This is a genomic window from Nonomuraea sp. 10N515B, assembly GCF_052245915.1.
Lineage (GTDB): Bacteria > Actinomycetota > Actinomycetes > Streptosporangiales > Streptosporangiaceae > Nonomuraea.
In genome coordinates, this window is sequence record NZ_JBQQBQ010000021.1 from 113,100 (window position 1) to 166,200 (window position 53,101).

Here is a 53,101-nt window from a genome sequence, read left to right on the forward strand (position 1 = left end):
CGCAGCAGCGGGCTGCCGCGGCGCACCCCCAGCAGGCGGGCGTCCTGGACCCCGGCGGAGACCGCGTCGATGAGGTGCTCGCCGTAGGCGAACACGAGCCCGATCGCCTCGTACAGCGCCTCGGTGACCGACTCGCAGTCGGCGGGCAACCCCTCGACGGCGGGGGCCACCCACTCGGCGTACACCGTGCGCTCGACGAGGACGGGCTCGCCCTCCAGTGTGCGCAGACGCAGCACCTCCAGCACCTCGCCACCGCCCAACCTGGCGGACTCGGCGGCGCTCGCCCGGCGGCGGTGCTGCTCGATCACCTGGCCGCCGAAGCGGTAGCCGCCCGCGCGCGCCCACTGCGCGAAGCTGTGCAGCTCGGCGAAGCTCTGGCTGCGCGCGGCGCCGAGCACGATGCGCCTGGCGCCCTGTCTGGAGCCGACCAGCCCCTCGGCGAGCAGTACGGCCACCGCCTGCCGCACGGTGCCGCGCGCCGCGCCGAATCGCCCGGCCAGCTCGGCCTCGCTGGGGAGCTGGGAACCGACCGGGTAGGCGCCGAAAAGGATCTCTTCCCGCAGCTCATCGGCGATCAGTTCATAGCGCGCAACCAAGGCCGCCCCCTCCCATTCACGAAAGAGCAACATTCATGCGACTTACTAGTGCTCGCTTGTTTGTACAAGTTCCCCTAGTTTCTTTCCACACCCCCTGCACAGTGGAGGCGTTGTGTTCACATTTCGCGCCCGCGCGGCCGGCGCTGCCGCCGCCCTTACGGTAGTCACCGCGGCCTGCGGCGCCGCTCCCGGCACCCAGGCCACCACCCAGGCGTCACAAGGCGGCGTCAACGCGGCCACCGCCACCTCCGCCGCCGACTTCGGCGGCCTCGACAAGCTCGTCGAGGCGGCCAAGAAAGAGGGCAACCTGCACGTCATCGCCTTGCCGCCGAACTGGGCCAACTACGGCGAGATCATCGAGAAGTTCCAGGCCAAGTACGGCATCAAGATCGAGAGCGAGACCCCGGACGCGGCCAGCGCCGACGAGATCAACGCCGTGAAGACCCGCAAGGGCCAGGACCGCGCCCCCGACGTGCTGGACCTCGGCCAGTCGTTCGCGCTCAGCGGCGCGGCGGAGGGGCTGTTCGCGCCGTACAAGGTGCAGACGTTCGACAAGATCGCCGAGGGCCAGAAGGACGCGACCGGGCTCTGGGTCAACGACTACGGCGGCTACGTGTCGATCGGCTGCGACGCCAAGAAGATCACCACCTGCCCGACCAGCTTCGCCGACCTGCTCAAGCCCGAGTACAAGGGCAAGGTCGCGATGAACGGCAACCCGACCAAGGCGGGCTCGGCCTTCGCCGGCGTGTACGCCGCCGCCCTGGCCAACGGCGGCTCGTTCGACGACATCCAGCCCGGCATCGACTTCTTCAAGAAGCTGAACGAGGCCGGCAACTACAACCCGGTCGAGACCACGCCGGCCACCATCGAGAAGGGCGAGACCCAGATCAGCATCGACTGGGACTACAACAACGCCGCCTACGCGCCCCAGATGACGGCCAAGGGCATCGACTGGAAGGTCAACGTGCCGACCGACGGCAAGTACTTCCAGATGTACGCCCAGGCCATCAACAAGGACGCCCCGCACCCGGCGGCGGCCAGACTGTGGCAGGAATACCTCTACAGCGCCGAGGGCCAGAACCTGTTCCTCAAGGGCTTCGCCCGTCCCGTGCTGCTGCCGACGATGACCGCCGACGGCACCGTGGACAAGGCGCTGGCCGAGAAGCTGCCCTCGGTGGACGGCTCGCCCACGTTCCCGACGACCGCGCAGGTGGACGCGGCCAAGGCCAAGCTGGCCAGCGGCTGGGACGCCGCGATCTCGGGATGAGCAGGACTCGTTCGAAGGGCTGGCTGGGGGCGCTGCCTCTGCTGGCGTTCTTCGCGCTCGTCTTCGGCGTCCCCGCCATCGCACTGGTGGCGGGGGCGTTCACCGCTGAAGGGCGGCCGAGTCTGGCGAACCTGGCGCAGAGCCTGCAGGGCGGCTATCTCACCGCCATGATCGGCAGCGTGCGCCTGTCGGCCGTGGTCGCGCTGCTGGGGGCCGTGCTGGGCACGTTCCTCGCCTACGCCGTCGTGACCTCGCGTTTCACGCTGCTGCGGGAGGCGGTGCTGACGGCCTCCGGGGTGCTGGCCAACTTCGGCGGGGTGCCGCTGGCGTTCTTCTGGATCGCCACGCTCGGCAACTCGGGCGTGGTCAGCGGGCTGATCGGGCTGCCGTCGGGCTCGCTCTACACGCTCTGGGGCCTGGTCGTGGTCTACCTCTACTTCTCGATCCCGCTGATGGTGCTGGTCATGGCGCCGGCGCTGGACGGGCTGCGGCCGCAGTGGCGCGAGGCGGCCGCGAACAACGGCGCCACCGCCTGGCACTACTGGCGCTTCGTGGCGCTGCCGGTGCTGACGCCGTCCATGCTGGGCGGGGTGGTGCTGCTGTTCGGGTCGTCCTTCTCCGCGTACGCCACCGCCAACGCCATGGTCGGCACCGTTGTGCCGCTCGTCACCCTGAAGATCGCCAGTGCCCTCACCGGCGACGTGCTGATCGGCTACGAGAACGTCGCGCTGGCGCTCAGCCTCGACATGATCGTGGTGGCCGGGCTGGTGATGGCGATCTACCTGCCGCTGCAGAGGAGGAGCTCCCGATGGCTGCACTGACCGGGCTGGAGCGGGTCTCCGGGGGTTCCGCGCGGCCTCGGGTCTGGCGTGGCGTGGTGTTCCTGCTGGGCGCCGCCTACTTCCTGATCCCGCTCGGCGCCTCCTTCTGGTACACGGTCTACACACCCGTCGAAGGGGTGTCGCTGTCCGCCTACGGGGAGTTGCTGACGGCCGACGGGTTCGTGCGGTCGCTGCTGCTGTCGCTGGGGCTGGCGGCCGCCACGATCGTGCTGGTGCTGCTGCTGTCGCTGCCCGCGATGCTGGCCGTGCGGCTGTTCGCGCCGCGGCTGGGCCCGGTGATGGAGGCGCTCTGCACGCTGCCGCTGGTGGTGCCGCCGATCACGTTCGTCGCCGGGATGGGGACGTCGCTGCGGGTGGGGACCGACGTGCTGGCGCCGACGCCGTTCTGGGGCACGATCATCGCGGTGCAGGATCCGGGGTTCCCCGTGGTGCTGGTGCTGGCGTACGTGGTGCTGGTGCTGCCGTTCGTCTACCGGTCGCTGGACGCCGGGCTGCGCACGATGGACGTGCGGACGCTGGTCGAGGCGGCGCGCAATCTGGGCGCCTCGTGGCCGCAGGTGTTGTTCCGGGTCGTCGTGCCCAACCTGCGCTCGGCCCTGGCCAGCGCGTCGTTCCTGACGCTGGCGCTGGTGCTGGGCGAGTACACCGTCGCCAGCCTGCTGGGGTACGCGCCGTTCGCCGTGTGGATCGTCACCGTCAGCGGGTCCGAAGGGCAGCTCTCGGTCGCCGTGTCCATCCTCAGCTTGCTGCTCATCTGGCTGCTGCTGCTGGCCGTGTCCACCGTTTTCGGTAGGGAGAAACAGAAATGACCGCATCGGTGGAGTTCCGCGGGCTCCGGCGGGAGTTCGGCAAGACGGTCGCGCTGGACGGCCTCGACCTGGTCATCGCGCCCGGCGAGTTCGTCGCCCTGCTCGGGCCCTCGGGCTGCGGCAAGACGACGGCGCTGCGGTGCGTGGCCGGCTTCGAGCGGCCGGACTCGGGCGCGGTGCTGGTGGACGGCAAGGACATCACGAACGTCCCGGCCAACAAGCGGGACGCGGGCATGGTCTTCCAGTCCTACTCCCTCTTCCCCAACCTCAACGCCCGCGACAACGTCGCCTTCGGCCTGCGGGTGCGCAAGGCGCCCGCGGCGGTGCGGCACGCCAAGGCGGACGAGCTGCTGGAGCTCGTCGGGCTCCCCCAGCACGCCGACCGCTACCCGCACCAGCTGTCCGGCGGGCAGCAGCAACGCGTCGCCCTGGCCCGCGCGCTCGCCTTGGAGCCGCGGGTGCTGCTGCTGGACGAGCCGCTGTCGGCGCTGGACGCCAAGGTACGTGTGGCGCTGCGTGAGGAGATCCGCCGCCTCCAGCTGGACCTCGGCATCACCACCATCTTCGTCACCCACGACCAGGAGGAGGCCCTGTCGGTCGCCGACCGGGTGGCGGTGCTGCGTGACGGGCGGCTCGAACAGGTGGGATCGCCGGCCGAGGTCTACGACCGGCCGGCCACGCCGTTCGTGGCGGAGTTCGTCGGCACGATGAACCACCTGGCCGGGCATGTCACCGGGGATCAGGTGTCGGTGCTCGGGCAGCTCCTGCCTGTGGACGGGGCCGTTCCTGCGGATCCGTCCGTGGACGTGCTGATCCGTCCGGAAGCGGTGCGGGTCGTCCTGGACGAGGACGGGGCCGCCGAGGTGGTCACCGCGTCCTTCCGCGGCGCCTCCGTACGGCTCCGGCTGGCGGTCGACGGCGGGGAGGTCCTCGCGGACGTGCCCGGGCACGAGGCCGCCACGCTCGGGCCCGGCACGCGGGTCGCGGTCCGGCTGGTGGAGCGGCCGGTGCTGGTGGCCGCCCGCACGGTCACGGTCCCCGTACCCGTCGTGGCCGCCGATGCCGTCTGACCCCGGCGGCCGCCGACCTGACCGGCCCGGCGCTCCGTTCCCGGCCCCCAAGCCCACCTCGCCCCCTGCCGACCTCCCCGCGGAGCCCGCAGTGCCTGGGCCCGATGCTGTGCTGCTGGACATGGACGGGACCCTCGTCGACACCGAGGGACTGTGGTGGCAGGCGGCCGCCACCGTCGCCGAGTCCCTCGGCCGCCGCCTGAGCCCGGCCGACGTGCCGCACGTTCACGGTCACACCGTCGAGGACGTGGCCGCTTACCTGGTGCGGGACGAGCCGCCCGGGCCCCCGATCCCGGACGATGTGCCCGGACGCGCGATCCCGGACGACACGGCCAGGCGGGCGTTCGGGGCGGTGGCCGATCGCCTGACCGACGCCTTCGCCGCCCGGGTCGCGGCCGACGTGACCGTCATGCCCGGCGCCCGCGAGCTCCTCGACGGCCTGGCCGCCGCCGCCATCCCGACGGCGCTGGTCACCGCCTCCCCGCGGCGCGTGGTCGATCTGGTGCTCCCCCGCCTGGACCACGCGTTCGACCTGGTGATCACGAACGAGGACACGGCTCGCGGCAAGCCGCACCCGGACCCGTACCTGGAAGCCGCCCGGCGGCTCGGCACGACTCCGGCACGCTGCGTCGCCGTCGAGGACAGCCCGGTAGGCGTCGCGTCGGCCCGGGAGGCGGGGTGCCGCGTGCTCGTGGTGGAGCCGGGGAACGGCCTGCCGTCGCTCGACCGCGTACGAGGGGTCTGCGCCGAACCGGGCCGTGTCGGTAAGCTTGCCCGCCGTGAGTGGTAAAACCTCCCACATCGGGCGCTACAGATTGCTCAGCGTGCTGGGCCGAGGCGGGATGGGCACGGTCCATCTCGCCGAGGACCCCGCCGGGCAGCAGGTCGCCGTCAAGGTGATCAACCCCGAGCTGACCCAGCACGAGCAGTTCCGCATGCGATTTCGCAGGGAGGCCGACGCCGCGCGGCGGGTGCGCAGGTTCTGCACGGCCGCGGTGCTCGAGGCCGCGCTCGACGGCGACCAGCTCTACGTGGTCACCGAATACGTGCCAGGACCCAACCTCGAGCAGGCCGTACGCCAGTCGGGCCCGCTCCGCGGCTCCAGCCTTGACGCGCTGGCCGTCGGCGTGGCCACCGCGCTCACCGCCATCCACGGGGCCGGAGTGGTGCACAGGGACCTCAAGCCGTCGAACGTGCTGCTGTCCCCGGTCGGCCCGCGGGTGATCGACTTCGGCATCGCGCGGGCACTCGACACGCTCGGCGGCGTCACGGGCACCGGCGAGCTGATCGGCACCCCCCGCTACATGGCCCCGGAGGTGCTGCGGGGCGACCCGGTCTCGCCGGCCTGCGACGTGTTCTCGTGGGGATCCCTGATCGCGTTCGCCGCCAGCGGCCGGGCCCCCTTCGGCGGAGACACGCTGCCGGCGATCGTCTACCAGGTGCTCAACACCGAGCCCAACCTCGACGCCGTCGACCCCGGCCTGCGCGAGCTGGTCGCGGCGGCGCTGCGCAAGGACCCGGCCACGCGGCCCACCGCCCAGCAGCTGCTCGACCACCTCGTCGGGCGGTCGGCCGGCCCCGAGCAGGCCGCGCACACCGTGCAGGTGGCCTGGCAGCAGGCCACCGCGGCGTACACGGAGGTCCAGCCGGAGAAGAAGGCGGGCCGCGGCAAGCTGTACGGGGCCGTCGCGGGCGCCGCCGTCCTCCTGGCGGGCGCCGGCGTGGCCGCCTGGAGCGTGCTCGGCCCGAGCGGCCCGCCCGATCTGGGCGTGCTCTACGCGGAGGACTTCACCCAGACCTCCGGCGGCTGGAGCGGCACTTACGATCCCGAGGCGTCCAGCAGCTACGGCTACCGCACCGACGGCACATACGGGCTGGATGTGGAGAACGGCTACGAGGAGCGGTGGGCGAAGGCACCCATCCCCTTCCTCGTCGCCACGCCCACGACCACGCCCGACCCCTCGGCCACGCCGACCCCGATGTTGCCTTCGAGCGTCGTCGTCGGCGTGACCGCTGAGGTCAAGCGGTCGACCGGCACCGGCGAATACGGCGTCTACTGCCACAACTCCGACGATGACGACACCTACTACGAGTTCGGGCTCGACACGAAGGGGATGGCCAGGATCCGGCGCATCATCGACGGGGCGGGCGGCACGCTGGCCCAGCCGGTCCCGGTCGACGACGTGATCGGCAAACCGGTCCGCATCGTGGCCTCCTGCGAGCAGCGCGGGTCGGCCGTGCGGCTGACGATGTGGGTGAACGACAAGCAGATCCACGAGGTGGACGATCCCAACGGCATCGGGAACGGGTTCGTAGGCCTGTTCGCGCGCACGCCGAAGGGCAGCGACTCCGTGCTGAAGACCACGTTTGACGACTTCGAGCTGCGCGGGACGAAAGAGGAATCCTAGGCGCCGGCCGTAGGACTCCTACAGCACGCCGGCGCGGGCCGCGGCCAGGGCGGCGTCGGCGGCGCGGTCGGCGTCCTGCTCCGTCACCGGCTCGTGGGCCACGAACAACCGGTAGTAGACGGGCGCCACAGCGACCCTGATCACTTCCCTGACGTCCACGACGTCCGGCAGTTCGCCTCGGGCGATCGCCCGGCGCACGACCTCGGCCGACTGATCATGCCTGGCGACGAAGAACTCGTGCAGCGCCCGGGCCGCCTCCGCGTTCTGCACAGCCGCGGCCACGAAGGCCGACGACACCGGGCCCAGCTCGGGGTCCGCGAAGCCGGAACGGACAAGCTGGACGATCCCCCGCAGATCACCCTGGATCGTGCCGGTGTCGGGAATCGGCCACGGCTCGTCCTTGGCCAGCTCCAGCGCGTCGGAGATCAGCCCCTCGACGCTGCTCCAGCGGCGGTAGACGGTCGTCTTGTGCACGCCTGACCGCTCGGCCACCCGCTCGACCGTCAACCCCGTATACCCGTGCTCGGCCAACTCCCCCAGCGTGGCCTGCCGCACGGCGTCGCGCACCCGCGCGCTCCGCCCTCCGGGACGCTTACCGCTCGCTCCCAAAAACTACTCCAGTTGCGTTTGAGGTCTCTCCTGTGCCAGACTAAAGCTACATCAGTTGCGATTGGAGTTCCATCCTGATCCACCTGCAAAGCGTTTCCAAGTCATACGGCGAGCGTGCCGTGCTCACCGAGCTGACCCTGTCCGTGAAGCCCGGCGAGCGCACGGGCATCGTCGGCGAAAACGGCTCTGGCAAGTCCACGCTGCTCCGGTTGCTGGCCGGAGTCGAGCGGCCCGACGACGGCGAGGTCGTCGTGTCCGGCGACGTCGGCTACCTCGGGCAGACGCTCGGCCTGCCGCCCGGTCACACGGTCCAGCAGGCCGTCGACGCCACGCTGGCCGGCCTGCGCGCCATGGAGCGCAGGATGCGCGAGCTGGAGTCGGCGCTCACCGACGAGGTGATGGACGAATACGGCGAGTTGCTAACGATCTACGAGGCCCGGGGTGGCTACGAGGCGGACGCCCGCGTGGACAAGGCGTTCCACGGCCTCGGCCTGGCCCACGTGGGCCGCGACCGGGTGTTGTCGAGCCTGTCGGGTGGCGAGCAGGCACGGCTGGGCCTGGCCTGCGTGCTGGCCGCCTCCCCTCGCGTGCTGCTTCTCGACGAGCCGACCAACCACCTCGACGCATCGGCGCTGACCTGGCTGGAGGACCGGCTGCGCGAGCACCGGGGCACGGTGGTCGTGGTGTCGCACGACCGGGTCTTCCTCGACCGGGTCGCCACGGCGGTGCTCGAGGTCGAGGACGGCGCCGTCACCCGCTTCGGCGGCGGCTACACCGGGTTCCTGTCGGCCAAGAATGCGGCGCGGGCACGCTGGGAGCAGTCCTACGCGGCGTGGTGCGAGGAGGTCCGGCAGGTGCGCGAGCATGCCGCCACCACCGCCCACCGGGTTGCCGCCGGGCGGACGATGCGCGACAACAACAAGATGGCTTACGACCGCAACGCCGGGCGGGTGCAGAGCTCGGTGGCCAGCCGGGTCCGCAGTGCCCATGAGCGGCTGCGCCGGTTGCTGAACGACCCGGTGCCGCGCCCGCCGGACCCGTTGCGCTTCCGCGGCACGTTCGGCGCGGCCGCCTCCGATCCCGCATACGAGCCGGCGATTCGGGCCGCGGACAGAGCGATGGATGGCGGAGGCGCCGATCGGCGTTCGGTGGCCGACCTGCGCGACATCCGGGTCGGTGACCGGTTGCGGGTCGAGTCGCTGACGATCGAGGCAGGCGACCGGCTACTGGTGCGCGGCCCCAACGGCGCGGGCAAGTCCACGCTGCTGCGGACCATCGCCGAGCACGCTCGCGACCACGTCAGGGTCGGCTATCTGCCCCAGGAGGTCACCTTCGACCCCGATCTGACGGTCTTGGCCGCCTACGGGCACGGCTACGCGGACGAGCGGGGGCCGGCGCTGCTGAGCACCGGCCTGTTCAGGCCGCACACGCTCGGCCAGAAAGTCGGCGACCTGTCGGTCGGGCAGCGGCGCCGGCTCGCACTGGCCAGGCTGCTGGCGGCCGAGCACGACCTGCTGCTGCTCGACGAGCCGACCAATCACCTGTCGCCGCTCCTGGCCGAGGAGCTGGAGCGGGCACTCGACGGCTACCGCGGCACGCTGGTCGTGGTGTCGCACGACCGGGCGCTCACGCGGCGTTTCCGGGGCAAAGAACTCCACCTCGCGGGAGGACGCATATGTTGACCAGGATCGACGCCGGCGCGCCGTACGGCATCGCCACGGGGACGGACGGAGCCCTCTGGTTCACGCTCGTCCACGAGGGACGGATCGGCAGGCTGATGCCCGGCCAGGAGCCGGTGATCCACCAGCTCGACCCGGCCGACGGCCAGCCGACCGTGATCGCGCCCGGACCCGACGGAGCGATGTGGTTCACGGAAGGCAAGGCCGGGCGGGTCTGCCGCATCACCGCCGATGGGCGGGTGACCACGCACGCGGCGGACTCGCCGTACGGGATCGCCGCGGGTCCGGACGGCGCCATGTGGTTCACGCTCAACCAGGGCAACGCGGTGGGACGGGTCTCGCTGGAGGGTGACGTGGTCGTCCATCCGCTTCCCACGGAGGGCGCCGGGCCGGTCGGGATCACGTGCGGGCCCGATGAGGCGTTGTGGTTCGTTGAGATCGGTGCTGGCCAGGTGGGGCGGATCGACGTGTCGGGGAAGATCGAGGAATTCCCGCTTCCCGACCAGGAGTCACGACCGCATGCGATCGTCGCCGGTCCCGACGGCGCCCTGTGGTTCACCGAGTGGGCCGCCGACCGCGTCGGGCGCATCACCACCGACGGCATCATCGAAGAGCATCCTCTTCCGCGGATGCCGGAGAAAGGGGTGGCGGGAGAGGGTGACGGTGTCCGGAAGGCCGAGCCTCATGGGCTGACGGTGGGGCCTGACGGGGCGATCTGGGTAGCGCTGGAAGCCGGCGCCCTGGCTCGCCTCGACTGACCGAGCGCGGGGCGGGGAGCCGGCGCCCCGGTCCGCCCTCAACACAAAGAAGCCGCCCTCCCCACACGGGAGGGCGGCGGTTCGGTTGGGCCTTAGACGTCCATGCACCACATCCAGCCGTGGCCCGAGACCCAGCAGCGGTACCACTCGTTAGGCATGGCCTGAGCAGGTGCGCTCGTCACCCCGATGGTGATGACGGTGGTCACGGCGAGAAGGGCCAGCGCCAAGGCTCGGCGGGCACCGCGGGACATGGATGACATACGAGTTCTCATGAGCATCATGCAACACGGAGCTTCTTGGAATCCTCTTGAGCCTGACTGGTCCCACCTGGGCCCAGGGTCGGGTCGCCTCGGTGCACGTGCATGGAGCCGCCCTGTCCGGTTGGGCCGGTAGGTGCCTGTGTGTCGGCTGCACCTGCACATGCGGGCCCCGGGTGGCATGGGCGGCGGCGGGCGGAGTTGACTATGGGCATGCATGCCATCATCGTCTCCGCCCCCGGCGGCCCAGAGGTTCTCGAATACGCCGAACGTCCCGATCCGGTCCCCGGTGACGGGGAGGTCGTCGTGGATGTCGCGGCCAGCGGCGTCAACTTCATCGACATCTACCACCGTTCCGGCGCCTACCCGCTCCCCCTCCCCACCACGATCGGCTCCGAGGGCGCGGGGACCGTGTCGGCCGTCGGGCCGGGGGTGCGGGACGTGGCCGTGGGCGACACCGTGGCCTGGGCCAGTGTGCTGGGCAGCTACACCGAGAAGGCCGTGGTCCCGGCGGATCGGGTGGTGCCGGTGCCGGACGGGGTGCCTGCCGAGGTGGCGGCCGCGGCGATGTTGCAGGGCCTGACCGCCCATTACCTGACGCACTCCACGTACGCGGTCAAGGAGGGCGACCAGGTCCTCATCCACGCGGGCGCGGGCGGCATGGGGCAACTGCTGATCCAGCTCGCCAAGCTCAAGGGGGCCAAGGTCTCGACGACGGTCTCCTCCAGCGAGAAGGAGAAACTGGCCCGCGAGGCCGGCGCGGACGAGGTGCTGCGGTACGACAGCTTCGCCGAGGCGCTGCGCGGCACGATCGACGTCGTGTACGACGGCGTCGGTGCGACCACGTTCGACGGCGGGCTGGAGGCGCTGCGTCCGCGCGGCCTCATGGCCCTGTACGGCGCGGCCAGCGGCCCGGTGCCGCCGGTGGATCCGCAGACGCTCAACAAGCAGGGCTCGCTCTTCCTGACCAGGCCCACGCTCGTGCATTACATCGCCGAGCGCGCGGAGTTGCTCCAGCGCGCGTCCGACCTGTTCGGCTGGATCGCGTCCGGGCAGCTCACGATCAACGTCTCGCACCGCTACGCGCTGGCCGACGCGCGGCAGGCGCACGAGGATCTGGCGGCCCGCCGTACCACCGGAAAGCTGCTTCTCATACCCTGACGTCCATGGACATCGCGGGATCTGTCTGGTCGTTCGCCGCCGTGGTGGCTCTCCTCACGATCACCCCGGGCCTGGACACGGCCCTGATCCTGCAGACGTCGTTGGTGGCCGGGAGGCGGCCGGCCTGGGGGGTGACGCTGGGCATCCAGCTCGGCACGCTCCTCTGGGGTGTGCTGACCGCGGCGGGGCTGTCGGCGCTGCTGGCGGCCTCGCAGCCGGCGTACACCGCGCTGCGCTGGGCGGGGGCGGCGTACCTGGTGTGGATGGGGCTGCGTATGGTCCTGACCAGGCACGACCCCAAGGAGTTGCCCGAGCAGCTGCAGGAGGTCGGGTTCGGGAAGGGGTTCGGGCGCGGGCTCATGACGAACCTGCTCAACCCCAAGGTCGGGGCGTTCTACGTGGCGATGTTGCCGCAGTTCATCCCGGACGAGGCGCCGCACGCGGTCATGGGGTTGCTGCTGGCGGGCGTGCACGTGGCCGAGGGGCTGGTGTGGAGCGCCGCGTTGATCGGGTTCGCGTCGCTGATGAGCGGGTTCCTGAGGTCCCCGGGGGTGCGGCGGTTCCTGGACCGGCTGACGGGTGTCGTGATCGTCGGGTTCGGCGTGCGGCTGGCCGTCAGCGACTGAACCCGTTGGGCCAGCCCAACAGGCGGGCGCCGAGCACCGCGGTCTCCAGGGTGAAGCGCTGCGTGGGGTCGTCGGGTGAGAAGCCGGTCAGGCGGCGGATGCGTTCCAGCCGGTACGTCACCGCCCGCGTGCTGAGCCCCAACCGCCGGGCGGCGGCCGTCTGATTGCCCTGCGAGGCGAAGATCGCCTCCAGCGTCTCCAGCAGCGGCTGGTGCCCGCCGCGCGCCTCGAGCAGCGGGCTCAGCACGCTGGTGACCAGGTCTTCGATGGCGCTCCTGTCCCGCAGCAGCACGGGGAACACCAGCAGGTCGGCGGCCTTGACCACGTCCGCGCGCAGGCCCAGCCCGTCCGCCAGCCCCAGGGCGTCGGCCGCCTCCCTGAAGGAGGTCACCACGCCGCCGGGCCCCCGGTGCGCCCGGCCGACCCCGACCCGCCACCCGGCGGGGAAGCGGGCGCGTACGTGGTGGGTGAACTCCCCCACGGCGGCCGGCAACGTCGCGGGCGTCACGCACACCAGCAGCCCGTCGCGCACGGCGACCAGCACGTTGTGCGAGCCGAAGCGGGCGATGAGGTCACGCTCGATGCGTTCCTCGTCGCCGTCGCCCATGCCGCGGGCCACGGCGACCACGTACGACTCGGCCAGCCGCAACCCGAAGTGCTCGGCCCGCTCGGCCAGCCGCTCGGCCCGCCCTTGGAGCAGGTCGTCCACGAACTGCCTGCGTGCCGCCTCCTCGCCGCGGATGGCCGCGAGCTGCGCCTGCTCGTACCCCTCCATCAGCGCCGAGACCGATCGCCGTAACGCGGGCAGCACCGCAGGCAGGCCCTCGGCGGCGGCGAGCGCGGCGTCCACCAGTGCCCGCAGCGATATCCCCAGCTCGGCGGCGCGCGTGCCGGCGGCGCGGCAGGCGTCGAGCGCCGCGCGGTCCGGCGACCGGCCGGTCGCGGCGCAGTCGGCCAGTACTTGGCGATGCCCGCCGAGCAGGTCGGCGGGCATCTCGGAGATCGCCATCACACCCCTACATCGCGCCTGTCGAAGGCGAGGACCGCGGTCAGCGCGAGCACGGCCGTCGCGCCCGCCAGCACAAGGTAGTCGCCGACCGGCAGACCCTCATAGAGCGGGCGGCCGTCGGCGTAGTAGTGGAACGGCGAGACCCACTTCAGCCAGGAGATCGCGTCCACGGACCGGCCCACGGTGATGACCATGTAGCCGGCCACGATCCATACGCCGACCACGGCCGAGGCGAACACCTTGCGCCCGGTGGCGGCGCCGACGGTCAGCGCCACGGTGCCGGAGAACAGCCCGAGCAGGAACACCCCGGTGTGCGCGGCCAGGAGTCGGTCGAACGGCACCCCTAGCTGGACGGACTCGCCCACCGCCCACACCACGGCCAGTGTCACCACGGCCACCGCCAGCAGGGCCACGACCAGCGCGGCGAACCGCTCCAGCACCAGCCGCTTGCGGTCCACCGGCAACGTGACGACCAGTTCCAGCGTGCCGGTCTCCTCCGGTTGCGCGATAGCCCGGTTGGCCAGCAACGTCGCGCACACGATGAACAACATCGGCACGAACAGCTGGTAGACGACCGACTGCAGGTATCCGGCGCCGACGCTCAGGTCGCCCAAGCCGCCCATGAGGTCGCGCAGCGCGCCCGGGAACTTGGCCATGGCCTGGGCGTTGAACGTCGCGGGGTCCTGCCGGACGTTCTCGTAAATGCTCAGGTAGACGGTCAGGAACGCGCTGATGCCGATCGTCCACCAGATGAGCGCCCGCCGGTAGTCACGCAGACTCTTGGCGATCATGGTGCCGCTCCTCGTCGCTGTAGTAGGTGAGGAAGATCTCCTCCAGGTCCGGCTCCGCGCTGACCAGGTGCACCACGGTGAACCGGGCGGCCGCCTTGATCAGGGCGTCGGGGCGGCCGTCGATCGTGCAGCTCACGCTGGCGCCCTCCACCCGCAGGTCCCGCACGCCCGGCAGGTCCTCGAAGGCGGCGCGCGGCACGGGCGACTCGAAATGCAGCTCGACGCGGCGCACCGCCTTCTCGCGCAGCGCCGTGACGTTCTCCACGGCCACGAGGCGGCCGTCGCGGACGATGCCGACCCGGTCGGAGACGCTCTCCACCTCGGCCAGCACGTGCGACGACATGAGCACGGTGCGGCCCGAGGTGCGCACCTCCCGTACCAGGGCCAGGAACTCCTGCTGCACCAGCGGGTCCAGCCCGCCGGTCGGCTCGTCGAGGATGAGGAACTCGGGCTCGTGCATGAACGCCTGGATCAGCCCGACCTTCTGCTTGTTGCCCTTGGAGAGCTTGCGCATCGGCACGGACAGGTCGGCGTCGAACCGCTCGGCCAGCGCGTCGATGCGGGCGTGCGGCACGCCGCCGCGTACCCGGCCGAGAAAGCGCAGGTAGTCCCTGGCCCGGTCGCGGCCCTCCAGGGCCAGCTCGCCCGGCAGGTAGCCGATCCTGGAGCGGATCGCGGGCTCGCGCGGGTCGGCGCCGAGCACCCGCACCAGGCCCCGGGTGGGTCTGATCACGTCGAGCAGGAGCCTGATCGTCGTGGTCTTGCCGGCGCCGTTCGGCCCGAGGTAGCCGAAGATCTCGCCCGGCTGGATCTCGAGCGTGAGATCCTCCAGGCCCCGGCGTTTCCCGTAGTACTTGGTCAGCCCTTCGGCCTGCACCACTGCTGTCATGGCCGCATCGTCCCGCTCGCCACACCGCCCGTCATCGGCTGGATCCGGCAGCCTGCGGGAGGTCTTTGCTTCCGGAGGGCGGCAACGAGAGGGTGGGAACGTGGAGACCGCGTTCGTGCTCGGTGGCGGCGGCGTGCTCGGCGCGCACGAGGTGGGCATGCTGCAGGCGCTCGACGAGGCGGGGATCAGGCCCGACCTCGTGGTGGGCACGTCGGTCGGCGCGCTCAACGGAGCGGTGATCGCCGCCGCTCCGGCCGAGGCCGTCGCCAGGCTGACGGGTTTGTGGCGTTCCGACATCGTCCGTACGGCTTTCGCCGGATCATGGGTGGCCCGGCTGTCGACGCTGGCCAGGACCGGCACCCACCTGCACCCGATGGGGCCGCTCAGGGACGTCCTGAGCGAGACGGTGCGGGTGTCGCGGATCGAGGACCTCGAGGTGCCGTTCCAGTGCGTGGCGGCGTCGGTCGAGCGGGCGGCGGCGCACTGGTTCACCAGCGGGCCGCTGGTGGAGGCGGTGCTGGCGTCGTGCGCGGTGCCCGGCCTGCTGCCGCCGGTCGTGATCGGCGGCGAGCACTTCTACGACGGCGGGCTGGTGCACAGCATTCCGGTCGGGCGGGCCGTGCACCTCGGGGCCAAGCGCGTGTACGTGCTGCACGTCGGCCGGATCGAGCGGCCGCTGTCGCCGCCCCGGCGGTTCTGGGAGGTGGGGCTGGTGGCGTTCGAGATCGCGCGGCGGCACCGCTTCGCCGAGGACATGGCCAGCCTGCCGCCCGGGGTGGAGGTGCACGTGCTGCCCGCCGGGGTGACCGAGCCGCTCTCGCCGCTGCGCTACCGGGACCTGTCGCAGCTGTCGGCCTGCATCGAGCGGGCTTACGAAGCGTCTTCCCGCTACCTGGCCGACGGAGGAGGATGAGAGGAGACGTCAAGGGAGGCCGCGTTGCTCCCACCGCGCATCCTGCGCCGGCTCGTGCTGGCTCCGCTGGTCATCGTGGTGACCGTGTTCATGCTGGTCACCCTGCCGTTCTGGCTGGTCGTCACGGCCGCCGCCTCGCTTCGCCTGCCGCCGCCGCAGCGCAGGGGGCTCAGGTTCGTGTGGTTCGGGGTGGCGTGGCTGACGCTGGAGTCGGCGGTGCTGATCTCCTGCCTGTGGTTGTGGGCGGCGGGCGGCGCCCGCCGCCAGGAGCGGCACTACGAACTGATCAGGTGGTTCCTGTCCAAGGTGTACACCGCCGCGGTGCGGATCTTCCGGCTGACCCTGGACGTCCAGGAGCCGGAGCTGACCGAGGCGGAGCAGGCCGCCCGGCTGACGCGGCCGGTCATCGTGTTGTCCCGGCACGCCGGCCCCGGCGACTCCTTCTTGCTGATTTATCACCTCTTGGCGCTCTACCGGCGGCGCCCCCGCATCGTCATGAAGGCCGCCCTCCAGTACGACCCCTCGCTCGACGTGGTGATCAACCGCCTGCCGAACGCGTTCGTGCCCCGCAAGTCCGGGCAGCAGGGCGTCGTCGAGGAGATCCGGCGGCTGGCCGCGACGATGGGCGACGAGGACGCGCTGGTGATCTTCCCGGAAGGCGGCAACTTCACCCCGCGCCGCCACCGGCTGGCGATCAGGCGGCTGGAGGAGAAGGGGCTGGCCGAGGAGGCGGAGCGGGCCCGCGGCATGGACCACCTGCTGCCGCCCCGCCCGAACGGCGCCATCGCCGCCATCGACGCCTGCCCGTCGGCGGACGTCGTGTTCGTCGCGCACACCGGACTCGACGACCTGGTCACGCTGGGGGACGTCTGGCGCAAGCTGCCCTTCAGCGCGCACATCACCGCCAAGTGGTGGCGGGTGCCCGCCGCCCAGGTGCCACGCACGCGCGAGGAGCGCGTGCGCTGGTTGTACGACCACTGGGAGCAGATCGACGCCTGGATCAGCGCCCAACGGCTCCCGGTGGGAGAAAAGGGACCTCAGGCGGGCCGTGCTGGATGAGGCGGAGCAGCGCGTCCGTGTCGAGGTGCCGCTCCACGAGGTCGCCGAGCGCGTCCAGGCGCTCCTCCCTGAGCGCGGCGAAGTCCGTCCCGGGAGCCGGGACGAAGTCGCGCCCGGCCCGCTCGGCCACGTCGGCCAGGAACGCGCGGCGGAACGCGTCGTTCTCCATGGCGCCGTGCCACGTGGTCCCCCAGACGTCGCCGGCCCGGCAGCCGTCGAGGAACGGCTCGCCGCCTTCTACCGTGGCCCGGCCGTGGTGGATCTCGTACGCGCGCACCGGGTGCCCGTAGGCGCTGCCCTCCGGCCGGGCGAGCCGTTTCTCCCCCTCGAACGCGACCCGTACGGGCAGCAGGCCGAGTCCGTCGACCGTGCCGGCGCCCGACTCGACGTGGTCGACGATCTCGCGCCCGAGCATCTGGAACCCGCCGCAGATCCCGAGCACGGGCCCCTTCCTGCCGATGATCGCCGCAGCCAGCCCCCGCGCCCGCAGCCAGGCCAGATCGTCCACCGTGGCCCGCGACCCGGGCAGCACCACCAGGTCGGCGTCGTCCAGCTCGGCGGGCTCGCTCACGAAGCGCACCACGACGCCGGGCTCGGCGGCCAGCGCGTCCAGGTCGGTGAAGTTGGAGATCCGCGGCAGCCGCACCACCGCCACCCGCAGCGTCTGCCTGCCGTGCGGGGCGCGGACGGCGACCCGGCGGCCGTCCAGGGCCAGGGAGTCCTCGACGTCCAGCCAGAGCCCGTCGAGCCAGGGCAGCACGCCGTACACCGGGCGCCCGGTCAGTTGCCTGAGCATGTCGAGCCCCGGCTCCAGCAACTCCTTGGCGCCGCGGAACTTGTTGATGACAAAACCAGAAATGTGGGATTGGTCCTCGGCGTTGAGGAGGCCCACCGTGCCGTAGAAGGCGGCGAACACCCCTCCCCTGTCGATGTCACCGACCACGACGACCGGCAGGCCGGCGGCCCTGGCCAGGCCCATGTTGGCGATGTCGCCGCGGCGCAGGTTGATCTCGGCCGGGCTGCCGGCGCCCTCGCACACCACCACGTCGTACTGCTCGCGCAGCCGGCCGAGCGCCTCCAGCGCCGCGGTCCGCAGCAGGTCCCTGAGCGTGCCGTACTCCATCGCGTCCACGTCCGCGACGGGCCGGCCCATGAGGACGACCTGGCTGCGGCGGTCGCTGCCGGGCTTGAGCAGGATCGGATTCATGTCCGCCACGGGCTCCAGGCCCGCGGCCTGCGCCTGCATCGCCTGGGCCCGGCCGATCTCGGCGCCCTCCGCGGTGACGTAGGAGTTGAGCGACATGTTCTGGGCCTTGAAGGGCGCGACGCGCACGCCCTGGCGGGCCAGCCAGCGGCAGATGCCGGCGGTGACCACGCTCTTGCCCGCGTCCGACGTGGTGCCCGCGACCAGCAATCCCCCGGTGACCATGGGATCACCGTACCGGGAGCGGACGTAGGAGGAGGCCGCCCGCGGCTGAGCCTGCGGACGGCCTCCCCGATAGGCGTCAGCCCTGCGGGCCGGGAGGGTTCTGGTCGTGGCCCCGGGGCCTGTCGCGCCGGGACGCGCCGCCGTAGCGACGCTGCACCGCGTCGGTCCCCTTCTCGATGTGCCGGTCGTACTTGTGTCCGGTCCGCTCCTTCGCGAACCGCTCGACCCGGTCCAGCAGGTGATCGGCCTGCTTGGAGTGCCCTCTGGCGAAGCTCTCCGCTTTCCTCAGCCATTCCCCGATACGGCTCATGACCGTTCTCCCCGTTCTCGCGACTACCGCTCGCCCCTACCCGAGCGACCGGGACAATCACGGGGCCCCGCCAGAGCCGGCTGCGGAGATCGCCGCCGGCGAGGCGCACCGCCTTGACCGGGGCTTTGCCGGTGATGACCTGCTGTTTTGCCTGGGGGAACGGGTTTGGACGGGCCCTCGTGAGGCAGGGGACCCTCGTGACTGTCACGCTTGCGTTGGCGGGCGACACCATGCTCGGCCGCGGCGTGGCCGACCTGTTGGCCGCGTCCACGGATCCGGACGCGTACCTGTCGGACGGAGTCCGCGAGCACCTCGCCGAGGCCGACGCGATCGTGCTGAACCTCGAATGTTGCATCTCCGACCGTGGCAGCCCCTGGCTCTCGCCCGGCAAGCCGTTCCACTTCCGCGCGCCCCCGCAGGCCGCGGACCTGCTCGCCGAGGTCGGGGTCAGCTGCGTCACGCTGGCCAACAACCACGCGCTCGACTACGGCTACGACGCGTTGCTCGACACCCGCGCGCACCTCGAACGCGTGGAGGTCCACGCGGTGGGCGCAGGCGCCGACGAGGCGCAGGCGAGGCAGCCGGTCGTCCTGTCCGTGCGGGGGCTGCGCATCGGCGTCATCGGCGCGACCGATCATCCGCTGGACTACGCGGCCCGCCCCGACCGGCCGGGCGTGGCCTACGCGGACCTGTCCTCCGGGGTGCCGTCCTGGCTGACGGACGCGGTGGCCGCGATGCGCGCGGAGGCGGACGCCGTGCTGGTGACGCCCCATTGGGGTCCCAACATGACGGCCGGCCCGCAGCCCTACATCAGCGCCGCCGCCACGACCTTGGTCGATGCCGGAGCGAGCCTGGTCGCCGGCCACTCCGCGCACGTGGTGCACGGCCTCGCGCCGCCGGTCCTCTACGACATGGGTGACTTCCTCGACGACTACATCGTGGATCCCGAGCTGCGCAACGACCTGTCGTTCCTGTTCCTGGTGACGGTCGACGAGCTGGGCCCGGTGCGGTTGCGGGCCGTTCCGCTCAAGCTCGAGTACGCCCGGACCGTCCTGGCCGAGGGGGACGAACGCGCCTGGCTGGGCCGGCGCTTCACCAGTGCGTGCGCGGACTTCGGCGCCAGCGCCACCTGGGAGGACGGCCTGCTGACTGCGGACATGCGCTAACTGGAGTGCGTATGCCCGGCTTGGGTAGGGGTTTGATCTGGGGAAACGGGAAAAGGTCCCGTCATCGCGAGGAGGAGGTGATGTCACCGATGACCCGCGAGATGGAGAGTCATCCCGACATCATCCGTATGCGGGAAAGGTACGAGGTCGCCGCGGCCAATCCGGCCGTTCAACTGGCAGACGGGGTGACACTGGTAGCCGGACTGTTCCTGGCGCTGTCGCCGTGGATCGTGGGATTCGTCAACCTCGGATCCCTCACCATGAACAACCTGGTCACCGGGATCGCCGTCGCGCTGCTGGCGCTGGGCTTCAGCTCGGCTTTCGGCCGCACGTACGGCATAGCCTGGACCGCCCCGCTCATCGGCGTGTGGACCATAGTGGCCCCGTGGCTGATCCGGGGCGAGGCCGCCACGGCCGGCGCGATCACCACCAACGTGATCGTCGGCGCCATCATCACCGTCCTCGGCCTGGTCACCGTGGGCATGGGCATGACGAGAAGAAGGCGGTGAGAAACCTGTCCCGGGCCGGATGACCTCCGGCCCGGCCACGCGCATACTCAAGGGCGGGCGAACCTGGCCGTCCACGGACCGGATAGATCGGTCTCAACCCAGGTCAGCATGTACGGCGGGAGTCGCAGATCCTTGTGCACCGCCACCACCTGCGTCCGGCCTTCCAACGCCTGACGGATGCGGGCCGGGAGTTGCTGCGCGAAGCGCTGGATGACTCCTTGCGAGTCGCAGCCGAGCAGGTAGCCGATCTGCACGCAGTTCTCCCCGTAGATCAGGCACGGCGGACGCACCCCAAGACTGCGAAGCTCAGCCGCGGCCCGGCCGATGTCGTCCCTGCCGTGGCGGTTGCCGACTCCATGCCCGTAGGCGTACGCAGCCTGGAGCCCCAGGTGCGCCAGCAGTCCGGCGATCACCGCCACCGCGACGAGGCGGCGCAGCCGCAGTCCCGCCACCGCCGCCTCCGCCACCGGCAAAGACAGCAGCGCGTACGCCGGCGTCAGAAAGCGCGGCGCCGCATAGTCCACGTAGAACAGGTACGGCAGCGCCATCGCCACACCGGTGCCCGCGGCCAGGAGCATCGGAGGCAGCCGGTGCTCACGCCAGGCCGCCCACAGGCCGAGCGCGGCCATCAGGGGGATGGCCAGCCACCAGATGAGCGCCACCGGGGAGACAGGGCCACAGTCGGCGCCGAACCGGCACAGCGTGGGCCCGTCCAGCGCCCTGGCGTGCTCGAGGAACGACACGCTCCATCCCATGGCGTTGTGCTCGCCCGCGTCCCGCAGCCGGGTCGCGAACCCGCCGAAGCTCGCCTGCGCCTCGATCGCCCACTGGCCCCACCCCACCGCCAGTCCGGCCACGATGGCGGCCAGCACGGCCGGCAAGCGGCGGGGCACCAGGGCGAGCGCCCCCACCGCCAGGGCCGCCGCGGCGACCAGCGCGTCGGATGGCCGCATCAACGACATGACGGCCAGCGTTGCCGCCAGCCCCACCGGTGCCGGCCGGGAACGCCCGGCCAGGACGAGGAAACCGGTGGCCGCGACGGCGGCCAGCGCGACGTACAGGTTGGGCATGGCCTGGTTGCCGTAGAACAACGTCAGCCAGCAGCCGCCGAACAGCAGGGCGGCCAGCGGCACCACGTGATCGGCCCGCACCCGCAGCCAGACGTAGAACGCCCCGAACAGGGCCGCCACCGAGAGCACCGTCAGATACAGGCGCAGCACGAACACCGAATCGGTCACCGCCACCACGGGGGCGACCAGGAGCGGCACGCCCCGCGCCCGTGGTGCGCTGAACACGGCAGGCGGCGCGTGCGGGGCGACCTGGCTGGCGTACACGGCCTCGTCCCAGCCGATGCCCAGATACGGCGAGACGAGCAACAGCTGGGCCACGCCGTACAGGACGCTCACCCCCGCCAGCAGCACGACCGGGCGCACGGCGGGCTCGGGGGCGGCAAGGGCCGCGTCAGGGCGCGGGACCGTCACCGCGGGAGAACGACGCCACATGTCCACGACAACCCCCACAACCGGGGCCTGCGCGAACGTATCCGCTGCTCACAGGGCATTTCGCCGGGCGGCCCACCACTGATCTGGAATCTGCTGGGTAGGGGTGCCCTGAAAATCCCATCCTTCTTCTCAGGGAGGCGAAAAAGAATGGGCACAACGCAAGGCAAGACGGTTCAGGACGTGATGCACCAGGGAGCGCAGTGCATCGGCGCGAGCGATAGCCTGCGCAGGGCCTCGCAGATGATGCGCGACCTGGGGGTCGGCGCGTTGCCGATCTGCGGTGACGACGACCGGCTCAAGGGCATCATCACCGACCGGGACATCGTGATCAAGTGCTGCGCCGAGGGCAAGGACCTCGACCGGACCACGGCAAGCGAACTCGCCCACGGGCTGGTCTGGGTGGATGCCCACAGCAGCGTCGAAGAGGCGCTGCAGAAGATGGAGAAGCACCAGATCAAGCGCCTGCCGGTGATCGACAACCACCGGATCGTCGGTATGGTCAGCGAGTCGGACCTGGCGAAGGAACTGCCGGACAACAAGCTCGCCGAGTTCGTCCACCGGGTCTACGCGCCGTCGTGATACGGAGGTGCACCAGCACGTTCATCAACGGGTTGGTGCGCCCCGCAACCCCCCACTCCCCGAACGAGCGGCCTAGTGAGGCGTCTTCCCGAGGAGCTCGTGGGCCTTGGCCGCGTGATCGGAGTCGACGAGGACCTCGTACTTGTCGGCGACCAGGCCGGATTCCGAGACGAAGTCCCGGCGACCGCCGTGCACCGAGTGGGCGATCAGGCCGAAGATCGCTCCGGCCACCGCGCCCCACAGCAGCCCGTACAGCACCAGGGCTATCTGTGGCATGGCCGTGGCCGTGAAGATCGCGAAGAACAGGCCGATGAGGAGCCCGAACCAGGCTCCGCTCAGCGCGCCCCAGGCGGCCGCGCGCAGGTATGTCATGCGCGCCACGACCTGCTCGATCGAGCGGAGCCCGACACCGACGATGAGCGTGCCCTTGACGGGGAACCCGTGGTCGGACAGGAAGTCGACGGTCTTCTGGGCTTCCTGGTAACTGCGATAGGTCGCGATCGGTTCCTTGTTGGTCGTGATGAGAGTCGACGACACCATGTGAGACACGGCTCCTCCTCTCCTCCCCATGCCAAGACATGTGGAGACGTCCTGTATCTACAGTTTCGACCCTGCTCCTGGCGCTTCCCGGCCACATCCCCCAGACGTGTAGTCAGCCCCGTCTTCCTTCCCGCGCCCGGCCGGGGTCGACCCGCCCCTGCGCGACCGCGAGACGCGCGAGCTCGACGCGCGAGTTGATGCTCAGCTTGCGGTAGACCTGCCGCAGGTGGAACGTGACCGTGTGCACGCTGATGAACATCTGCTCGGCGATCTGCCGGTTGGTCCACCCGTCCACGACCAGCAGGGAAACGGTGTGCTCGGTCTCGGTGAGGCTGTCCCAGCCTGAGTCCGGCCGTTTGGCGGAGTTCCAGTGCCGGTGGCGTACCCCCATGCCGCGCAGCCGCTGCCGGATGCGGGCCGCGTCCCTGACGGATCCCGTCTCGACGTACCCCGCTAGGGCGCGGTCCAGGCTGCCGGCCGCCTCCTCACGCTGCCCGGCCTTCTCGAGCGCCACGCCGAGATCCTCCTCCGCGGAGGCTCGCGCCCACGTGTCCACGGCCTGCCCGGCGGCCAGCGCGAGAGCGTCCCGGTCGCCGTCGAGCAGGCCCCGGACGTGCGCGGCGGACGCGGCGAGCACGGGGAACCCCGTGTTGGCCCGGCTGATTGCTTCCGCTGCGGCGGCGGCGGACTCGGCCGCTGATCGGTCGCCCGCGCCGAGCGCGACCCTCACCAGCCACGGGGCGGCCGTCGGCTCCATGGCGAGCGCCAGCGGGCTGGAGAGGCCGGCGAGCAGGGTCATGGCGCTATGCGGGCCGTCGCGGGCCTCGGTGATCTGCGCGGTCAGCAGGGCGTTGCGGGTACGTGACTCGAGCGATCCCTCAGGCGGCTCGGCGACCTGTCGTGCCGCCTCGCGCAGGTCGCCACGCCGCAGCGCCACGGCGGCGAGCACCGTGCCGGCCACCGTGCCTGCCACCGTGCCTGTCCTCGTGCCGGGCGCCGTTTCTGCCACCGAGCGTGCCACCGTGGCAGTCACGGGCATGTCGAGCGCTCCGGCGAGGTCCAGCGCGCGCTCGGCCTCGCCTGCCGCGCTGTCGAGCCGGCCCGCGGCCAGCTCGGTGCGGGCTTCCAGCGCCGAGGCGTCCGCGGCCCAGGCCAGGTGGCCGCCGGCGAACATCTCTTTGCGTGCCTGCCGGAGCATGGCCCTGGCCTCGTCGAGCCGGCGGACGTCCGTGAGGATGGCGGCCATGGTGAGGCGCACTTCGTAGCGGTCGCCCTCCTTCAGCCGGCCGGCGTCCTCGGCCAGCGCCAGCGCGTCCGCGAACCGGCCTTCCTCCCGTGCGGCCGTCGCGAGGGCGATCAGCGCGGCGGCTGTGGCCGCCGGACCGTGCCGGGACCGCTCCTCGACGACCTCGCTCGCGTACGCCGCCGCGGCGCCGCCGCTTCGCTGCCGGGTGACGGCGTACAGCCGGACGAGGATGGCCCGGTCGCGGACGTGCTGGGGCAGGCCGGGAACGGCCAGCACCGTCTCGGCCTCCCTGACCGCCTCCTCACCCCGCCCGCTCAGGTACATGATCTCCGACAGCAGGGATCGCAGCTCGGCCATGCCGGGCACGGTGCCGTGATCGGCGAGGCGCCTCCTGACCACCCGCTCGGCCTCCCGCAGCCGTCCTGCGGCGATCGCGGACTCCATGGCGGCGACGGCCGGTCCCGCCGCAGCCGGACAGGCCGTCTCCTCGATCACGCCGAACTGCTCATGCAGCGCCTGCCGCACGGGCGGCGGGACCCACGCGGCGACGACGTCCCCGACCAGTTCGTGGCGGAAGGCGAGGCCGTGCGCGGTCACGACGAGGACGCCCGCCGCCGTGGACTCCTCCATCGCCGGGAGCAGCCCGGCCGGCGTGGTACCCAGCAGCGACGCGGCGTGCTGGAGCGACAGCGAGCCGCCGAGCACCCCTGCAGTCTCCACCAGGCTCCTGGCCTCCGCGCTCAGCGGGTCGATCCAGCTCCGCACCACGGCTCGCAGCCGGGCCGGCAGGGGCGCGCCCGGCCCGGCCGTCCCGAGCAGGCCTTCGTCGCGCAGTCCGGCGAGCAGTTCGATGATCAGCAGCGGATTGCCACCGGCGGTCGCCACGAGTGCCTGCGTGGCCGCGTCGGGACGTTCCCCGAGGGTGTCCGCGGCCAGCGCCGTGGCGGCGTCCGGGGACAGCGGGGCGAGTGTCGTCCGCGCGGCTCCGTGCCGCTCCAGCAGGTCGAACAGCGCGGCCGCAGGACCGGCTCGCACCGCGGTCGAGCGGCTCAGCAACCAGCCGACCGGCTGGCCGGCGAGGAGGCCGTGCAGGGTGTGGAGGGTTTTCAGCGTCGCCGGGTCCGCGCGGTGCAGGTCGTCGAGCACGGCCAGGACCGGCGCCCTGGCGTGGAAGGCCGTCTTCAGCCGGTCCAGCAGCCGCGTTCCCGACCCGACGGGCGCGGCGTCGTCGGGCTCGGCGCCCAGCTCGAGCGCCTCCAGCAGCACGCCGCACGGAACGAGCTCCCCCAACTCCGCCACGCCGCTCCGCACCACGGCGATGCCCCGTGCGGAGGCCGCGGCGGCGGCCTCGCCGAGCAGGCGGCTCTTGCCCGCGCCCGGCTCGCCGTCGACCAGGAGGGTCCCGCCACGCCGTCGCAGCACGCGCAGCAGGCCGTCGACGTGGCGCCATTCACGTTCGCGTCCCCGCATGTCGCTGCCTCCGATGAAGCGCTTTCCTGGACCGGTACGGGAAAATCTCATGCCTCTCAAGATCTTTCACACCCGCGGGTACTACGTACTTGGGGGATGTGGCCTCGGCGCGGCCGAAACGAGCGGATGTCGGGCAGCCTCTTTTTCTCTAATCTGTCGTCATGAAAGACCCGGAGAACAAAGTCGCCGTCATCACCGGCGCGGCGAGCGGCATCGGGCGGGGAATGGCCGAGGCGTTCGCCGCAGTGGGGATGCGTGTGGTGCTGAGCGACGTGGAGGAGCCCGCACTTTACGCCACGGCGGCGGAGCTGCGCGATGGGGGCGCCGATGTGCACGCCGTGCCGGCCGACGTCTCACAAGCGCCTGACGTCGCCGTGCTCGCCGAGTCCGCGCTGCGGAAATACGGCACCGTCAACGTATTGTGCAACAACGCGGGCGTCCACACCGGAAGCAGGCCGAGCTGGGAGAGCACGCTCGACGACTGGGCGTGGATTCTCGGCGTGAACTTGATGGGCGTCGTGCACGGAATCCGCACCTTTCTCCCCGTCATGATCGAGCAGGGCGAGGATGCGCACATCGTCAACACCGCATCCATAGCGGGTCTGCTGACGGGCGGCTCGTTGTATGGCGTATCAAAATCGGCCGTCATCGCATATTCAGAAACTGTTCATTTGGAACTCATCGGCGGCGGCTTCAAACCGCGCATATCGGTGCTGTGCCCCGGCGTGGTCAGCACGAACATCTTCAATTCCCACCGCAATCGGCCGGCCAGATTCGCCGAGGCCGGCCCGTTTCCGTCCGGCTGGTCCGAGGACGCCGCCCGGCAGGGGTTCGCGCTCGGCCTCAGCCCGCGAACCATCGGCGAGGAGGTGCTGCAGGCGATTCGCGAGGAGCGCTTTTACATCCTGACGCATCCCGAATACGCCGGACACATCGAGCACCGGATGACGCAGATACTCCACGGCGAAAACCCGACGCTGCTGCCCATGCCGGGCAGCTGATCGGCGGGCTGGACAACCTTTCGCCCGGCATGATCACAATGAGGTTCCTTCCCCGTACGAAGGGCGGTCCATGAACGTCCGCGACCCGCTCACCGGCCGGATCGAGCGACCGCTCGATCCGGTCCCGCCCGACCGGCTCGCCGCCGTCGCGGCGGAGCTGCGCGCGATGACCCCCGCCTGGCGCGACGCCGACCGCGGCACGCCGCTGTCGCGGTTCGGCGCCGCGCTCGCCGCCGACGACGAGTTGCTCGCCGCGCTGGTGGCCGACACCGGCAGGGTGGCGGAGTCGCTGCTGGAGCGGCAGATCGTGGCCGGCCTGATCGACCGGTGGGTACGCCAGGCGCCCGCCCTGCTGGCGCCGCCTGCCGAGTTCCCCGCCTCGTTGCCCGGCGTGGTCGTGGGCGGCGACGCGGTGCCGTACGAGCTGGTCGGGGCGATCACCCCGTGGAACTTCCCGCTGCTGCTCGGCCTCATCGACGCCGTGCCCGCGCTGGCCGCCGGGTGCGCGGTGGTGGTCAAGCCGAGCGAGGTGACCCCCAGGTTCATCGAGCCACTGATGCGGCTGGTGCCGGACGGGTTGCCGCTGCGGGTCGTCGAGGGCGACGGCGCGACGGGGGCGGCGCTGGTGGATCTGGTGGACGCCGTGGTGTTCACCGGCAGCGTGCCGACCGGGCGGCTGGTGGCACAGGCCGCCGCCCGCGCGTTCGTACCCGCGTACCTGGAGCTTGGCGGAAAGGATCCGGCGATCGTGCTGGCCGGCGCGGACCTCGACCGGGCGGCCTCGGCGATCCTGTGGGGCGGCACCGCCAACGCCGGGCAGTCCTGCCAGTCCATCGAACGCGTCTACGTGGCCAGGGAGGTCCACGACGAGTTCTTGGCGCTGCTCGTGGGCAAGGCCGCCCAGGTCGGCCTGACCTGCGAGGGCGGGCCCATCGGGCCGATCATCGCGCCTGAGCAGCCGGACATGCTCGCCGCGCACCTCGCCGACGCCGTGGCCAAGGGCGCGATCGTGCACACGGGCGGGGCGATCGAGCGGCACGGCGGCGGCCACTGGTGCCGCCCGACCGTGTTGTCCGGGGTCGATCACACGATGTTAGTGATGACGGAGGAGACGTTCGGCCCGCTGCTGCCGGTCATGGCCGTGGACGGCGTGGACGAGGCGGTCGCGTTGGCCGACGACTCGGTGTATGGGCTGTCGGCCGCGGTCTTCGCCGCCACCGAGGAGCAAGGCAGGGCCGTGGCGGCCCGGCTGCACGCCGGGGCGGTCAGCGTCAACGACGCCTCGCTGACCGCGCTCGTGCACGAGGGCGAGAAGCATTCCTTCCGGCTGTCCGGGCTCGGCGGCTCCCGGATGGGCCCCGCCTCCATCAGCCGGTTCCTGCGCCGCCGCGCCTTCCTGGTCAACCGATCCGACGCCGCCGACCCGTGGTGGCACGCGACGAAGGGGTAACGGATGGGATTGCGGGCGGACATGCCGCTGCTGGCGCGGCACGAGGGCGAGTGGGAGGGCGAATACCGGCACCTCGGCCGCGACGGGAGCCTGCTCGACCGGCACCGCGTCCAGATGACCTGCCGCATCGTCGGCGACGCCGCCTACCACCAGGTCAACCGCTACACCTGGGACGACGGGCGCACCGAGGTGCATGAGTTCCCCGGCACGTACCTCGGCAGGGGGCGGTGCGGGTTCGACACCGAGCGGCTCACGGGCGTGTTCTGGGAGGTGGACGACAGCACGATCTACCTCACCTGGCGGTACAAGGGGCAGCCGCTCCGGCTGTTCGAGATGATCGTGCTGAGCGCGGACGGCAGGTCGCGCAGCCGGGTCTGGCAGTGGCTGGAGGACGGCGTGTGCGTGCGGCGGACCCTGATCGACGAGAGGCGCGTGGCATGACGGCCTTCACGGCTCTGGCGCTGCAGGTGCGGACGAAGGCCATCAACGGCGCCGACGATCCGCGGGCCGAGATCCGCGCCGCGATCGATCGCATCGGCGCACAGGTCGGCGGCTCGAAGGCGTGGCTCGGGCCGGGCCTGCGGCTGGTGGTGTTGCCCGAGTACGTGCTGACCGGGTTTCCGATGCGGGAGAGCTTCGCCGAGTGGCGGGAGCGGGCCGCGCTCGATCCCGGAGGCCCCGAATACCGGGCGCTCGCCGGGATCGCCGTCACGCACGACGTGTTCCTGTGCGTGAACGCCTACGAGCGGGACGAGCACTTCCCCGAGTTGTACTTCCAGGCGTCAGTGATCCTCTCCCCCGCCGGCGAGGTGGTGCTGCGCTACCGGAGGCTGCACTCGATGTTCACGCCGACGCCGTACGACGTGTGGGGCGATTACGTGGAGATCTACGGCATGGACGCCGTGCTGCCGGTGGCCCGTACCGAGATCGGCAACCTGGCGGTGCTGGCCTCCGAGGAGATCCTCATGCCCGAACTGGCCCGCGCGCTCACGTTGCGCGGCGCCGAGGTGTTCTGCCACCCGACCTCCGAGGCGTCGTCCCCGGCCCTTACACCGAAGGCGATCGCCCGCCGCGCCCGGGCGGTGGAGAACCTGGCCTACGTGGTGTCGGCCAACACCGGCGGCCTGACCGGCATCGCCATCCCCGGCGACTCGACCAACGGCGGCTCCGAGCTGATCGACCACGAGGGGCGGGTGCTTGCGCAGGCCGGCGCGGGCGAGTCGCTGGTGGCCGCGGCGGAGCTCGACCTCGCCGTGCTGCGCCGGGCACGGCGGCGGCCCGGCATGGCCAACCTGCCGAGCCGGGTGAAGACCGGGTTGTGGGCCGAGGAGTACGCCAGGCACGACGGCGAGCGACCCGGCGGCCTGGCCGGCGGCGCCAAGGACCGCACGTGGTTCCGCGCCCGGCAGGCCGAGACGATCGAGCGGCTCTACGACTGACCGCGGGCGCCGCGGTGCCAGGACAACACCAGCCGCTCCACTCCCAGGAACGCGGTGTTGAGTGCGATGCCGAGCAGCCCGAGCAGCACGATCACGGCCCACATGGCGGGGATGTCGAACTGGCTCTGTGCCTCCAGCATGCGGTGGCCGATGCCTTCGCTGCTGCCGACCAGCTCCGAGATGATCATCATGATCAGCGCCAGGGACACGCTCAGCCGCAGCCCGGCGAAGATCTTCGGGGCGGCGGCGGGCAGGATGATCCGGGTGAGCCGCTGCCAGGCACTCAGCCGGAAAACCGTGCCGGTCTCGATGTACTGGAGGTCGACGTGGCGGGCGCCGTCCATGGAGTTGATCAGCACCGGCCAGATGACGCCGTACACGATCGCGGCCAGCTCCATCGGGGTACCGATCTTGAACAGCAACAGGAAGACCGGCAGCAGCGCCGCCGGCGGCACCGACCTGCCGAAGTGCACCAGCGGCTCCACCAGCGCCGACAGCAGGTATGAGCGGCCGAGCGCCACCCCTGCCAGAACGCCGGCCGCGCACGCCATGGCCCAGCCGGCGAACAACCTGGCCAGGCTCGGCAGCAGGTCGGCGACGGCCTCGTCGGTCAGGAACACCCGTCCGATCGGCCCGGAGAACCACATCTCATGCAGCCTGGCCACGATCCGCGACGGCGGCGGGAAGTAGGCGGCCTGCGTCTCCCGCGTGGCCAGCTCCCAGGCGATGACGGCCACGGGCAGCAGCCAATACCATCCCAGCCGCGACCAGACCGGCTGCCGGGTCATGCGGCCTCCCCCGTCCGGGCTTGGTGCCAGCGGAACACGCGCCGCTCGGCGGCCGTGAACAGCAGGTTGGCGGCCAGCCCGATGAGGCCGGCCCACACGACCGCCGCGAACACCCGATCGGCCCGGTTCGCGCTGCCCGCCAGCGACTGGAACGCGCCGATCCCGCCCCCGCCCGGCGCCAGCAGTTCCACGCTCACCGCCACGATGAGGGTGACGGACACGGCGATGCGCACGCCGGTGGCGATGAACGGCGCCGCACTCGGCAGGCTCACCCGCAGCACCACCGCCAGCGGGCCGAAGCCGAAGCTCCGCAGCGTGTCCTTGGCCAGCGGGTCGACGTCGCTCAGGCCGTACAGCGTGTTGATCAGCACCGGCCACGAACAGGTGTAGAAGATCAGCGCCGTTTTGGCGTCGTGGCTGCCCGGGAAGACGAACACGGCCACGGGGATCAGCGACACCGACGGGATCGGCCGCAGGAACTCCACCAAAGGCCGCGTCGAACGCTCCAGGAACGGCACTGAGCCGAACAGCAGCCCCGCCGGCACGGCAACCGCGACGGCGATCGCCAGCCCGTTCAGGCAGGCCGCCAGCGTGGCCAGCACGTCGGCGCGGAACTGCTCGTCCGCTGGCAGCCGCGCCGCCGTCACCAGCACATCCGACATGTACGGCATCACGTCGGGAACGAGCCCGGTCCGTCCCGCCAACTCGGCGACGGCGAGGAACCCTATGACGCCGACGGCCCCCAGGATCCCCCGCTCCAGGCGCCCGCCGGTCATCCGCTCATCGGCGCGAACAGCTGCGCCACGTCCGCCTTCGCCTTGAGGTAGCCGTAGCCGTGCAGCAGGTCGGCCAGCTTCTGCACGCTGGCCGTGTCAGCCTGCATCGAGAACGTGCCGAGCGTCATGGCCGCCGCCGCGTCCGCCGGGATCTGCGTGTACGTCGGCACGACCTCGTCGATCGCCTTGCGGTCGGAGCCGGCGATCTGCTGAGCCTTGGCCAGCGCGCGGTGCAGGGCGGCGGCCGTCTTCGGGTTCTTGGCCAGCCAGTCCTCGCTCACGCCCCACCCGTCGATCGGCACGCCGGCCGTGACGCCGGAGGTGGTGTCGATGATCTGAGTGGCGCCGCCCTTCTTGGCGGCGGTCAGGAACGGCTCCACCAGCCAGGCCGCGTCCACCTTGCCGGAGGTCAGCGCGCTGAGCTGGTCGGCGAACGGCACCTGGACGTATTTGGCGTCCTCCGGCTTGAGCCCCGCCTCCTGCAGGTGGGCGTTGGTCAGCGTCTGCCCGAGCGCCTTCAGCACGTTGACCGCGATCGTCTTGCCCTTGAGGTCGGCGGCCGTCTTGATCGGCGAGTCCTTGGCCACCACGACGCCTGCCACGTTCGGGGCGGCCTCCTGGCTGTGCTGGAAGAGCTTCAGTTTGGCCGCGCCCGAGTCGTTGATCGCCATCAGCGACACATAGCTGGTCAGAAAGGCGTCCATGCTGCCGTTGAGGATCTTCGGCATGACCGCCTGCGGCGCCTGGATGATCTCGGTCTTGACGGTCAGCCCTTCCTCCTTGAAGAAGCCCCGCTTCTCCGCGATGAACAACGGCGCCGACGACGGCACCGGCACCACGCCGATCAAGAGTTGTGTCTTCTCCAAGCCGCCGGTGGACGCGGCGCCGCCCGTGGCGGCACCGCCTCCTCCTCCGCACGCGCTCAGTGTCAGCGCCACCGCCATGCCCGCGACGACGATCCTGGCCAGCTTCATGCCACTGCCTTCCTTGGTGGAGCGCGCCACGCGGCTACCGGCCGGGACCGGCGGCCACCATCGACGCTACGTCGACCTTGTTCTTGAGGTAGCCGAACTCGAACATCAAATCGGAGACGCGCTGGATGCGGGTGGGGTTGAGCGAGGTGGGGAAGGTCCCCATCGCCATGGTCATCGCCGCTTCCTTGGGTGTCTGGGTGTAGCCGGCGACCGTCTCGGCCAGCAGGACGCGGTCGGTCGCGGCCAGCGCCTGCCCCTTCGCCAGGGCTCGCTGGAAGGCGGCCGCGGTCTTGGGATGCCGGCGCACCCAGTCCTCCGTCGCGGCCCACCCGTCGATCGGCAGCTTGTCGGTCGGCCCGGTGTTGGTGTCCAGCAGCAGCCGCACCCCGGCGTTCTGGGCGCTGGACAGGAAGGGCTCGACCATCCACGCCGCGTCCACCTGCTCGTTCTTGAGCGCGACCAGTTGGTTCTGGAAGTCCACGACGACAAACTTCACCTGCTCCGGCGTCAGGCCGTAGGGCTTCAGGTGGGCGCTCACGGACATCGTGCCCAGGTTGTTGAGCGAGTTGACGGCGATCGTCTTGCCCTTGAGGTCCTGCGCCTTCTGCAGCTCCGAATCGCGCGGCACCACGACGCCGGCGATGCCAGGCGAGGCCTGCAGCGCATCGTAGAGGATCTTCAGCCGCGCCGTGCCGCTGCCTTGAACGTTGATGAGCGAGACGTAGCTGCCCTTGAAGACGTCGATGTCGCCGTTGAGGATCCTGGGCATCACCGCCTGCGGCGCCTGGATGGTCTCCATCGTGACGGTCAGGCCTTCTTCCTTGAAGAAGCCCTTGCGGTCCGCGATGAACACCCCGGCGGAGGACGGCGTGGGGCTGATGCCGATGAGCAGCGAGGTCTTCTCCAGGCCGCCGGACCCTGCCGGGCTGCTCGGCACCGGCCCGGTGGCCACCACGGTGCACGCCGCGGTCACGAGGATCGTGCCGAGCACCGCCAGCCAAGCCCGGAGAGCGGGCCCCGATTCCATGAGTTCCCCCTTGCCGGGTCAAGAAAGGCCGGGCGGTGATCTTACCCGCTATGGGGATTGTCATGAAAGGATCCTGATGAACGGCTCAGTCAATCGTCACCGCTTGTCACCACATGTCCGAAATCAGAGTCAATCGGGGATTTTCTTAAAAGTCAGAAATTTTGTAAGTCTGGCGGGACTGGTCCATCTTCTCCCGCTATGCTCAAATGGCTCTCCTTGCACAAGGACGTGCATGAAGCACCTCCGGTACCAAGACGCGTTTTCGGTGAGAGGGAGCCAGTCGGGTGAATCCAGCGACTGTGGACATTCGTCCTGCCAGCCCTCATTTAGCCCCCAAATCAGCGCATAACCGGACGAAGAGCCCACGTCCTCGTAGATTCCGGCTCCGCGATTTGAAGGTGCGCTCGCGGCTGATCGCACTGATCCTCATCCCGACCGCGTTGGGGGTCCTGGTCGGGGCACAGCAGGTCATCACCTCATGGAACGCGGCCGACCAGTACGACCGAATCCTGGACAAGGCCGAGCTCAGCGCATCGATCACCGAGGTCACCCATCAGCTCGCGCTCGAACGGGACCTGGCGATGCACTACATCGCCGCCGGTCGCACACCGGAGCGGGAGGAGCCGCTGCGCGCGCAGTTCGCCGTGGTCGACAAGGCCGCCGCCGCCCTGCGCGCGAAGGCCGCCGCGGTCACCACCGACCACGGGGAGAGCGCCTGGACGCTCAGCCGCCAGATCCTCACCCGCCTGCCCGAGATCGACGCGGCCCGCACCACGGTGCTGAGGACCGAGGTGCTCGCCCTGCCCACGCTGACGAGGTACGCCGCGATCATCGGCGCTTTCCAGCAGTTCCACGACGAGATCGGCCAGGGCGGCGAGGACGAGGCGCTGGCCGCGCACGTGCGCGCGCTGTCCGCGCTCGCCAAGGGCCGCGAGGCCGCGTCACAGCAGCGCGGCCTGCTCGCGGCGGTGGCCTCGGCGGGCCGCTTCCAGAGCGGTGAGCTCGACCGGTACATGGCCGCCCGGGCCCAGCAGGACAGCGAGCTGGAGGTTTTCCGGTCGGTGGCCACACAGCAGGATCGGCAGGCGTACGACGACACCGTCACCGGCACGCTGGTCGATCGGGCCGAAGTGATCCGGCTGCGGGCCCTCGCGCAGGCCGGGCAGAGCGGTCCGATCGACATCGCCCCGGAAAGCGACGACGACGCCGGCTTCTGGTTCGCGGCGATGAGCGGCACCGTCGACGGCATGGGGACGGTGCAGAAGCGGCTCGGCTCATCGATCATCGTGCAGAGCAGGACCCTGGAGGACGCCGCCCGCCGCGACGCCATCGTGGCCGCCGCCTACATCCTCCTGCTCCTGCTGTTCGTGTTGCTGATCACCACCTTCGTGGCCCAGTCCCTGGTCAGACCACTGCGCAGGTTGCGCCGGGAGGCCCTGGACATCGCCGGCATGCGGTTGCCCAGGACGGTGCGCCGGCTGCGCGAGACCAGCGACGAATCGACCCTCACCGTCGCGCCCATCGACGTCGACTCCTGCGACGAGGTCGGGGAGGTGGCCAGGGCCTTCGACGAGGTGCATCGCGAGGCCATCCGGCTGGCCGGGGAGGAGTCCCGGCTGCGCGCGAACATCAACGCCATGTTCGTCAACCTGTCCAGGCGTAGCCAGACGCTGGTACAGCGGCAGATCAAGCTCATCGACGGACTCGAGCAGGGCGAGGAGGACGAGCGGCGGCTGGCCGACCTCTTCGCACTCGACCACTTGGCGACGCGCATGCGGCGTAACAACGAGAGCCTGCTCATCCTGGCCGGCCAGGAACCGCCCGGGCGGTGGAACCATCCGGTAGGCCTGGCCGACGTCGTCCGCGCCGCCCTGTCCGAAGTGGAGGGCTACCAGCGCGTCGCCGTCAAGATCACCGTGAACGGCGCGCTCGCCGGGCCGGCGGTCAACGACACCGTCCATCTGCTGGCCGAGCTGATCGAGAACGCGGTGTCCTTCTCACCGCGGGACACCCGCGTGGTCGTCTCCACCGGCAGGATGGAGGGCGGCATCATGGTGTCGGTCGCCGACACCGGCATCGGCATGACCCATGACGAGCTGGTGCGGGCCAACGAGCGCCTGGCGCGTGTGCCCGAGGTGGACGTGTCGGTCTCGCGCCGCATGGGGCTGTACGTGGTGGCCCGGCTGGCCTACCGCCATGGCATTCGCGTGCACCTGCGTCCCCACGAGACGGGCGGCCTGATCGCCATGGTGCTCCTGCCCGACGCACGGCTGCACGCACCCGTCCCCGCGTATCCCCGCCCCACCAGAACGCGCCCCGGCCCACTCCCCTATGCGGCGTCCGGCGGCCAGCTGCCCCGGCCGGATGCTGACGCGTCGGCCAGCCGCTGGACACCCCGGACGAATACCGACGCAGCGACCGTGACCGGCCCCATCCCGGTCACCCTGCCTGCTTCGGCCGCTGACGACGACTACCTGCCGATCTTCGCGCAGGTGCAGTCGGCCTGGTTCGAGCGCGGCAACGGCGGCGGCGCGACGTGGGGCTCGGCCGAGGCCGACGCCGGGTGGAGCGCCGCCCAGGCCGTGGTCACCCCGTCCAACGCCGGCGCCACCCCGTCCGGCCTGCCGAAACGCGTCCCCAAGGCCAATCTGGTGCCCGGCGCAGCCGAAACCGCGTCCGCACCCCGAGGCGTCGCCCCCATCCCCCGGCTCTCGCCGGAGCTGATCCGCAGCCGCCTGAGCAGCTTCCAGCAGGGGTGCCGGCAGGCCCGCACCCGCATCAGCACCGGCGACCTCCCGCCCTTCACCTCCTGACCGAGGGACAAGGGTCGCCGCCGCCCTGCGTGCCTGTCTTCTGAACCGCGCATAGTTTTCACCGCGCCTGTCCGGAAGCGCGGCACCCGTTCGTCATAGGGGTGAGATCCTGACACGAAGGAGCGCGAGATGAAGTACATGATGTTCGTCTGCACCGACACCGAGCCGGACACCGACAAGGCCGGCCTGCCCGACATCGACACGTGGGTGACGGAGAACGACACCCGCGGGCGGCGCCTGGACGGCCACGAGCTGGCCCCGACGACCGCGGCGACGACGGTGCGGGTGCGCAACGGCGAGCTGCTGGTCAGCGACGGTCCGTTCACGGAGACCAAAGAGGTGATCGTGGGCTACGACCTCCTCGAATGCGCCGACCTGGACGAGGCGATCGAGGTCGCCCGCACCCACCCCATGGCCCGGGGAGGACGGATCGAGCTGCGCCCGTTCGCCGACCTGCCGCACCGATCGGCGTGACCGGCACGAGCCCCGCCTGCGGCGGCGCGGCGCAAGCCGCCGCAGGCGGGGAGGCCGTGGACGTCGTCGCGCAGGTGGCCGGCGTCGTCGGCGTCGTCGGCAAGGACGCCTTCGGGCGGATCGTCGCCACGCTGATCCGCGTCACCGGCGACTGGACGCTGGCCGAGGACTGCGCGCAGGAGGCACTGACGCTGGCCCTCGAACGCTGGCCCGCGGAGGGCATCCCCGCCAACCCCGGCGGCTGGCTCATGACGGTGGCCCGCAACCGCGCCATCGACGTCCTGCGACGGGTCTCCACCGAGCGCCGCAAGCTGCAGGAGCTGGCCTCCCTCGCACTCACCACCGACACCGGTCCCGCCCCCATGCGGAAGGAGGACGTCGTGGACGACCGGCTACGGCTGATCTTCACCTGCTGCCATCCCGCGCTCCGGCTCGAAGCACGCGTGGCATTGACGCTCCGTACGATCTGCGGGATACCGACCGCCGACATCGCGCGGGCCTTCCTCGTCAGCGAGTCGACCATGACCCGCCGCCTGACCCGGGCCAAGACGAAGATCGCGGACGCCGGCATCCCGTACCGGGTGCCGACCGGCCCGGCGCTGGCCGAGCGGCTGCCCGGCGTGCTCGCCGTGCTGTACCTGCTGTTCACGCGCGGCTACGACGCCGGCGGCGAGCCCGCGTTCGCGGACGAGGCGATCCGGCTCGTCCGGCTGCTCGAGCAGCTCATGCCGGATCAGCCGGAGATCTCCGCACTGCTGGCCCTGTTCCTGTTCCAGCACTCCCGGCGTGACGCCCGCCGCGACGCCGACGGCAATCTGCTCACCCTCGACAAGCAGGACCGGTCTCGCTGGGACCACGCGGCGATCGCCGAGGGCCTGGACGTCCTGGCCAGGACGCGGCAGGACGGCCCGTACGCGCTGCAGGCCAGGATCGCCGCCTGCCACGCCACGGCGGCCTCCGCCGACGCCACCGACTGGCCGATGATCGCGACCTGGTACGACGAGCTCGCCCGCATCCAACCCTCACCGGTGATCGAGCTGAATCGTGCCGTGGCGCACGGCTACGCGCACGGGCCCGCGGCCGGGCTGAGGCTGCTAGCGGCGGCCCGCGCCGGCAGCGCGCTCGACGACTACCCGCCGGCCCTCGCGGCGGAGGCCGACCTCACCGCCCGCCACGGCGACCGGGATCGCGCCGCGGCGTTGTTCCGGCGGGCCGCCACCCTCTCCCACCTCGAACCCGAACGCCGAGCCCTGCTCGACCGCGCCGCCCAGCTCTCCACATAGCCGTCGGATGCTTGTCAGCCGACCTGACTGCGCGGGCCATCATCCGGTGGGCTGGGGAGACGGCGCGGCAAGACTCCCTTCACTGACCAGTGGATCCGGCGCTTCGAATCGGCAGGATGACCGCCGAGGGGTGTGCGGAGTCGTGGTAGACCTCCTGGTCCGCCGCCCGGAGGGTGGTGGCGGTGGCGCGGGATTCGCCGGTGCCGGGGTTGCGGGCGTAGCGGGGGAAGGCGCCGCTGGAGACCTGCACCCTGATCCGGTGGCCGCGCTTGAAGCGGTACGCGGTCGGCCAGAGCTTGACGGTGGCGCGAGTGATCTCCTCGGCGCCGGACAGGCTGACCAGGCCGTCGCAGACGTTGGCCGAGCGGCCGCGGGGGTCGACGTCGCAGAGCCGGACGAAGACGTCGGCGTAGGGCAGGCTGGAGCGGAACCAGATCTCGGCGCCGACCTCGCCGATGACCTCGGCGTCCTCCTCGAGCACGTCGGTGGTGTAGGTCAGCACGTCCGCGCGGGCCTCCAGAGACCCGTTGTCGACGCGGCCGCCGCCGTTCATGACCACGCCCCCGGCCGCGGGCGTCGGGTCCGCCGGGTCGTAACGGTACCGGTCGGGCGCCGAGTCACCGGCCGTCTCGGTGGACAGCGCGCCGGACGGCTGGAGGTGGAAACGTTGCGGTGCGTAGCCGGGCGGCGGCCAGGTCTCGAAGTCGCGCCAGGCTTCCTCGCCCATCACGAACAGCCGCACCGGCAGGCGGTGCGGGGGCTGCTCGCCGCGTGCATGGGCGAGCCCGAACTCGATGGCCTCCAGCACCGCCGTGTTGTTGAACGCCGTGTGCGTCCACGGCCCGATCGTCACCCTGGCCGGCCGGCCCGCCTCCTGCAGGATCCGGAAGTCGCGGAGTTGGCCGGGCAGGAAGATGTCGTACCAGCCGCCGATCGAGCTGACGGGCACCGTCACCTGGGCCACCCGGTCGCTGTGGTCGAGGCCGGCCCAGCGGGGGGCGTCGGCGTCGTGGGTGAGGATGTCCTGGATGTAGTCCGAGCGGCGGCCGACGGCGGCGACGTCGGCCTGGTTGAGCGGGAGAGTGCTCAGGGCGCGGCGGATCTTCTTGGCCTGGAAGGGTTGCCGGAGCATCGCCAAGGGTCGTTCCTGTACGGCGATCAGGGCGCCCCATCCGAACGGCGTCTCCAGTGACATGCCGTCCTTGCGGAGGAACTCCAGGGTCAGCGCCGATTCGGTCACCTGCGGGATCATCGCCTTGACCTCGGGAGGCAGGGCGTCGGCGACGGCCCACTGCACATACCCCATATAGCTGAGGCCCACCAGGACGATGGAGCCGCCGAACCAGGGTTGTTTCGTCACCCAGTCCAGTGTGGCCAGGCCGTCCTCGCGCTCCTGGCGCAGCGGGTCGAAGGCGCCGCCGGAGCCGAAGCCGCCGCGGGTGCTCTGGATCAGCACCTGGAATCCGCGTTCGGCCAGCGGCCTGGCCATGGCCTTGGCGAGCACGCCCCGACGGCCGTACGGGGAGCGGATGAGCGCGGTCGGCAGCGCCTCGCCCCCGGCCCGCGGAGTCCACCGGTCGGCCAGCAGCTCGACCCCGTCGGGCATCGGCACCCGGAGATCCCGCTGGACGACGAGGTTCCTGGTCACCGGCGGGGGCAGCTTCAGCCAGCGCTGGAGGAGATGACTGATCATGTTCATCGGTCCTGTTCCTTGTGCTCGAGGAGGACGTGCATCATGCGCATGAGCCGTTCGGTGAACTCCTCGGGGTCGAGCGGATCGTCCCCCTCCACCAGCCAGGCATTGACGAAGGCGGCCGCGCCGCCGGTCAGGTACAGGGTGAGGTCGTCGGCCGTGCGCGGGTCGAGCCGATCGCCGCCCATCCGGCGGGCGAGCCGCCTGTTGACCGGCATCAGCAGTTCGGACAGCGCCTTGTTCAGGGCGAACGCGATCGAGCTGGTCAACATCGCCCGGTAGAAGGCCCGGTATTCGGCGAAATGCCGCATCGCGGCCAAAGCCGGGCCACGCCTGTCACCGGAGGGCGAGGCGTCCTCGATGCGCTGCAACAGCTCGCGCCGGGCGAGGTCGAGCGCGGCCTCCAGCAGCAGCGTGTCGCGATCTCCGAAGTGCTGGTACACCACCTGCCTGCTCACGTCCGCGGCCGCGGCGAGGTCGGCGATCGGGACGGCCGCCGTGTCTCGTTCGGCGACCAGGGCGACGGCGGCCCGCAGGAGAGCGGAGCGCGTACGCCGGACCCGGCGGTCCTGTGCGGGGGCGAGCGCGCCCGACTGCAGTGGCATACCTCAAGATAATGGACACATGTAAATAAGAAGGCAAGTGTCAATTATTTAGGGGTGCGAGCGCCGATGGTCTAGACTCCCGCAGATGTTCGCGGCCCCCGCCCGGCTGGCCTGGCTGGACGCCCTGCGGGGACCGGCCGCGCTGGCCGTCACGATGCATCACGCCGGCTGGACCTTCGTCCCGGGCCTCTGGGCGGAGGTGGACCGGCGCATCGATCTGGGCACGTGGGGCGTGTTCGTGTTCTTCCTCGTCAGCGGCTACATCATCCCCGCCTCCCTGGAGCGGCGCGGCGACCTGCGTGCCTTCTGGACCGGCCGGGCCTTCCGCCTCCTCCCCCTCCTGCTCGCCGCCTGCTGCCTGACGCTCCTGCTCGCCCAGGCCGGCGTGCTGCCTCTCCATCCCGGGCTCGGCGAGCGCCCGCCGCCCCTGGTCGTGCTCGGCAACCTGACGATGCTGCAGGAACTGCTCAATCTGCCCGCCGTCATCAGCGTGACGTGGACGCTGTCGTACGAGATGGCGTTCTACCTGATGAGCGTCGCGCTGTTCACCGTCAGGCAGGCACACCGGTCGGCGGGGATCGCCGTCGCCCTGGCGTTGACCGCCGTGCCCGTGGGCCTGCTGCTCCCCCGGGCGAGCATCGGCGGCCGGGCCGACCTGGCTGCCGCGTCGCTCGGCCTGGCGGTCGTCGCGGCCATCGCGGTGACCATGCTGGGGCGCGGCAGGGCCCGTACGGCGGCGGCGGTCGCGGGCGGTCTCCTAGGGCTGGCGCTCGTGGTCCTGGGCAGCCGGGCCGGTACCTGGCAGGGCATGATCATCCTGGCGACGATGTTCGCGGGGACCGCCGTCTACCGCGCCGAGCAGGGGACGATCTCCTGGCGCACGGCCGGCGTGGCGGTGGTGGCGGTGCTGGGATGCGCGCTGCCCGCCAAGGACGATCCCGCCTGGGCGCCGGGGATCGTGCTGGCGTTCGGCGCCTTCGCCCTGGCGTACGCGCTGCGCCGGCGGGCGTTCCCCCGCTGGTTGCCACAGCTGGGCGTGATCAGCTTCTCCCTCTACCTGCTGCACCCGCTCCTGCTGTACGTGCTGCCGGACCTGGTGCTGTACTTCGTGGTCCTCCTCCCGCTCTGCGTCGCCTCGTACCAGCTGATCGAGGCGCCGGCCCAGCGCCTCGGCAAACGCCTGGTCCGCCGCGACCAGCCCCTTTCCCGCTCCTGAGGCGCGAACGGGACCTCAGTCCAGGAGACCGAGCTGGCGCCCGGCTCGCAACGCCAGCCACACCTCGGCGAACGCCGCGGTGGACGACAGGTCGCGGCCCGTCAGCTCGGCGAACCTGCGCAGCCGGTACGCCAGCGTGTTGGGATGAATGTGCAGCGCGGCCGCGGCGTCCTCGGTGCGCCGGTCACGCTCCATCCAGGTCCGCACGGACGTCAGCAGCTGCGAGCCGTGCGCGGAGTCGTAGGCGAGCACCTTGCCGAGCACGTTCTCGACCAGCGCGGTGAGCGCCCACGGGTCGTCGGGCAGCCACCTGCCGGTGGTGTCGTCCCCGTAGTGGACCAGGGCGCGCCCCGACTCCGACGCCGAGGACGCCGCCCAGACCGCCTCCCGCTTGGGGACCTGCAGGGACTCCCCCGGTGCGAACGGCCTGCTCATGCCCGCCGCCACGTCGGGCAGCGCCGCGACGGCAGCCTCGAGGGCGGGTGAGCCGAGCACGTAGCGGTCCTCGCCCCTGCGGAGCATGAGGTGCGGCTGATCGTCGAGCGCGCGGTGAATGGCCTCGTCGGGCACGTTCCTGATCACGAGGAGGGCCAGCTCGGCGTCCACGGGCAGCCCCATCCTGACCAGCCGCCGCCGCGCCGTGGCCGGATCGAGGACGTCCTGGAGCAGCTCGGACAGGGTTTCCGCGCCCTGACGGCGCAGCGTCTCGCGCTCGTGGCGGGCCATGGCCACCTGCAGGGCGGCCACGGTGGCGATGTGCTGCACCACGGCCAGGCCGGCGGGCCTGGCGCCCTGGCGTTCGAAGGCGACGAGAAAGCCCGCGGGCCCGCCCGGCGCCGGCACGGGCAGGACGAAGCCGCCGGGAATGGTGGGCGGCGCTTCCGGCTGGGACGGGAGCACGGCCAGATCGGGCACCGGCACTCCCGGCAACAACGGCCGCCCCTGCGGGGTGCACAGGTAGACCTCATAGCCGGACAGCTGCTCGAGACGTTTGAACAAGGTCGCGGTGCCGAGATTCTCGGCCGCCAGCCAGCGCAGCGCGCCGAACACCTGGAGCTGTGCGCCGAGGCGTTGACTGGCGTCCTCCTGCACGGCCGCGGCCACCTCCTGGGCGATCGCGATGAACGGCACCGCCAGCGGCACCTCGAGCACGGGCATCCCCCGCTCCTCGGCGGCCTGGAAGAAGGTATCGTGCAGCGGCGGCACGTGCAGCTGCGCCGACAGGGCGAGCGCGGACACGCCCGCGTCGTCGAGCCGCTCCAGATAGGCGCGCTGTTTGGCGGCCTGGCGCGGGATCGCGATCCCCGCCGTCATGATGACCTCCGCGCCGAGCAGCCAGGGCGTGGGGTCGTCGAGCTCGCTGACGTGCGCCCACGACACCGACCGCCCCAGTCCCGCCTCGCCGGCCAGCAGCCGCAGCTGGAGAGCGGGAGAGCGCAGCAGGTCCTCCACCGACACTTTTGTGGTCACCCACAAAGGATATGGCGCGTCTTCAGGTCTACCCCGATTGAAGGTCCGCGGTACGCCCCCCACACTCAATGCCATCCACCTGTATGGGAAGGCACGGGCACCACATGAGAAGAGCACTTGCCATCACCCTCGCCGGCCTCGTCGGCCTGGCTCTCGCCGGCTGCGCCGCGCCCGAGGAGACCACGGCCGCCCCCACGACCCAGATCTTGGCGGGCGCGAAGGACGAGGCGATCGCCAAGCTGCTCCCGGCGGACGTCCAGCAGGCCGGCAAGGTGCGCGTGGCCTCCGGTGTCTCCTTCCCGCCGATGGAGTTCTTCGACACCGACAACAAGACCGTGCTCGGGTTCGACGCCGACCTGGGCAAGGCCCTCGGCGAGGTGCTGGGCGTGGAATTCGCCTTCGAGAACGTCAACTTCGACGGCATCATCGGCGGGCTCAACGCCGGCCGCTACGACCTGGGCCTGACGAGCATGCTGGACAAGAAGGAGCGCCAGCAGCAGGTGGACTTCGTCGACTACCTCAAGTCCGGCTCGGCGCTCATGGTGCCCAAGGGCAATCCGCAGGGCGTCAAGGAGGTCCTCGACATGTGCGGCAAGAAAGTCGCCGTCGAGAAGGCCGCGACCGGCGACCTGCTCGTGGACGACGTCACGAAGAAGTGCGCCGACGCCGGCAAGCCGGCCGTGGAGAAGGTGCCCTTCCCCGACCAGGCCAGCGCCGTGCAGGCCCTGCAGTCCAAGCGGGCCGACATGGTCGCCGCGCTGGACCTGACCCTGGCCTACAGCGTGAAGCAGGCGCCGCAGCAGTTCGAGGTCGCGGTGAGCGCGATCGACCCGCTGCCCGTCGGCATCCCCGTCCCCAAGAGCAAGCCGCAGCTGCGGGACGCCGTTCAGGCCGCGCTGAAGAAGGTCATCGCGAACGGCACCTACGACCAGCTGCTGGCCAAGTGGAACCTGCAGGCGCAGGCGTTCAAGGACGCCGCGATCAACGCGGGCTCATGACGAGCGTCGAGGAGCACGCGGCCGAGCCGATCGTGCCGCTGCGGCGCACCGGCAGGTGGGTGGCCGCGGCGGTGCTCGCGGTGCTGGCCGCGATGGCGGTCAGCTTCGTGGTGACCACCCCGGCCCTGCGGCTCGACCTGGTGGCGGGCTACCTCTTCGAGCGGTCGATCATGCGCGGGCTGCTGCTCACGATCGAGCTGACGGTGCTCGCCATGCTGGCGGGCGTGGTGCTCGGCACGGCTCTGGCGATCATGCGGCTCTCGGACAACCCGCTGCTGCGCTGGGTGTCCGCCGCGTACGTGTGGCTCTTCCGCGGCACGCCGATCCTGGTCCAGCTGCTGTTCTGGTTCTTCCTCGGCGCGGTGATGCCGCGGATCAGCGTGGGGATCCCCTTCGGGCCCGAGTTCATCTCCGCGCCGGTCAACACGCTGATCACCCCGTTCACCGCGGCCATCCTCGGCCTCGGGCTGAATGAGGCCGCGTACATGGCCGAGATCGTCAGGGCGGGCATCGGCTCGGTGGACCGGGGGCAGCGGGAGGCCGCCGAGGCGCTCGGCATGCGGCCCGTGCTGGTCTACCGGCGGGTCATCCTGCCCCAGGCGGCCCGGGTGATCGTGCCTCCGACCGCGAACGAGACGATCTCGATGCTCAAGCTCACGTCCCTGGTGCTGGTCATCGGCCTGCCGGACCTGCTGACCAGCGCCCAGCTGATCTACGGCCGCAACTTCCAGCAGATCCCGCTGCTGATCGTCGCCAGCATCTGGTATCTCGTGCTGACCACGCTGCTGACCTTCGCCCAGTCCAGGCTCGAACGGCGACTCGGGGGGCACGCATGAGTGACGTGACGCCGCTGCTCGTCGCGCGGGCCGTACGCAAGAGCTTCGGGAAAGTCGAGGTGCTCAAGGGCATCGACCTGACGGTACACCCCGGCCAGGTGGTGTGCCTGCTCGGCCCGTCGGGCTCGGGCAAGTCGACGTTCCTGCGGTGCGTGAATCACCTCGAACGGCTCGACGGCGGGGAGATCTGGGTCGACGGCCACTTGGTCGGCTACCGCCGCTCCGGCGGCAAGAAGTACGAGATGCGCCCGCGCGAGGTGGCCGACCAGCGGCGTGACATCGGCATGGTGTTCCAGAGCTTCAACCTCTTCCCGCACCGCACGGCGCTGGAGAACGTCATGGAGGCGCCGTTGCACGTGCTCGGCCGGCCCCGCGAGGCCGTCCGGCAGGCGGCGCTCGACCTGCTGCGGCGGGTCGGCATGGAGGAGCGGGCCGGCCACTACCCCGCCCAGCTCTCCGGCGGTCAGCAGCAGCGGGTCGCGATCGCCAGGGCCCTCGCCATGCAGCCCAAGCTGATGTTGTTCGACGAGCCGACCAGCGCGCTCGACCCCGAGCTCGTCGGCGAGGTCCTCGACGTGATGAAGGACCTGGCCGGCGCGGGAATGACGATGGTCGTGGTGACGCACGAGATCGGATTCGCCCGCGAGGTGGCCGACCACGTGGTCTTCATGGACGACGGGATGATCGTCGAGGCGGGACCGGCCGGCGAGCTGATCGCCAATCCCCGGCACCACAGGACCCAGGCCTTCCTGGCCAAGGTCCTTTAGGCGAAAGGACCTCATGGGATCCGTCGAATCCACGCCGAAACCCGTGCGGACGGGCGGCGACCTGGTCGTCGAGTCGCTCGCCGCGCTCGGCGCCACCACGGTCTTCGGCGAGCCGGGGCAGCACGCGCTCGGCCTGTTCGACGCACTACGCCGAGCACCCCTGCGTTACGTGGGGTGCCGGACAGAGGTGAGCGTCGCGCTGGCCGCCGACGGGCATGCCCGTGCGACCGGCTCGGTCACGCCGTTCCTGGTGTCCACCGGCCCGGGCGCGCTGGGCACGCTGCCCGCGCTCATGGAGTCCCGTACGGCGAGCGTCCCCGTCCTGGGCATCAGCAGCCAGATCCCGGCGGACGGGCTGGGCGGCGGGCGCAAGGGCTACCTGCACGAACTGCCCGACCAGGCCGCGTCCTTCCGTGACGTGGTGAAGTCGGTCCACGTGGTGCGGGCAGCCGGTCAGATCGTGCCGGCGCTGGCGCAGGCGTGGGAAGCCGCGCTCACCGCGCCCGCCGGCCCGGTCTGGGTGGAGATCCCGCAGGACGTGCTGCTCGGCGCGACCGACCTTCCCACAGTCGCCGATCTCCGGGTGGCGCCGAGGCCGCTCACCCCGCGGGCCGAGCTCGTCACCGCGGCGGCGGACCTGCTGGCCCAGGCGAGCGCCCCGGTGATCCTGGCCGGCGGTGGCGTGGTCCGCGCCGGCGCTCAGGCGGCTCTGCTGGAGCTGGCCGAGGAGCTGAATGCACCAGTCGCCACCACGTTCGGCGCGAAGGGCGCCTTTCCCTGGGAGCACCCGCTGTCGCTGCGGTCGTGGCTGGAGGACCGGCAGCTCACGGCGTTCCTGGAGGACGCCGACGTGCTGCTGGTGGTCGGCTCGGGCCTCGGGGAACTGTCCAGCAATTACCACACGATGCGGCCACACGGCCGCGTCATCCAGATCGAGGCCGACCTCGGCAAGCTGGAATCCAACCATCCGGCGCTGGCCGTCCACGCGGACGCCCGCCTGGCCTTGGAGGCGCTGGCGCCGGCCGTCAAGGGTGCGGTGTCGAAGCCCGGCCGTGGGCCGGCGGCGCGGGATGCGGTGCGTGACGTGCTCGCGCGGGTCGCCGCGCGCCTGGACGCACAGGACCTTGCGGTCGAGCGCGCACTGCTCGCGGCCGTGGACCGTGCGCTGCCGGCGGAGGCGCTGAGCTTCTGGGACATGACGATCCTCGCGTACTGGGCCTGGTCCGCCTGGCCACGGCCGATGGAGTCGGCGCAGGGCGCGGGCGGGCTCGGCTACGCGCTCCCCGCGGCGCTCGGCGCGGCCGCCGCCACCGGCGGGCCGGTGCTCGCGGTCAGCGGTGACGGCGGCGCGATGTACGGCCTGGCCGAACTGGCCACGCTCCGCCAGCATGACCTCGACGTGACCTGGTTGATCGTGGACGACGGCGGCTACGGCATCCTGCGCGAGTACATGACCGGCGCGTTCGGCGTCGCCACGGCGACCGAGCTGGCCAGGCCGGACTTCGTCGCGCTCGCGGCCGCCTTCGGCGTGCCCGCCTGCCGTACCACCCCGGCGGACCTGGAAGGCGACCTCGCGCGGGCGCTGCGGACGCCGGGACCGAGCGTCATCGTCCTGCCCGCGACCCTGCGCATGTTCGCCCCGACGCACCTGGGATGAGACGAACCGTCCGCACGGTCATGGGCCTTCCACCGCGTACGTGACCAGCGTGGTGAGCACCCGCTTGACCGACTCGCGATCGCGCACGTCGCACAACACGATGGGGATGATCTCGTGCAGTGAGAGCGCCCGCCGTACCTTCGCCGGGTCGTGGCGGCGGGCGCCGTCGAAGCAGTTCACGGCGACCACGAACGGAAGGCCGCGCTGCTCGAAGTAGTCCACCGCGGGGAAGCAGTCCTCCAGGCGGCGGGTGTCGGCGAGCACGACCGCGCCCAGCGCGCCGAGGGCCAGCTCGTCCCACATGAACCAGAACCGGTCCTGCCCGGGCGTGCCGAACAGGTACAGCCACAGCCCCTCGCGGATCGTGATGCGGCCGAAATCCAGCGCCACCGTGGTCGTGGTCTTGGTCTCCACGCCCGAGGTGTCGTCCACCCCGACGCCTCGCTCGCTCAGCAACTCCTCGGTGTGCAGCGGCCGGATCTCGCTGATCGTGCCGACCATGGTCGTCTTGCCGACGCCGAAGCCACCCGCGATGAGGATCTTGATGGCCAAGGCCGAGGCGACCGCGGTCGTCCCCGGCTCAGAGGCTGCGTAGTCCATGCAGCACTTCCCTGTAGATGCGTTCGTCGATCGTCTGCGCCACCGGGCGCGGGCGCTCGATGGTGACAAAGCCCTCGCGTCGCAGGTCGCCCAGGATCACCCGGGTGATGTTGAGCGGCAGCCTGAGGTGCGCCGCGACATCGGCCACCGGCGTGGGCCGGCGGCACAACGACAGCACGGCGCGATGCTCCGGGATCAGCTCCGACTCGTACGAGCCGCCGACCGTCGTGACGATGGCGACCAGGTCGAACGTCTCGCCCTGTGGGCGCGCCCTGCCCCCGGTCAGCCCGAACAGCCGGATCAGCGGCCCGGGATCCTCCCCTGTCACGCTCTCGCGCCGTTCCAGGCGGGTGCCGGTGCCGCCCCCCTCGGCTGTGCGGTGAGGTGCTCGCCCACCCGCTTGACCATGAGCGCCATCTCGTACGTGACCATGCCCAGCTCGGCATCGCCCGAGGCGAGCACGGCCAGCCTGGCGCCCTGGCCCGCCGCGGTGACGAACAGGAAGCCGCCTTCCAGCTCGATGATCGTCTGCCGTACACCGCCCATGCCGAAGTGCCGTCCCGCGCCCATAGCGAGGCTGTGGCTGCCGGCGGAGATGGCGGACAGGTGCTCGGCGTCCTCCCGGGTGAGCTCCCGGGATCCGCCCATGGCCAGCCCGTCGGCGGACAGCACGATGGCATGCCGGATGCCGGGGACGCGCTGGGTGAGGTCGTCGAGCAGCCAGCTCAGTTCACTTCTGGGGTCGGGCATCGGGATGGTCGTCCTTTCGATTCCACACGTCTTGTCCCTGCTCCGTTTGGTGGCGGCCCTGCTGCCAGCCGCGTTGCATGGACGACATGAGCTGTGCGTGCTCCTCCGGCGAGCGCACCGAGACCGCGCGCGGCTCCACGCGCCTGGTGGCACGCAATTGGGGAGCCATGCTGGTCTGCGGGATCCGCATCGGCAGCCCGTCGAGGTCCTCGGTCGTCTCCTGGGGCGGCACCGTGACGCTCCACTCGACGTCCGGCGCGGGGGGCCTGGCGGCGCCGTGCGCCTGCCTCAGCGCGGGGCCGGCGCCCGGCTCGGCGGTGGACCCGTTGCCCGGTGCCGGCCCGTTCACCGGCCCGATGCCGTTCGCCTGGCGCGGCCTCAGCGCGGGGTTCGCCTCGAACCAGGTCGCGACCTCGGGCGTGTCCGGCGTACCCTCGTCCAGGCCGGGCTGCGCCGCGCCGAGCGCCCGCACCGGCCGACCCTGACGGGCGGCGTGGTCGGCCGGTCGCGGCGAGCGCTGCGGCGCTGTGACGGCCGGGGCTTCGGCGCCGGCGAGCAACGCGGAGGGCAGCAGCACGATCGCCGTGGTCCCGTCGTACGGCGAGCGCCGCAGCATGATCTTGATGCCGAGCCGCGCGGCCAGCCTGGACACCACGAACAACCCGAGCCGGTCGCTGTCGGCCAGGTCGAACTCCGGCGGCTGGGCCAGCCGGGCGTTGATCTCGTCGAGGGTGGCCTGGCTCAGCCCCAGACCACGATCCTCCACCTCGAGCGCGAAGCCGTTGGCCGCCGTCATGCTGCGGATCTGCACGCTCGTGTCGGGCGGGGAGAAGACGGTGGCGTTCTCCACCAGCTCGGCGATCAGGTGGATCACGTCGGTGACCGCGGTACCGACCAGCAGCGGGGCGTTCGGCATCGGCGTGACGGTGACGCGGGTGTAGTCCTCGACCTCCAGCACCGCCGCGCGGACGACGTCGAACAGCGGCACCGGGTCACGCCAGCGGCGCGCCGGGGCGGAGTCGGACAGGATGATCAGGTTCTCCGCGTGCCGCCGCATGCGGGTGGTCAGATGGTCGAGCTTGAACAGGTCCTCCAGGACCTCGGGCTCGTCGGCCCGCCGCTCCATGGTGTCGAGCAGGGCGAGCTGGCGGTGGAGCAGCGCCTGGTTACGCCGGGCCAGGTTGAGGAAGACCTGGCCGACGCCCTTGCGCAGGCTCGCCTGCCCCACCGCGGCCTCGACCGCGGTGCGGCGCACCTCGGAGAAGGCGTGCACCAGGCGATCGACCTCGGCGGTGCCGGCCGGGTCGAGGACGGGGGCCTCGGTGGCCGGGTCCACGTCGTCGCCACGGCGCAGCCGCTCGACCAGCCGGGGCAGCCGCTGCTCGGCCATCTCGGCCGCCGACGCCTGCAGTCTCTTGAGCTCGTCGATCAGCGAGCGGCCGAACCGGTACGACAGCGCCACCGACCCGAGCACCGCCGCCAGGCCGAGGACCAGGACCAGCCCGATCCGCCAGTACGCCCCGGTCTTCTGCTCCGCCGCCTGGGCCTCGACATGGTTGAGCTCATGCCGCGTGTCGAGGTACATCGCGCCGAGCATGGAGTCGGCGTCGCTCTTCCACTCGACGGGGTCGACAGGTGGCGCGCCACCGCTGGTGTCCCACGTGAACAGCTCGTCCTCGATGTCCAGCAGCCGCTTGTACGCGGCGCTCTCGACGAGCTTGTTGAGCCTCACCTGCATATCGGCGTCGACGTCACGCTCGGCGTTGGCGAAGACGATCCGGCGGCTGGTGAACGCGGCGACGAACGCGGCACGGTCGGTGGGCGTCATCCTGCGCACCACCATCGTGCTGGTGAGCACCGCGTGCTCCCGGCCCAGATACTCCCCCGCGGCGTTGTAGGCGGCCATCCCGCGCACCGAGCGGAAGGACGAGACGTCGCTCAGCGCGTCGCGGTCGCTGAACTGCTTGTTGGCGACATCGATCAGTTTGTTGTACGCGTCGGTGATCGCCAGCGGCGGAGCCAGCACGCCCCCGTCGGCGGACTCACGCAGCGACCGTAACCCGTCGAGCGCCTGCAACAGCGCCCGCACCTGGGCGGGCGTCTCCGCACCGTCCGAGGTCACGTCAACGGATCCGATGACCTGGCGCAGCTGCTCGGCCTTGGCGTCGGTGACCCGCCGCTGGTGGGCCAGCGGCACGGACGCCGCGGTGTCGCCCGCCGCCTCGGCGGACAGTTGCCGCTCCCGCTGCAGTTCGACGATCAGCTGCAGCACCGGCGACCCGATCTCCTCCCAGCGGTCCTGCGCCTGGGAGACCGTGACGATCTCCGCCACGCTGGAGTAGGCGATGAACCCCCACAGAGCGACCATGGATACCAGCGGGAGCAGGAGGATCCTGAGCAGCTTGGTACGGATCGTCGGGGGCGAGCTCATCCATCTTGTCCAATTCCGCACGGGGTGGTGCGCCTCTGGGCAGTCGTGGGCCGGTACCCCCCGAGAGTGCCTGCCACGACTGGGACGCCTGTGGTTGGTCCACTATGCCCATGGGGCAGATGGACTTCAAGGTACGGATGCGAACAATTGTCCCGAAAGTCGTGCTGACTCTTTGTCAGCGCACGGTTCGTGACCGTTACGACGGAGATCTCACGCAGAGTGATGCTTATTGGACTCGGCGGAGCACAGTGACGCCAGAGGGGGGCAGGGTGACGACGCCGCCCCCTTCCCCGGATGAGTCGAGTGCGGCGGTCCACCCACCGGGGAGGGTGATGTCGTGTTTGTCGCCGGTGTGATTCAGCAAGATCAGGAAGCTGCGCCCGACGCCTTCGCGGACGCTCGCCTGCACCCCGGCAGGCAGGCCCTCGACGACGGGAGTCACTCCCGCTTCGGCGAGCGCCCGACCGAGCACCGCCCGCATGGTGGCCGGGTCGAGCCGGGTCGAGAGATAGCGTGCCGCCCCCTGGCCGAACTCGTGCCGGGTCGCCGCCGGGCGGCCGGCCCAGTCCGGAGAGTCGAAGGCGATCTCCAGCTCGGCGCCGGCCAGCCGGAGATCCTCGCGCCACAGGTCGGCAACCCCTTCGAGGTGCGCGAGCGCCCCGTAGCCGCGGACGGGGAACGTCTCGCGCTCGGCCGCCGGGCAGAACTCCTCGACCCGCACCCCAAGGACCTCACGCAGTGGCGCCGGATAACCGCCCAGGTGGACCCGGTCGTGCTCGTCGACGATCCCGCTGAAGAAGGAGACGACCAGCGCCCCGCCGCCGGAGACGTACGCCGAGATCCGCTGCGCGTCCTCGCTCGACAAGAGGTACAGGTTCGGCACGACGACGAGCGCGTAGCCGGCCAGGTCGGCCGAGGGCGGCACCACGTCCACGCCCACGCCGAGGTCGAACAGGGGGCCGTAGTGGTCGATCAGGCGCTCCTCCTGGCGCACGCCGTCCGAGGGATGGGAATCGAGCTCCAGCGCCCACCAGCTGTTCCAGTCGAGCAGGATCGCCACCCGGTTGCGGACCCGCGTGCCGACCAGGTCGGGCACCGAGGCCAGCTCCTTGCCGAGCGCAGCGATCTCGCGGTGGACCCGGCTGTCGGGCCCCGCGTGCGGCACCATGCCCGAGTGGAACTTCTCGGCGCCGCCCCGTGACTGCCGCCACTGGAAGTAGAGGATCGCGTCGGCGCCGTGTGCGATGGCCTGCCAGCTCCACAGCCGCATCTGGCCCGGCTGCTTGATCGCGTTCCTGGCCCGCCAGTTCACCGCGCTCGGCGCCTGCTCCATCAGGATCCAGGGCCGCCCTCCCCCGGCGCCGCGCATCGTGTCGTAGACCAGGCCGGGGAACAGATGCGGCCGCTCGTCGTGGGGGTCGGGGTAGGAGTCGACCGCCACGACGTCCAGCCTCGGCGCCCAGTCGAAGACGTCCACGGCCTTCAGCCCCATCAGGAAGTTCGTGGTGATCGGCACCTCAGGGGTGACCCGCCGCAGGATGCCGGCCTCCAGGTCGAAACAGGCGCGCAACGCCTCGTTGCTGAAGCGCAGGTAGTCGAGTTGCTGGGCCGGATTGGGGTAGGTCGGAGCCACCCGGGGCGGGCGGATGTGGTCGAAGGACGCGTAACGCTGCGACCAGAAGTCCGTCGACCAGGCGTCGTTCAGTGCCTCGACGTCGTCGCCGTACCGCTCCCGCAGCCAGCGGCGGAAGTCGTCCGCCGACACCTCGCAGTAGCAGGCGGGGATGTGACAGCCGTACTCGTTGCCGACGTGCCACAGCCCGAGGGCCGGATGGCCCCGGTAGTGGGCGGCCAGCCGCTCCACCAGCAGCGCGGCCCGTTCCCGGTAGACCGGGCTGGACGGGCAGAAGTGCTGGCGCCCGCCCGGACCCAGCACGGTGCCGTCCGCGGTGACCGGCAGGATCTCAGGATGCTCGTGGACGAGCCATGGCGGCGGCGAAGCGGTCATGGTGGCCAGGTCGGCGGTGATCCCGTGCGCGTGCAGGTCATCCAGGACCTGGTCGAAGAGGGAGAAGTCGTACGCTCCGCGTGCCGGCTCCACGCGGGCCCAGCCGAACACGCCGACGGTGACGAGGTTCACCCGGGCCTCGGCCATGAGCCGCAGATCCTCCGCCCTCGTCTCGGCCGGCCACTGCTCGGGGTTGTAGTCGCCGCCGAAGGCCACGCCGCCCAGCCGGCGCCAGAGCCGCTCGCCCGGGGACGGGGCTCCGGCGGTGCCGGAGACCGGCGTGACATCGTCAGGTACGGCGTTCATCGTCGGCGCGGCGGCCTCGACGAGCGAGGCCCGCCGCTCCTCCCTTCTCTTCGTCGCGGCCCGGCGGGGCCGCCGGGATCGTTCTCTTCGTCGCGGCCCGGTGGTGGACTGACAGGTCGTCTTCGTCACCGCGGCCCGGACGGGCCGACAGGTCGCCTTTCTTCGTCGGCGCCCCATCGGGCCAACAGGTCGTGTTCTTCCTCGGCGCCCGTCGGGCAGACGGGTCGTCTTTCTTCGTCGCGGCC

Annotated in this window: 49 protein-coding genes (1 of these 49 running past the window's edge); 27 read left to right on the forward strand and 22 right to left on the reverse strand. The window is 71.2% G+C overall.

Features of this window, described 5'->3' with window-relative positions; all coding sequences use genetic code 11:
* Positions 1 to 596: the 5' portion of a GntR family transcriptional regulator gene (locus ACTWQA_RS29155; protein ID WP_443162252.1), read on the reverse strand. It extends 172 nt beyond the left edge of the window; the window shows 596 of its 768 coding nt (coding positions 1-596); it begins with the start codon at positions 594 to 596; the stop codon falls past the left edge of the window.
* A gap of 112 nt (positions 597 to 708) precedes the next feature.
* Between ACTWQA_RS29155 and ACTWQA_RS29160 the strand changes: the two genes are divergently transcribed.
* From ACTWQA_RS29160 to ACTWQA_RS29185, 6 genes are all read left to right on the forward strand, one after another.
* Positions 709 to 1,863, forward strand: a complete 1,155-nt coding sequence (locus tag ACTWQA_RS29160) for an ABC transporter substrate-binding protein (RefSeq protein WP_443162253.1) — start codon at positions 709 to 711, stop codon at positions 1,861 to 1,863.
* Positions 1,860 to 2,684: an ABC transporter permease gene (locus ACTWQA_RS29165; RefSeq protein WP_443162254.1), complete on the forward strand. Its 825-nt coding sequence runs from the start codon at positions 1,860 to 1,862 to the stop codon at positions 2,682 to 2,684. Before ACTWQA_RS29160 ends, ACTWQA_RS29165 begins: the two co-directional genes overlap by 4 nt.
* Positions 2,672 to 3,514 carry an ABC transporter permease gene (locus ACTWQA_RS29170; protein WP_443162255.1) on the forward strand — a complete coding sequence of 281 codons (843 nt, stop codon included), beginning with the start codon at positions 2,672 to 2,674 and terminating at the stop codon, positions 3,512 to 3,514. Before ACTWQA_RS29165 ends, ACTWQA_RS29170 begins: the two co-directional genes overlap by 13 nt.
* Positions 3,511 to 4,584 carry an ABC transporter ATP-binding protein gene (locus ACTWQA_RS29175; protein WP_443162256.1) on the forward strand — a complete coding sequence of 358 codons (1,074 nt, stop codon included), beginning with the start codon at positions 3,511 to 3,513 and terminating at the stop codon, positions 4,582 to 4,584. Before ACTWQA_RS29170 ends, ACTWQA_RS29175 begins: the two co-directional genes overlap by 4 nt.
* A gap of 91 nt (positions 4,585 to 4,675) precedes the next feature.
* Positions 4,676 to 5,374, forward strand: a complete 699-nt coding sequence (locus ACTWQA_RS29180; protein WP_443162257.1) for an HAD family hydrolase — start codon at positions 4,676 to 4,678, stop codon at positions 5,372 to 5,374.
* Positions 5,364 to 6,992, forward strand: coding sequence for a serine/threonine-protein kinase (locus ACTWQA_RS29185; protein ID WP_443162258.1), 1,629 nt, complete (start codon positions 5,364 to 5,366; stop codon positions 6,990 to 6,992). Before ACTWQA_RS29180 ends, ACTWQA_RS29185 begins: the two co-directional genes overlap by 11 nt.
* A gap of 18 nt (positions 6,993 to 7,010) precedes the next feature.
* Here ACTWQA_RS29185 and ACTWQA_RS29190 read toward each other — a convergent pair whose 3' ends face one another.
* Entirely contained in the window at positions 7,011 to 7,559 is a 549-nt protein-coding gene (locus ACTWQA_RS29190) for a TetR/AcrR family transcriptional regulator (protein ID WP_443162259.1), read from the reverse strand.
* 113 nt (positions 7,560 to 7,672) lie between these two features.
* Here ACTWQA_RS29190 and abc-f point away from each other — a divergent pair, with 113 nt between their 5' ends.
* From abc-f to ACTWQA_RS29210, 4 genes are all read left to right on the forward strand, one after another.
* Complete coding sequence (gene abc-f, locus ACTWQA_RS29195; protein WP_443162293.1) at positions 7,673 to 9,283, forward strand: ribosomal protection-like ABC-F family protein; 1,611 nt, start codon at positions 7,673 to 7,675, stop codon at positions 9,281 to 9,283.
* Positions 9,277 to 10,038: a Vgb family protein gene (locus ACTWQA_RS29200; RefSeq protein ID WP_443162260.1), complete on the forward strand. Its 762-nt coding sequence runs from the start codon at positions 9,277 to 9,279 to the stop codon at positions 10,036 to 10,038. The genes abc-f and ACTWQA_RS29200 overlap by 7 nt, the downstream gene beginning before the upstream one ends.
* A 470-nt stretch (positions 10,039 to 10,508) precedes the next feature.
* Positions 10,509 to 11,456, forward strand: coding sequence for a quinone oxidoreductase family protein (locus ACTWQA_RS29205; protein WP_443162261.1), 948 nt, complete (start codon positions 10,509 to 10,511; stop codon positions 11,454 to 11,456).
* Positions 11,457 to 11,461: 5 nt separating this feature from the next.
* A complete protein-coding gene (locus ACTWQA_RS29210; RefSeq protein ID WP_443162262.1) occupies positions 11,462 to 12,082 on the forward strand; it encodes a LysE family translocator in 621 nt (206 codons plus the stop codon).
* Here the strand turns inward: ACTWQA_RS29210 and ACTWQA_RS29215 are convergent.
* The 3 genes from ACTWQA_RS29215 to ACTWQA_RS29225 are packed head-to-tail and all read right to left on the reverse strand — an operon-like array spanning position 12,072 to position 14,771.
* Positions 12,072 to 13,091 (reverse strand): PucR family transcriptional regulator, encoded by a 1,020-nt coding sequence (locus ACTWQA_RS29215; protein WP_443162263.1) that lies wholly within the window; start codon positions 13,089 to 13,091, stop codon positions 12,072 to 12,074. The two genes, ACTWQA_RS29210 and ACTWQA_RS29215, sit on opposite strands and share 11 nt — an antisense overlap.
* Positions 13,091 to 13,882, reverse strand: coding sequence for an ABC transporter permease subunit (locus ACTWQA_RS29220; RefSeq protein ID WP_443162264.1), 792 nt, complete (start codon positions 13,880 to 13,882; stop codon positions 13,091 to 13,093). The genes ACTWQA_RS29215 and ACTWQA_RS29220 overlap by 1 nt, the downstream gene beginning before the upstream one ends.
* Positions 13,860 to 14,771 (reverse strand): ABC transporter ATP-binding protein, encoded by a 912-nt coding sequence (locus ACTWQA_RS29225; protein WP_327589997.1) that lies wholly within the window; start codon positions 14,769 to 14,771, stop codon positions 13,860 to 13,862. The genes ACTWQA_RS29220 and ACTWQA_RS29225 overlap by 23 nt, the downstream gene beginning before the upstream one ends.
* 100 nt (positions 14,772 to 14,871) lie before the next feature.
* Between ACTWQA_RS29225 and ACTWQA_RS29230 the strand changes: the two genes are divergently transcribed.
* The gene (locus ACTWQA_RS29230) at positions 14,872 to 15,684 is read left to right on the forward strand and encodes a patatin-like phospholipase family protein (protein ID WP_443162265.1); all 813 of its coding nucleotides are present in this window, start codon (positions 14,872 to 14,874) and stop codon (positions 15,682 to 15,684) included.
* Positions 15,685 to 15,708: 24 nt separating this feature from the next.
* Positions 15,709 to 16,743, forward strand: coding sequence for a 1-acyl-sn-glycerol-3-phosphate acyltransferase (locus tag ACTWQA_RS29235; RefSeq protein WP_443162266.1), 1,035 nt, complete (start codon positions 15,709 to 15,711; stop codon positions 16,741 to 16,743).
* Here the strand turns inward: ACTWQA_RS29235 and ACTWQA_RS29240 are convergent.
* A complete protein-coding gene (locus ACTWQA_RS29240; protein ID WP_443162267.1) occupies positions 16,685 to 18,172 on the reverse strand; it encodes a cobyric acid synthase in 1,488 nt (495 codons plus the stop codon). The genes ACTWQA_RS29235 and ACTWQA_RS29240 overlap by 59 nt on opposite strands.
* A gap of 76 nt (positions 18,173 to 18,248) precedes the next feature.
* Positions 18,249 to 18,482 carry an antitoxin gene (locus ACTWQA_RS29245; RefSeq protein WP_443162268.1) on the reverse strand — a complete coding sequence of 78 codons (234 nt, stop codon included), beginning with the start codon at positions 18,480 to 18,482 and terminating at the stop codon, positions 18,249 to 18,251.
* 197 nt (positions 18,483 to 18,679) lie between these two features.
* On the opposite strand from ACTWQA_RS29245, the gene ACTWQA_RS29250 reads away from it, so the two are divergent.
* Positions 18,680 to 19,648 (forward strand): CapA family protein, encoded by a 969-nt coding sequence (locus ACTWQA_RS29250; RefSeq protein ID WP_443162269.1) that lies wholly within the window; start codon positions 18,680 to 18,682, stop codon positions 19,646 to 19,648.
* A gap of 80 nt (positions 19,649 to 19,728) precedes the next feature.
* The gene (locus ACTWQA_RS29255) at positions 19,729 to 20,157 is read left to right on the forward strand and encodes an SPW repeat protein (RefSeq protein ID WP_443162270.1); all 429 of its coding nucleotides are present in this window, start codon (positions 19,729 to 19,731) and stop codon (positions 20,155 to 20,157) included.
* A 47-nt stretch (positions 20,158 to 20,204) separates the two neighbouring features.
* Here ACTWQA_RS29255 and ACTWQA_RS29260 read toward each other — a convergent pair whose 3' ends face one another.
* On the reverse strand, positions 20,205 to 21,638 hold the full coding sequence (locus ACTWQA_RS29260; RefSeq protein ID WP_443162271.1) for a hypothetical protein: 1,434 nt from the start codon (positions 21,636 to 21,638) through the stop codon (positions 20,205 to 20,207).
* A gap of 168 nt (positions 21,639 to 21,806) precedes the next feature.
* Here ACTWQA_RS29260 and ACTWQA_RS29265 point away from each other — a divergent pair, with 168 nt between their 5' ends.
* Positions 21,807 to 22,238 (forward strand): CBS domain-containing protein, encoded by a 432-nt coding sequence (locus ACTWQA_RS29265; protein ID WP_305915259.1) that lies wholly within the window; start codon positions 21,807 to 21,809, stop codon positions 22,236 to 22,238.
* A 72-nt stretch (positions 22,239 to 22,310) separates the two neighbouring features.
* On the opposite strand, the gene ACTWQA_RS29270 is transcribed toward ACTWQA_RS29265, so the two are convergent.
* Together ACTWQA_RS29270 and ACTWQA_RS29275 are read right to left on the reverse strand one after the other, a co-directional pair.
* Complete coding sequence (locus ACTWQA_RS29270; protein ID WP_443162272.1) at positions 22,311 to 22,778, reverse strand: general stress protein; 468 nt, start codon at positions 22,776 to 22,778, stop codon at positions 22,311 to 22,313.
* Between the two features lie 112 nt (positions 22,779 to 22,890).
* Entirely contained in the window at positions 22,891 to 25,494 is a 2,604-nt protein-coding gene (locus tag ACTWQA_RS29275; RefSeq protein WP_443162273.1) for a LuxR C-terminal-related transcriptional regulator, read from the reverse strand.
* A 161-nt stretch (positions 25,495 to 25,655) separates the two neighbouring features.
* Between ACTWQA_RS29275 and ACTWQA_RS29280 the strand changes: the two genes are divergently transcribed.
* From ACTWQA_RS29280 to ACTWQA_RS29295, 4 genes are all read left to right on the forward strand, one after another.
* Complete coding sequence (locus tag ACTWQA_RS29280; protein WP_443162274.1) at positions 25,656 to 26,495, forward strand: SDR family NAD(P)-dependent oxidoreductase; 840 nt, start codon at positions 25,656 to 25,658, stop codon at positions 26,493 to 26,495.
* Positions 26,496 to 26,565: 70 nt separating this feature from the next.
* A complete protein-coding gene (locus ACTWQA_RS29285; protein ID WP_443162275.1) occupies positions 26,566 to 27,945 on the forward strand; it encodes an aldehyde dehydrogenase family protein in 1,380 nt (459 codons plus the stop codon).
* 3 nt (positions 27,946 to 27,948) lie between these two features.
* Complete coding sequence (locus tag ACTWQA_RS29290; protein ID WP_443162276.1) at positions 27,949 to 28,386, forward strand: hypothetical protein; 438 nt, start codon at positions 27,949 to 27,951, stop codon at positions 28,384 to 28,386.
* Positions 28,383 to 29,384 (forward strand): nitrilase-related carbon-nitrogen hydrolase, encoded by a 1,002-nt coding sequence (locus tag ACTWQA_RS29295; protein ID WP_443162277.1) that lies wholly within the window; start codon positions 28,383 to 28,385, stop codon positions 29,382 to 29,384. The genes ACTWQA_RS29290 and ACTWQA_RS29295 overlap by 4 nt, the downstream gene beginning before the upstream one ends.
* On the opposite strand, the gene ACTWQA_RS29300 is transcribed toward ACTWQA_RS29295, so the two are convergent.
* From ACTWQA_RS29300 to ACTWQA_RS29315, 4 genes are read right to left on the reverse strand one after another with little or no spacing between them, the layout of a single operon-like run.
* On the reverse strand, positions 29,375 to 30,172 hold the full coding sequence (locus ACTWQA_RS29300) for an ABC transporter permease (RefSeq protein ID WP_443162278.1): 798 nt from the start codon (positions 30,170 to 30,172) through the stop codon (positions 29,375 to 29,377). The genes ACTWQA_RS29295 and ACTWQA_RS29300 overlap by 10 nt on opposite strands.
* Positions 30,169 to 30,948: an ABC transporter permease gene (locus tag ACTWQA_RS29305; RefSeq protein WP_443162279.1), complete on the reverse strand. Its 780-nt coding sequence runs from the start codon at positions 30,946 to 30,948 to the stop codon at positions 30,169 to 30,171. Before ACTWQA_RS29305 ends, ACTWQA_RS29300 begins: the two co-directional genes overlap by 4 nt.
* Entirely contained in the window at positions 30,945 to 31,922 is a 978-nt protein-coding gene (locus ACTWQA_RS29310) for an ABC transporter substrate-binding protein (RefSeq protein WP_327589982.1), read from the reverse strand. The genes ACTWQA_RS29305 and ACTWQA_RS29310 overlap by 4 nt, the downstream gene beginning before the upstream one ends.
* A gap of 34 nt (positions 31,923 to 31,956) precedes the next feature.
* Entirely contained in the window at positions 31,957 to 32,949 is a 993-nt protein-coding gene (locus tag ACTWQA_RS29315) for an ABC transporter substrate-binding protein (RefSeq protein ID WP_327589981.1), read from the reverse strand.
* Between the two features lie 398 nt (positions 32,950 to 33,347).
* Here ACTWQA_RS29315 and ACTWQA_RS29320 point away from each other — a divergent pair, with 398 nt between their 5' ends.
* The 3 genes from ACTWQA_RS29320 to ACTWQA_RS29330 all read left to right on the forward strand — a co-directional run bounded on the left by ACTWQA_RS29320 (position 33,348) and on the right by ACTWQA_RS29330 (position 37,519).
* Positions 33,348 to 35,762 carry a sensor histidine kinase gene (locus ACTWQA_RS29320; protein ID WP_443162280.1) on the forward strand — a complete coding sequence of 805 codons (2,415 nt, stop codon included), beginning with the start codon at positions 33,348 to 33,350 and terminating at the stop codon, positions 35,760 to 35,762.
* A 129-nt stretch (positions 35,763 to 35,891) separates the two neighbouring features.
* The gene (locus tag ACTWQA_RS29325) at positions 35,892 to 36,236 is read left to right on the forward strand and encodes a YciI family protein (protein WP_443162281.1); all 345 of its coding nucleotides are present in this window, start codon (positions 35,892 to 35,894) and stop codon (positions 36,234 to 36,236) included.
* On the forward strand, positions 36,233 to 37,519 hold the full coding sequence (locus ACTWQA_RS29330) for an RNA polymerase sigma factor (RefSeq protein WP_443162282.1): 1,287 nt from the start codon (positions 36,233 to 36,235) through the stop codon (positions 37,517 to 37,519). Before ACTWQA_RS29325 ends, ACTWQA_RS29330 begins: the two co-directional genes overlap by 4 nt.
* Positions 37,520 to 37,598: 79 nt before the next feature.
* Here ACTWQA_RS29330 and ACTWQA_RS29335 read toward each other — a convergent pair whose 3' ends face one another.
* Both ACTWQA_RS29335 and ACTWQA_RS29340 read right to left on the reverse strand, forming a co-directional pair.
* Positions 37,599 to 39,218: a CocE/NonD family hydrolase gene (locus ACTWQA_RS29335; RefSeq protein ID WP_443162283.1), complete on the reverse strand. Its 1,620-nt coding sequence runs from the start codon at positions 39,216 to 39,218 to the stop codon at positions 37,599 to 37,601.
* On the reverse strand, positions 39,215 to 39,817 hold the full coding sequence (locus ACTWQA_RS29340) for a TetR/AcrR family transcriptional regulator (protein ID WP_443162284.1): 603 nt from the start codon (positions 39,815 to 39,817) through the stop codon (positions 39,215 to 39,217). Before ACTWQA_RS29340 ends, ACTWQA_RS29335 begins: the two co-directional genes overlap by 4 nt.
* Before the next feature lie 85 nt (positions 39,818 to 39,902).
* On the opposite strand from ACTWQA_RS29340, the gene ACTWQA_RS29345 reads away from it, so the two are divergent.
* Positions 39,903 to 41,033 (forward strand): acyltransferase family protein, encoded by a 1,131-nt coding sequence (locus tag ACTWQA_RS29345; RefSeq protein WP_443162285.1) that lies wholly within the window; start codon positions 39,903 to 39,905, stop codon positions 41,031 to 41,033.
* 15 nt (positions 41,034 to 41,048) lie between these two features.
* Here ACTWQA_RS29345 and ACTWQA_RS29350 read toward each other — a convergent pair whose 3' ends face one another.
* Positions 41,049 to 42,503, reverse strand: a complete 1,455-nt coding sequence (locus ACTWQA_RS29350) for a PucR family transcriptional regulator (protein ID WP_443162286.1) — start codon at positions 42,501 to 42,503, stop codon at positions 41,049 to 41,051.
* Between the two features lie 104 nt (positions 42,504 to 42,607).
* Between ACTWQA_RS29350 and ACTWQA_RS29355 the strand changes: the two genes are divergently transcribed.
* Genes ACTWQA_RS29355 through ACTWQA_RS29370 form a run of 4 tightly spaced genes read left to right on the forward strand, consistent with a single transcriptional unit; the run spans position 42,608 to position 46,761 of the window.
* Positions 42,608 to 43,501 carry an ABC transporter substrate-binding protein gene (locus tag ACTWQA_RS29355; protein WP_443162287.1) on the forward strand — a complete coding sequence of 298 codons (894 nt, stop codon included), beginning with the start codon at positions 42,608 to 42,610 and terminating at the stop codon, positions 43,499 to 43,501.
* Positions 43,498 to 44,337 (forward strand): amino acid ABC transporter permease, encoded by an 840-nt coding sequence (locus ACTWQA_RS29360; RefSeq protein ID WP_443162288.1) that lies wholly within the window; start codon positions 43,498 to 43,500, stop codon positions 44,335 to 44,337. The genes ACTWQA_RS29355 and ACTWQA_RS29360 overlap by 4 nt, the downstream gene beginning before the upstream one ends.
* Positions 44,334 to 45,104 (forward strand): amino acid ABC transporter ATP-binding protein, encoded by a 771-nt coding sequence (locus ACTWQA_RS29365; protein ID WP_443162289.1) that lies wholly within the window; start codon positions 44,334 to 44,336, stop codon positions 45,102 to 45,104. The genes ACTWQA_RS29360 and ACTWQA_RS29365 overlap by 4 nt, the downstream gene beginning before the upstream one ends.
* Positions 45,105 to 45,117: 13 nt before the next feature.
* On the forward strand, positions 45,118 to 46,761 hold the full coding sequence (locus ACTWQA_RS29370; RefSeq protein WP_443162290.1) for a thiamine pyrophosphate-binding protein: 1,644 nt from the start codon (positions 45,118 to 45,120) through the stop codon (positions 46,759 to 46,761).
* 18 nt (positions 46,762 to 46,779) lie between these two features.
* Here ACTWQA_RS29370 and ACTWQA_RS29375 read toward each other — a convergent pair whose 3' ends face one another.
* From ACTWQA_RS29375 to ACTWQA_RS29395, 5 genes are all read right to left on the reverse strand, one after another.
* On the reverse strand, positions 46,780 to 47,361 hold the full coding sequence (locus ACTWQA_RS29375; RefSeq protein ID WP_305915278.1) for a GTP-binding protein: 582 nt from the start codon (positions 47,359 to 47,361) through the stop codon (positions 46,780 to 46,782).
* Complete coding sequence (locus ACTWQA_RS29380) at positions 47,342 to 47,689, reverse strand: DUF742 domain-containing protein (RefSeq protein WP_305915279.1); 348 nt, start codon at positions 47,687 to 47,689, stop codon at positions 47,342 to 47,344. The genes ACTWQA_RS29375 and ACTWQA_RS29380 overlap by 20 nt, the downstream gene beginning before the upstream one ends.
* Positions 47,686 to 48,111, reverse strand: a complete 426-nt coding sequence (locus ACTWQA_RS29385) for a roadblock/LC7 domain-containing protein (RefSeq protein WP_305915280.1) — start codon at positions 48,109 to 48,111, stop codon at positions 47,686 to 47,688. The genes ACTWQA_RS29380 and ACTWQA_RS29385 overlap by 4 nt, the downstream gene beginning before the upstream one ends.
* Positions 48,092 to 50,542, reverse strand: a complete 2,451-nt coding sequence (locus tag ACTWQA_RS29390) for a sensor histidine kinase (protein ID WP_443162291.1) — start codon at positions 50,540 to 50,542, stop codon at positions 48,092 to 48,094. Before ACTWQA_RS29390 ends, ACTWQA_RS29385 begins: the two co-directional genes overlap by 20 nt.
* Positions 50,543 to 50,768: 226 nt before the next feature.
* Entirely contained in the window at positions 50,769 to 52,856 is a 2,088-nt protein-coding gene (locus tag ACTWQA_RS29395) for a beta-galactosidase (RefSeq protein ID WP_443162292.1), read from the reverse strand.
* Positions 52,857 to 53,101 lie beyond the last annotated feature (245 nt).

Excerpts from the sequence above, each read along its gene's own strand:
- ACTWQA_RS29165 (WP_443162254.1), top strand. The coding sequence starts at position 1,860 with ATGAGCAGGACTCGTTCGAAGGGCTGGCTGGGGGCGCTGCCTCTGCTG.
- ACTWQA_RS29170 (WP_443162255.1), top strand. The coding sequence starts at position 2,672 with ATGGCTGCACTGACCGGGCTGGAGCGGGTCTCCGGGGGTTCCGCGCGG.
- ACTWQA_RS29175 (WP_443162256.1), top strand. The coding sequence starts at position 3,511 with ATGACCGCATCGGTGGAGTTCCGCGGGCTCCGGCGGGAGTTCGGCAAG.
- ACTWQA_RS29200 (WP_443162260.1), top strand. The coding sequence starts at position 9,277 with ATGTTGACCAGGATCGACGCCGGCGCGCCGTACGGCATCGCCACGGGG.
- ACTWQA_RS29205 (WP_443162261.1), top strand. The coding sequence starts at position 10,509 with ATGCATGCCATCATCGTCTCCGCCCCCGGCGGCCCAGAGGTTCTCGAA.
- ACTWQA_RS29210 (WP_443162262.1), top strand. The coding sequence starts at position 11,462 with ATGGACATCGCGGGATCTGTCTGGTCGTTCGCCGCCGTGGTGGCTCTC.
- ACTWQA_RS29215 (WP_443162263.1), bottom strand. The coding sequence starts at position 13,091 with ATGGCGATCTCCGAGATGCCCGCCGACCTGCTCGGCGGGCATCGCCAA.
- ACTWQA_RS29220 (WP_443162264.1), bottom strand. The coding sequence starts at position 13,882 with ATGATCGCCAAGAGTCTGCGTGACTACCGGCGGGCGCTCATCTGGTGG.
- ACTWQA_RS29225 (WP_327589997.1), bottom strand. The coding sequence starts at position 14,771 with ATGACAGCAGTGGTGCAGGCCGAAGGGCTGACCAAGTACTACGGGAAA.
- ACTWQA_RS29240 (WP_443162267.1), bottom strand. The coding sequence starts at position 18,172 with ATGGTCACCGGGGGATTGCTGGTCGCGGGCACCACGTCGGACGCGGGC.
- ACTWQA_RS29245 (WP_443162268.1), bottom strand. The coding sequence starts at position 18,482 with ATGAGCCGTATCGGGGAATGGCTGAGGAAAGCGGAGAGCTTCGCCAGA.
- ACTWQA_RS29255 (WP_443162270.1), top strand. The coding sequence starts at position 19,729 with ATGTCACCGATGACCCGCGAGATGGAGAGTCATCCCGACATCATCCGT.
- ACTWQA_RS29265 (WP_305915259.1), top strand. The coding sequence starts at position 21,807 with ATGGGCACAACGCAAGGCAAGACGGTTCAGGACGTGATGCACCAGGGA.
- ACTWQA_RS29270 (WP_443162272.1), bottom strand. The coding sequence starts at position 22,778 with ATGGTGTCGTCGACTCTCATCACGACCAACAAGGAACCGATCGCGACC.
- ACTWQA_RS29275 (WP_443162273.1), bottom strand. The coding sequence starts at position 25,494 with ATGCGGGGACGCGAACGTGAATGGCGCCACGTCGACGGCCTGCTGCGC.
- ACTWQA_RS29280 (WP_443162274.1), top strand. The coding sequence starts at position 25,656 with ATGAAAGACCCGGAGAACAAAGTCGCCGTCATCACCGGCGCGGCGAGC.
- ACTWQA_RS29285 (WP_443162275.1), top strand. The coding sequence starts at position 26,566 with ATGAACGTCCGCGACCCGCTCACCGGCCGGATCGAGCGACCGCTCGAT.
- ACTWQA_RS29290 (WP_443162276.1), top strand. The coding sequence starts at position 27,949 with ATGGGATTGCGGGCGGACATGCCGCTGCTGGCGCGGCACGAGGGCGAG.
- ACTWQA_RS29295 (WP_443162277.1), top strand. The coding sequence starts at position 28,383 with ATGACGGCCTTCACGGCTCTGGCGCTGCAGGTGCGGACGAAGGCCATC.
- ACTWQA_RS29300 (WP_443162278.1), bottom strand. The coding sequence starts at position 30,172 with ATGACCCGGCAGCCGGTCTGGTCGCGGCTGGGATGGTATTGGCTGCTG.
- ACTWQA_RS29305 (WP_443162279.1), bottom strand. The coding sequence starts at position 30,948 with ATGACCGGCGGGCGCCTGGAGCGGGGGATCCTGGGGGCCGTCGGCGTC.
- ACTWQA_RS29310 (WP_327589982.1), bottom strand. The coding sequence starts at position 31,922 with ATGAAGCTGGCCAGGATCGTCGTCGCGGGCATGGCGGTGGCGCTGACA.
- ACTWQA_RS29315 (WP_327589981.1), bottom strand. The coding sequence starts at position 32,949 with ATGGAATCGGGGCCCGCTCTCCGGGCTTGGCTGGCGGTGCTCGGCACG.
- ACTWQA_RS29325 (WP_443162281.1), top strand. The coding sequence starts at position 35,892 with ATGAAGTACATGATGTTCGTCTGCACCGACACCGAGCCGGACACCGAC.
- ACTWQA_RS29335 (WP_443162283.1), bottom strand. The coding sequence starts at position 39,218 with ATGAACATGATCAGTCATCTCCTCCAGCGCTGGCTGAAGCTGCCCCCG.
- ACTWQA_RS29340 (WP_443162284.1), bottom strand. The coding sequence starts at position 39,817 with ATGCCACTGCAGTCGGGCGCGCTCGCCCCCGCACAGGACCGCCGGGTC.
- ACTWQA_RS29345 (WP_443162285.1), top strand. The coding sequence starts at position 39,903 with ATGTTCGCGGCCCCCGCCCGGCTGGCCTGGCTGGACGCCCTGCGGGGA.
- ACTWQA_RS29355 (WP_443162287.1), top strand. The coding sequence starts at position 42,608 with ATGAGAAGAGCACTTGCCATCACCCTCGCCGGCCTCGTCGGCCTGGCT.
- ACTWQA_RS29360 (WP_443162288.1), top strand. The coding sequence starts at position 43,498 with ATGACGAGCGTCGAGGAGCACGCGGCCGAGCCGATCGTGCCGCTGCGG.
- ACTWQA_RS29365 (WP_443162289.1), top strand. The coding sequence starts at position 44,334 with ATGAGTGACGTGACGCCGCTGCTCGTCGCGCGGGCCGTACGCAAGAGC.
- ACTWQA_RS29370 (WP_443162290.1), top strand. The coding sequence starts at position 45,118 with ATGGGATCCGTCGAATCCACGCCGAAACCCGTGCGGACGGGCGGCGAC.
- ACTWQA_RS29375 (WP_305915278.1), bottom strand. The coding sequence starts at position 47,361 with ATGGACTACGCAGCCTCTGAGCCGGGGACGACCGCGGTCGCCTCGGCC.
- ACTWQA_RS29385 (WP_305915280.1), bottom strand. The coding sequence starts at position 48,111 with ATGCCCGACCCCAGAAGTGAACTGAGCTGGCTGCTCGACGACCTCACC.
- ACTWQA_RS29390 (WP_443162291.1), bottom strand. The coding sequence starts at position 50,542 with ATGAGCTCGCCCCCGACGATCCGTACCAAGCTGCTCAGGATCCTCCTG.
- ACTWQA_RS29395 (WP_443162292.1), bottom strand. The coding sequence starts at position 52,856 with ATGAACGCCGTACCTGACGATGTCACGCCGGTCTCCGGCACCGCCGGA.